41 protein-coding genes and 2 pseudogenes are annotated in these 43,732 nt (G+C 68.0%); 23 read left to right on the top strand and 20 right to left on the bottom strand.

Annotated features, from left to right (window positions below; genetic code table 11):
* Nucleotides 1–47: 47 nt before the first annotated feature.
* From OX89_RS17300 to tsaB, 10 genes are all read right to left on the bottom strand, one after another.
* The gene (locus tag OX89_RS17300) at nt 48–1,223 is read right to left on the bottom strand and encodes an FAD-binding oxidoreductase (RefSeq protein ID WP_047351550.1); all 1,176 of its coding nucleotides are present in this window, start codon (nt 1,221–1,223) and stop codon (nt 48–50) included.
* Between the two features lie 110 nt (nt 1,224–1,333).
* Nucleotides 1,334–2,320, bottom strand: a complete 987-nt coding sequence (gene corA, locus OX89_RS17295; RefSeq protein ID WP_047351549.1) for a magnesium/cobalt transporter CorA — start codon at nt 2,318–2,320, stop codon at nt 1,334–1,336.
* A gap of 231 nt (nt 2,321–2,551) precedes the next feature.
* Nucleotides 2,552–2,851 (bottom strand): hypothetical protein, encoded by a 300-nt coding sequence (locus OX89_RS17290; RefSeq protein ID WP_135147942.1) that lies wholly within the window; start codon nt 2,849–2,851, stop codon nt 2,552–2,554.
* A 29-nt stretch (nt 2,852–2,880) separates the two neighbouring features.
* Nucleotides 2,881–3,135 carry a MoaD/ThiS family protein gene (locus tag OX89_RS17285; RefSeq protein ID WP_011807031.1) on the bottom strand — a complete coding sequence of 85 codons (255 nt, stop codon included), beginning with the start codon at nt 3,133–3,135 and terminating at the stop codon, nt 2,881–2,883.
* A gap of 89 nt (nt 3,136–3,224) precedes the next feature.
* Nucleotides 3,225–4,505: an NAD(P)/FAD-dependent oxidoreductase gene (locus tag OX89_RS17280; RefSeq protein ID WP_047351548.1), complete on the bottom strand. Its 1,281-nt coding sequence runs from the start codon at nt 4,503–4,505 to the stop codon at nt 3,225–3,227.
* A 91-nt stretch (nt 4,506–4,596) separates the two neighbouring features.
* On the bottom strand, nt 4,597–6,444 hold the full coding sequence (locus OX89_RS17275) for an aldehyde ferredoxin oxidoreductase family protein (RefSeq protein ID WP_047351547.1): 1,848 nt from the start codon (nt 6,442–6,444) through the stop codon (nt 4,597–4,599).
* A 40-nt stretch (nt 6,445–6,484) separates the two neighbouring features.
* Complete coding sequence (locus OX89_RS17270) at nt 6,485–6,979, bottom strand: 4Fe-4S dicluster domain-containing protein (RefSeq protein ID WP_047351546.1); 495 nt, start codon at nt 6,977–6,979, stop codon at nt 6,485–6,487.
* 177 nt (nt 6,980–7,156) lie between these two features.
* Entirely contained in the window at nt 7,157–7,942 is a 786-nt protein-coding gene (locus OX89_RS17265; RefSeq protein ID WP_047351545.1) for a uracil-DNA glycosylase family protein, read from the bottom strand.
* Nucleotides 7,939–8,415 (bottom strand): ribosomal protein S18-alanine N-acetyltransferase, encoded by a 477-nt coding sequence (gene rimI / locus OX89_RS17260; protein WP_011807026.1) that lies wholly within the window; start codon nt 8,413–8,415, stop codon nt 7,939–7,941. The genes OX89_RS17265 and rimI overlap by 4 nt, the downstream gene beginning before the upstream one ends.
* Nucleotides 8,412–9,122, bottom strand: coding sequence for a tRNA (adenosine(37)-N6)-threonylcarbamoyltransferase complex dimerization subunit type 1 TsaB (tsaB, locus tag OX89_RS17255; protein ID WP_047351544.1), 711 nt, complete (start codon nt 9,120–9,122; stop codon nt 8,412–8,414). Before tsaB ends, rimI begins: the two co-directional genes overlap by 4 nt.
* A gap of 50 nt (nt 9,123–9,172) precedes the next feature.
* On the opposite strand from tsaB, the gene dacB reads away from it, so the two are divergent.
* The 3 genes and pseudogenes from dacB to OX89_RS19245 all read left to right on the top strand — a co-directional run.
* A complete protein-coding gene (dacB, locus tag OX89_RS17250; RefSeq protein ID WP_369799306.1) occupies nt 9,173–10,654 on the top strand; it encodes a D-alanyl-D-alanine carboxypeptidase/D-alanyl-D-alanine-endopeptidase in 1,482 nt (493 codons plus the stop codon).
* Between the two features lie 185 nt (nt 10,655–10,839).
* A pseudogene (locus OX89_RS19250) lies at nt 10,840–11,211 on the top strand (phospholipase); the annotation flags it as partial.
* Nucleotides 11,201–11,305, top strand: a pseudogene (locus OX89_RS19245) (OmpW family protein); the annotation flags it as partial. The pseudogenes OX89_RS19250 and OX89_RS19245, both read left to right, overlap by 11 nt.
* Nucleotides 11,306–11,528: 223 nt before the next feature.
* Here OX89_RS19245 and OX89_RS17240 read toward each other — a convergent pair.
* The 6 genes from OX89_RS17240 to OX89_RS17215 all read right to left on the bottom strand — a co-directional run bounded on the left by OX89_RS17240 (nt 11,529) and on the right by OX89_RS17215 (nt 16,364).
* Nucleotides 11,529–12,482 carry an SGNH/GDSL hydrolase family protein gene (locus OX89_RS17240; protein WP_047351541.1) on the bottom strand — a complete coding sequence of 318 codons (954 nt, stop codon included), beginning with the start codon at nt 12,480–12,482 and terminating at the stop codon, nt 11,529–11,531.
* Nucleotides 12,483–12,554: 72 nt separating this feature from the next.
* Nucleotides 12,555–13,553 (bottom strand): L-threonylcarbamoyladenylate synthase, encoded by a 999-nt coding sequence (locus tag OX89_RS17235; RefSeq protein ID WP_011807021.1) that lies wholly within the window; start codon nt 13,551–13,553, stop codon nt 12,555–12,557.
* An 11-nt stretch (nt 13,554–13,564) separates the two neighbouring features.
* Complete coding sequence (locus OX89_RS17230; RefSeq protein ID WP_047351540.1) at nt 13,565–14,740, bottom strand: 5-(carboxyamino)imidazole ribonucleotide synthase; 1,176 nt, start codon at nt 14,738–14,740, stop codon at nt 13,565–13,567.
* Nucleotides 14,737–15,234: a 5-(carboxyamino)imidazole ribonucleotide mutase gene (gene purE / locus OX89_RS17225; RefSeq protein WP_047351539.1), complete on the bottom strand. Its 498-nt coding sequence runs from the start codon at nt 15,232–15,234 to the stop codon at nt 14,737–14,739. Before purE ends, OX89_RS17230 begins: the two co-directional genes overlap by 4 nt.
* A gap of 71 nt (nt 15,235–15,305) precedes the next feature.
* Complete coding sequence (locus OX89_RS17220; RefSeq protein ID WP_015914516.1) at nt 15,306–15,647, bottom strand: ribbon-helix-helix domain-containing protein; 342 nt, start codon at nt 15,645–15,647, stop codon at nt 15,306–15,308.
* Between the two features lie 135 nt (nt 15,648–15,782).
* Nucleotides 15,783–16,364 carry a DJ-1/PfpI family protein gene (locus OX89_RS17215; protein ID WP_047351538.1) on the bottom strand — a complete coding sequence of 194 codons (582 nt, stop codon included), beginning with the start codon at nt 16,362–16,364 and terminating at the stop codon, nt 15,783–15,785.
* 184 nt (nt 16,365–16,548) lie between these two features.
* Here OX89_RS17215 and trxA point away from each other — a divergent pair, with 184 nt between their 5' ends.
* The 3 genes from trxA to OX89_RS17200 all read left to right on the top strand — a co-directional run bounded on the left by trxA (nt 16,549) and on the right by OX89_RS17200 (nt 20,913).
* Nucleotides 16,549–17,457 (top strand): thioredoxin, encoded by a 909-nt coding sequence (gene trxA / locus OX89_RS17210; RefSeq protein ID WP_011807016.1) that lies wholly within the window; start codon nt 16,549–16,551, stop codon nt 17,455–17,457.
* A 23-nt stretch (nt 17,458–17,480) separates the two neighbouring features.
* Nucleotides 17,481–18,323 (top strand): META domain-containing protein, encoded by an 843-nt coding sequence (locus tag OX89_RS17205; RefSeq protein ID WP_047351537.1) that lies wholly within the window; start codon nt 17,481–17,483, stop codon nt 18,321–18,323.
* Nucleotides 18,324–18,804: 481 nt separating this feature from the next.
* Complete coding sequence (locus OX89_RS17200; RefSeq protein WP_011807014.1) at nt 18,805–20,913, top strand: TonB-dependent siderophore receptor; 2,109 nt, start codon at nt 18,805–18,807, stop codon at nt 20,911–20,913.
* Between the two features lie 53 nt (nt 20,914–20,966).
* Here OX89_RS17200 and OX89_RS17195 read toward each other — a convergent pair whose 3' ends face one another.
* Nucleotides 20,967–21,887, bottom strand: coding sequence for a phosphoribosylaminoimidazolesuccinocarboxamide synthase (locus OX89_RS17195; protein WP_011807013.1), 921 nt, complete (start codon nt 21,885–21,887; stop codon nt 20,967–20,969).
* Nucleotides 21,888–22,263: 376 nt separating this feature from the next.
* Between OX89_RS17195 and hpf the strand changes: the two genes are divergently transcribed.
* The 3 genes from hpf to hprK all read left to right on the top strand — a co-directional run bounded on the left by hpf (nt 22,264) and on the right by hprK (nt 24,201).
* Nucleotides 22,264–22,611 carry a ribosome hibernation-promoting factor, HPF/YfiA family gene (gene hpf, locus OX89_RS17190; protein WP_047351536.1) on the top strand — a complete coding sequence of 116 codons (348 nt, stop codon included), beginning with the start codon at nt 22,264–22,266 and terminating at the stop codon, nt 22,609–22,611.
* A gap of 140 nt (nt 22,612–22,751) precedes the next feature.
* A complete protein-coding gene (locus tag OX89_RS17185) occupies nt 22,752–23,219 on the top strand; it encodes a PTS sugar transporter subunit IIA (protein ID WP_047351535.1) in 468 nt (155 codons plus the stop codon).
* A gap of 25 nt (nt 23,220–23,244) precedes the next feature.
* On the top strand, nt 23,245–24,201 hold the full coding sequence (gene hprK, locus OX89_RS17180) for an HPr(Ser) kinase/phosphatase (protein WP_047351534.1): 957 nt from the start codon (nt 23,245–23,247) through the stop codon (nt 24,199–24,201).
* A 13-nt stretch (nt 24,202–24,214) separates the two neighbouring features.
* On the opposite strand, the gene fur is transcribed toward hprK, so the two are convergent.
* A complete protein-coding gene (gene fur / locus OX89_RS17175) occupies nt 24,215–24,631 on the bottom strand; it encodes a ferric iron uptake transcriptional regulator (protein ID WP_015914510.1) in 417 nt (138 codons plus the stop codon).
* A 101-nt stretch (nt 24,632–24,732) separates the two neighbouring features.
* Between fur and OX89_RS17170 the strand changes: the two genes are divergently transcribed.
* The 4 genes from OX89_RS17170 (at nt 24,733) to OX89_RS17155 (ending at nt 27,304) form a co-directional block, all read left to right on the top strand.
* Nucleotides 24,733–25,284, top strand: coding sequence for an outer membrane protein assembly factor BamE (locus OX89_RS17170; RefSeq protein WP_047351533.1), 552 nt, complete (start codon nt 24,733–24,735; stop codon nt 25,282–25,284).
* 76 nt (nt 25,285–25,360) lie between these two features.
* On the top strand, nt 25,361–26,182 hold the full coding sequence (gene dapB, locus OX89_RS17165) for a 4-hydroxy-tetrahydrodipicolinate reductase (protein ID WP_047351532.1): 822 nt from the start codon (nt 25,361–25,363) through the stop codon (nt 26,180–26,182).
* A gap of 7 nt (nt 26,183–26,189) precedes the next feature.
* Complete coding sequence (locus tag OX89_RS17160) at nt 26,190–26,849, top strand: MotA/TolQ/ExbB proton channel family protein (RefSeq protein ID WP_047351531.1); 660 nt, start codon at nt 26,190–26,192, stop codon at nt 26,847–26,849.
* Nucleotides 26,850–26,863: 14 nt separating this feature from the next.
* On the top strand, nt 26,864–27,304 hold the full coding sequence (locus OX89_RS17155; protein WP_047351530.1) for a biopolymer transporter ExbD: 441 nt from the start codon (nt 26,864–26,866) through the stop codon (nt 27,302–27,304).
* 84 nt (nt 27,305–27,388) lie between these two features.
* Here OX89_RS17155 and OX89_RS17150 read toward each other — a convergent pair whose 3' ends face one another.
* Nucleotides 27,389–28,669, bottom strand: coding sequence for a mechanosensitive ion channel family protein (locus tag OX89_RS17150; RefSeq protein ID WP_047351529.1), 1,281 nt, complete (start codon nt 28,667–28,669; stop codon nt 27,389–27,391).
* Between the two features lie 143 nt (nt 28,670–28,812).
* On the opposite strand from OX89_RS17150, the gene leuS reads away from it, so the two are divergent.
* The 3 genes from leuS to holA all read left to right on the top strand — a co-directional run bounded on the left by leuS (nt 28,813) and on the right by holA (nt 33,188).
* Nucleotides 28,813–31,545, top strand: a complete 2,733-nt coding sequence (leuS, locus tag OX89_RS17145; RefSeq protein WP_047351528.1) for a leucine--tRNA ligase — start codon at nt 28,813–28,815, stop codon at nt 31,543–31,545.
* A 13-nt stretch (nt 31,546–31,558) separates the two neighbouring features.
* A complete protein-coding gene (gene lptE, locus OX89_RS17140; protein WP_047351527.1) occupies nt 31,559–32,068 on the top strand; it encodes an LPS assembly lipoprotein LptE in 510 nt (169 codons plus the stop codon).
* A gap of 73 nt (nt 32,069–32,141) precedes the next feature.
* Complete coding sequence (holA, locus tag OX89_RS17135) at nt 32,142–33,188, top strand: DNA polymerase III subunit delta (RefSeq protein ID WP_011807001.1); 1,047 nt, start codon at nt 32,142–32,144, stop codon at nt 33,186–33,188.
* Nucleotides 33,189–33,244: 56 nt separating this feature from the next.
* On the opposite strand, the gene OX89_RS17130 is transcribed toward holA, so the two are convergent.
* The gene (locus OX89_RS17130) at nt 33,245–33,538 is read right to left on the bottom strand and encodes a hypothetical protein (RefSeq protein ID WP_011807000.1); all 294 of its coding nucleotides are present in this window, start codon (nt 33,536–33,538) and stop codon (nt 33,245–33,247) included.
* A gap of 90 nt (nt 33,539–33,628) precedes the next feature.
* Here OX89_RS17130 and OX89_RS17125 point away from each other — a divergent pair, with 90 nt between their 5' ends.
* From OX89_RS17125 to gshB, 7 genes are all read left to right on the top strand, one after another.
* Nucleotides 33,629–34,909 (top strand): glutamate-5-semialdehyde dehydrogenase, encoded by a 1,281-nt coding sequence (locus tag OX89_RS17125; RefSeq protein WP_011806999.1) that lies wholly within the window; start codon nt 33,629–33,631, stop codon nt 34,907–34,909.
* A gap of 64 nt (nt 34,910–34,973) precedes the next feature.
* Nucleotides 34,974–36,428 (top strand): Trk system potassium transporter TrkA, encoded by a 1,455-nt coding sequence (gene trkA, locus OX89_RS17120; RefSeq protein ID WP_047351526.1) that lies wholly within the window; start codon nt 34,974–34,976, stop codon nt 36,426–36,428.
* 15 nt (nt 36,429–36,443) lie between these two features.
* Complete coding sequence (locus OX89_RS17115; protein ID WP_047351525.1) at nt 36,444–37,910, top strand: TrkH family potassium uptake protein; 1,467 nt, start codon at nt 36,444–36,446, stop codon at nt 37,908–37,910.
* A 64-nt stretch (nt 37,911–37,974) separates the two neighbouring features.
* On the top strand, nt 37,975–39,270 hold the full coding sequence (gene gshA / locus OX89_RS17110) for a glutamate--cysteine ligase (protein WP_047351524.1): 1,296 nt from the start codon (nt 37,975–37,977) through the stop codon (nt 39,268–39,270).
* A gap of 140 nt (nt 39,271–39,410) precedes the next feature.
* Complete coding sequence (locus OX89_RS17105; protein WP_047351523.1) at nt 39,411–41,282, top strand: potassium transporter Kup; 1,872 nt, start codon at nt 39,411–39,413, stop codon at nt 41,280–41,282.
* 119 nt (nt 41,283–41,401) lie between these two features.
* On the top strand, nt 41,402–42,595 hold the full coding sequence (locus tag OX89_RS17100; RefSeq protein WP_047351551.1) for a benzoate/H(+) symporter BenE family transporter: 1,194 nt from the start codon (nt 41,402–41,404) through the stop codon (nt 42,593–42,595).
* Between the two features lie 35 nt (nt 42,596–42,630).
* Nucleotides 42,631–43,581, top strand: coding sequence for a glutathione synthase (gene gshB, locus OX89_RS17095; RefSeq protein WP_047351522.1), 951 nt, complete (start codon nt 42,631–42,633; stop codon nt 43,579–43,581).
* Nucleotides 43,582–43,732: the final 151 nt, after the last annotated feature.

The raw sequence follows: 43,732 nt of genomic DNA, 5'->3' as shown, positions 1-43,732 counted from the left end.
GCCCTTGGTCGACAGCTCATCAATACTTAACGCGAACAGCGCCTTTTTTATTGGGAGGAGGAAGTGGATGCGGACGGGGTTCCGCCGCCCAGGCGCGCCGGGCTCAGCTGCGCGGCGTCCACGCCTTCGGCCGCGAGGAACGCGGGCAGCGGCTGGCGCTGCAGGAGGGCGCTGGCGGCGGCCGATGCGCCTGCGGCCGTCTGGATGCCGTAGCCGCCCTGGCCCGCGAGCCAGAAGAAGCCGTCCTGACGCTCATCCCAGCCGATGACGAAGTTGCCGTCGGGCGCGAAGCTGCGCAGCCCGGCCCAGGTGTGGCTGGGGCGGCGGATGCGCAGGTCGGTGAGCGTCTCGATGCGGTGGATGCCCGTGGCGATGTCCAGCTCCTCGGGCGCCACATCCTGCGCGGGCACGGGGTCGGCATTGGCGGGCGAGCCGAGCAGCTGCCCGGCATCGGGCTTGAAATAGAAGCTCTCGTCCACGCCGATCACGGTGGGCCAGCCGCGCACGTCCACGCCCTGCGGCGCGGCGAAGGTGAAGGCCGAGCGCCGCTTGGGCTGGATCGCCAGCGGCCGCGCGCCGCACAGCTGCGCCACCGCGTCGGCCCAGGCGCCTGCCGCGTTGACGATGGTGCGGGCCTTGAAACGCCGCCCGTCGGCCAGCGCCAGCGCCCAGGCGCCGCCCTCGCGGACGGCGCCCGTCAGCTCGGCGTTGCAGTGCAATTGCGCGCCGTGCCGCGCCATGCCGCGCAGAAAGCCCTGGTGCAGCTCGGCCACGTCGATGTCGGCGCTGCTTTCGTCGAGCACCGCGCCGACCAGCTGGCCCGCGTCGAGACAGGGCGCCAGCGCCTTGGCATCGGCGGCGCCGATGCGGCGCGCGCGCAGCCCTTCGCGCAGGTACACCGCCAGCGCCTCATCCAGCAGCGCCTCCTGCCCGGGCGTGCCCACGTAGAGCACGCCGCGCGGGTGCAGCAGCGGGTGGTTGCAAAAGCCCTCGGGCGGCCGTTCGTAGAACGCACGGCTGGCGCGGGTGAGGGCGCGGATCTGCTCGGTGCCGTAGCTCTCCATGAACATCGCCGCCGAGCGGCCCGTGGAGTGGTAGCCGGGCTGCGCCTCGCGCTCAAGCACCAGCACGCGCACGCCGTCCCGCGCCAGCCGCCAGGCAACCGATGCGCCGGCCATGCCCGCGCCAACGATGGCGTAGTCAAAAACAGGGGTGTCCGTCATGGTTTTCTGATGATGATTTGCCGAGGGGAAAATTCTCCGACAAACCTCACAGCACCGGGGTTCATACGGGGAATACGCTTGCAAGCGCGCTGTTTGCCCTTGTCAGGGGGCTACTTCAACCAGCCCCGCTTGCGGAAGTACAGCATCGGCCCTACGGCGCTGGCCACCATCAGCGCCAGCACGTAGGGGTAGCCGTAATGCCACTCCAGTTCGGGCATGAACTTGAAGTTCATGCCATAGACGCTGGCGATCAGCGTGGGCGGCAGCAGCGCCACGCTGGCCACGGAGAAGATCTTGATGATCTTGTTCTGGTTGATGTTGATGAAACCCACCGTGGCATCCATCAGGAAGTTGATCTTGTCGAACAGGAAGGCCGTGTGGCTGTCCAGCGACTCGATGTCGCGCAGGATCTGGCGCGCCTCCTCGAACTGCTCGGCGTTGAGCATCTTGCTGCGCATCATGAAGCTCACGGCGCGGCGCGTGTCCATCACGTTGCGGCGGATGCGCCCGTTCAGGTCTTCCTGGCGCGCGATGGCGGACAGCACCTCGCTGGCGCGCGCATCGGTCACGCTGCCCGCCAGCACCTGGGTGCTGACCAGCTCCAGGTCGTCGTAGATGCCCTCCAGCGTGTCGGCGGAGTATTCGGCGTCGGTGTCAAACAGGCTCAGCAGCACCTCTTTGGCATCGTCGATCAGGCCCGGCGCGCGCCGCGCGCGCATGCGCAGCAGGCGAAAGACCGGAATGCTCTCATCGTGGATGGAAAACAGCACGCCCTTGCTTTTGAGCTCGTCGTTGACCAGGTTCAGGATGAAGGCCACGCGCGCCGAGCGCGGCTTGTCGTACACATCCACCAGAAAGTCGCTGCGGATGTGCAGCTCGCCGTTGTCTTCCTCGTAAAAGCGCGCGGACTCTTCGATGTCCTCGTCCATCGCATCTTCGGGGATGGACAGGCCGTAGTGCTGCTTGATCCAGCGCTTTTCTTCCAGCGTGGGGGACTCCAGGTCCACCCAGATCGGCTGAAAGCGCGCCAACTCTTCCAGGGACTCGATTTCTTCCTGGACGAGCCGGCCGTTGGCGAGCGTAAAGATGTTGAGCATGGCTCACTCTCCCGGTTGTCTTGTGGCGTCTGCAAAAGGGGCGGGGGGCGCTTTCAGTCCCTTCGGCATGTCAATGGGCCGGGAGGCTGAAAGCTACCAACTAGGGTAGGTTTCCACGGAGCTGTCTCCATACGTTGTGCAAGACGGGAATTATCGCATCCGCTCCCCAATGGAAGCACCGCCGCATGACACGTTCTTGGCGCCTTTTCGGGGGAAAGGCGCCGCACCGCATCACCCCCCGCCGCGGTGCGTGTGCAGGTCCAGGTGCCGCATGAAAGCCTGGCGCTCGGCGGGCGGGACGCCGTCGAACGCGAAGTGCAGGTGCAGCGTGGGCAGGCGCAGCAGCGCGATCTGGCGCGCAGGCCCCGGCGCCCAGTGCAGCGTGAGCGCGCCCCCCGCGAGCGCGATGCGTACCTGGGCGTCGCCCTGTGCGGCCCAGTCGTGCCCCGCCAGCGCCCGCTGCAGCAGCCGCTGCCATTCGGCGGGCGCGCAGCTCATGTCGCGCGTGAAGTGGTCAGGCCAATCGCTCAAAAGGTGCGGGGAGGGTAGGAGGCTGCGATTCAGCCGCCGGCGATCGGCGGCCAGATGGCGAGCGCGTCGCCCTCGTGCAGCGTGGTGGTGGCGCGCGCCGCGGGGGCGATGTAGCGGCCGTTGACCAGCACCAGGTGCACCATGTCCGGCGGCAGGCGGAAAGGCGCGATGATCTGGCTGATGCTCTGTGTGGGGGCGACTTCCAGCACCATCTGGTTGCCTGGGCGCACCTCGGGCGGCAGGTAGTCGGTGAGCGAGGCAAAGAGCTTGAAAGTGATGCGCATGCGCCTATCCGGTTTTCATGCCAAATCAGCCGTTTGCACTTGTGGGATAAGCGCTGACAGCTACTTTTAGCATAGCAAATTCCCTGGCCTCAGCGCCGGCGCGCGTCCTGTGCGCCGCTCCAGTGCCCCTGCGCCTGGGCGCAGGCCAGGTAGGCCTCCATCAGCCGCGTGGGGTCGCGGCGCAGGTGTTCCTTCCAGGGGCCCAGGCGCACCTGGCCTTCCACCAGGCCGCGCATGGCGCCCACGTGCTGCGTCATGCCCACGGAGTTGCAGCCGATGAGCCGGTCGCCCTCGAACTGCAGGCTCAGGTGTTTGCCGGCCGCCGCGTCGGTCAGCGCCACCTGTTCGCCGCCGGGCACGCCCTGCCAGTTGCCGAAGCTGGTGGAGATGAGCCCCAGCGTGTCCAGCACGTTGATCTGCGTGACCACCGTGAGCGCCGTGGGCTGCCCCGCCATGTTGAGCGCCGCCACGCGCGCCTGCTCGGCCGCGTTGGGCTGGATGGCGCTGACCACGGTCTTGCGCGTGAAGGGGTCGAACGCCTCGGCGCAGTCGCCCGCGGCGTAGATGCCGGGCACGCTGGTCTGCATGCGCTCGTCGGTCAGCACGCCCAGCAGGCAGGTGATGCCCGAGTCCTGCAAAAACCCGATGGCCGGGCGCACGCCCGTGGCGCTGATGACCAGGTCGGCATCCAGCACCTGGCCGCCCGACAGGTGCACGCGCAGCGCGTCGCCTTCGCCACGCTCGATACGCTCGACCTTGCGGCCGGTGAACACCTGCACGCCCTGGTGCTCGCACCAGTCGCGGATCATGCTGCCGGCCACCGGGCCCATCATGCGCGGCACCATGCGGTCGCCCATTTCTACGACCGACAGCTGCACGCCGCGCTGGGTGAGCGCTTCCATGATGATGCAGCCGATGAAGCCCGCGCCCATCTGCACCACGCGCGCGCCGGGCTGCGCGCGCGCGGCGATGGCGCGCGCGTCCTGCAGCGTCCAGCAGGTTTCTACGCCGGGCAGATCCAGCCCGGGAATGGGCGGGCGCACAGGGTGCGAGCCGGTGGCGATGAGCAGGCGGTCAAAGGCCAGCGTGGCGCCGCTGTCCAGCGTGACGCTGCGGGCCTGCACGTCAACGGCCGTGGCGCGGCCATGCTGGCGATCAATGCGCTGCTGCGCGAAGTGGTCGCCTTGCTTGCGCAGGTAGGTGCCGCGCTCGTCGATGTCGCCCACCAGCAGGTAGGGAATGGCCATGCGCGAGTAGGGCGGCTCGGCCTCGTCGCCCACCAGGGTGATGCGGTCGCCCGGCGCATGCTTGCGCAGGGTTTCTGCAGCGATGACGCCAGCCGGGCCGGCCCCGAGGATCAGGTGGTGCATGGGGGTTCTTGATTGCTATGCTATTAATAGCTGCTAGCGCTTTCAGGGTAAGCGCTAGCAGCTCATTTGACCCATATCCATCGCAGGCCGCCTACAGCCCCAGGCGCGCGCGCGTCTCGGGTGTGGGGCGGCCCTCGGTGTCCCAGCCGCGCACGGCGTAGTACTTGGGCAGCATCTCGGGCAGGTGGCTCACGCTGCCCTTCGATCCGCCGGTCTTGGCGGCCTCGGTCAGCAGGCGCCGGGGCAGGCTGTCGTCGGCCTTGGTGAAGCCGGCGGCGTTGTTGAACTCGCGCTCCATGTTCCAGATGCGCTCGCCGATCTTCTCCAGCTCCGGCACCGTGAAGCCTTCGTCGCACGCCGCCTGCAGTTGGGGGGCGAGGTCGGGCAGGCTCCAGGCGAAGGTGGTGAAGACGCATACGCCCGCCGAGTCAAACGCCGCCGTCGCATCCTGGAAGGCCTTGACCAGTTCGGGCTTGCCCTCGGTGGCCGTGGGCTCGGTCTTGACGGGGATGCCCAGGATCTCGGACGCGATGGTGTAGCCGCGCAGGTGGCAGCCGCCGCGGTTGCTGGTGGCGTAGGCCAGGCCGATGCCCTGGATGGCGCGGCCGTCGTAGGCGGGGAACTCCTGGCCCTTGGAGGACATGGACAAATCGGGGTGGCCGTACTTGGTGCACAGGCGCTTGGAGCCCTGGCCCACCTCCTTGCCAAAGCCGCGGCCGTGGATGGTTTCTTCGGCCAGAAAGGCCAGCGCCTTGGCCGAGCCGAAGGGCGCCTCGATGCCGATCTGCTCGCGGGTGAGCACGCCCATTTCGTACAGCTCCATCACCGCGCCCACGGTGGCGCCGAAGCTGATGGGGTCGATCCCCTGCTCGTTGCACAGCAGGTTCACGTACTGCAGGCATTCCAGGTCGTTCACGCCGTTGGCCGCACCCAGGGCCCAGGCGGCCTCGTATTCCAGGCCGCCGCTGGCGCCCCAGTACTGCGGCTTGTTGACCACCGTGAAGTGCGTCTCGTCGATCTTGCTGATGCGCCCGCAGGCGATGGTGCAGCCAAAGCACGCCTGGTTGGTCACCAGGTGCTTCTTGCCGTCGCTGGCGCGCGGCGTGGCCATGGCCTCGGCGGAGATGTCCTTGGCGCCTTCGAACTGCACGTCGCGGTGGTTGCGCGTGGGCAGGGCGCCCACCTCGTTGATCACGTTCATCAGCACCTGCGTGCCGTAGGTGGGCAGGCCCTGGCCGGTGACGGCGTTGTCGTGCAGGATCTTCTTGCGCGCGAAGGTCTCGGCCATGAAGGCCTTGGGGTCGCGGATGTTGCCCACGCCCTTGGTGCCGCGCACGGCGATGGCCTTGAGGTTCTTGCTGCCCATGACCGCGCCCACGCCCGAGCGGCCCGCGGCGCGGTGCAGGTCATTGACCACGGCGGCGAACAGCACCTGGTTCTCGCCTGCGCGGCCGATGCCGGAGATGCGCGTGAGCGGGTCCTGCAGCGTGGTCTTGAGGTGCTCCTCGGTCTCCCACACGCTCTTGCCCCAGATGTCGGCGGCGTCGCGCAGCTCGGCCACGTCGTCGTTGATGTACAGGTACACGGGCTTGGGGGACTTGCCCTCGAAGATGACCATGTCCCAGCCGGCCATCTTCAGCTCGGCACCCCAGTAGCCGCCCGAGTTGGAGCAGGCGATGGCGCCGGTGAGCGGCCCCTTGGTGATGACGGTGTAGCGCCCGCCCGTGGAGGCCATGGTGCCCGTGAGCGGACCCGTGGCCCAGATGATCTTGTTGTCCGGCGACAGCGGGTCGACCTGGGGGTCGATCTCGCTGACCAGGTACTTGGTGCCCAGGCCGCGCGAACCCAGGTACTGGCGTGCCCAGTCCATGTTCAGCGGCTCGGGGGTAACGGTGCCCGCGCTCAGGTTGACGCGCAGAATCTTGCCAGCCCAGGACATGATGTGTGCTCCTTGATTGATAGCTGCTAGCGCTTGGTGGTCAAGCGCCAGCGGGCTGATTGGCTTGATTGCCCAGCTTGTCGGCCCACTGCTTCATGCGCTCCAGGCCGGTCCAGTTGGCGTCGATGTAGGTGATGGCCGTGGTCGGGCAGGCCTCCACGCAGGCCGGGCCCTCGGCGCGGTCGTGGCACAGGTCGCACTTTTGCACCTTGCCCGTGTCGGCCACGTAGTTGATGGTGCCGAAGGGGCAGGCGATGGTGCAGACCTTGCAGCCCACGCAGGTGGACTCGGACACGATCTTGGCGCCGCTCAGCTTGTCCACCGTGATCGCCTCCACCGGGCAGGCGTGCAGGCACCAGGCCTCGTCGCACTGGGTGCAGGTGTAGGGCACCTTCTTGCCCGTGGTGTGGAAGTCGAACACCTTGATGCGCGATTTGGCGGTGGCGTAGACGCCGTAGTTCTCGAAAGAGCAGGCCATCTCGCACTGCAGGCAGCCGGTGCACTTGTCGGCGTTGATGTGCAACACCTTTTGCATGAATGTCTCCTTGGGTACCGGCGCCCAGGGCAGGGGACGCCTTGCCTATGAAAAGATTTGCATAGGTATTGTAGGCAGCCCAGGGGAGGGGACTTGCAGAGGGGAAACCCGCGTCGGGTATGGGGTGCGCGCCNCCCCGCCAGGCGCGTGCCGGGCGGGCCGTTCGGTCGCGGCGGGTCAGGGTGCGGTGCTGCGCCGCACCAGGGCCAGCGCCCGGCACAGGTCGGCCCAGGCGGCGGCCTTGGCGTCGGGTGCGCGCAGCAGGTAGGCCGGGTCGTAGCTCACCACGGCGGGCGTGCCGTCTGGCAGGTGGTGCGCGGTGGCGCGCAGGCGCCCCAGGGGCTCGCGGCTGCCCAGCACCACGCGCGCCGCGCCCAGGCCCAGCACCAGCACCAGGGAGGGGCGCAGCGTCTGCAGCGCCTGTTGCAGGCCGGCGGCGGGCTCCAACCCCTCGGCGGTCAGGCCCGGCGCGTGCCGGTTCAGCGTGGCGACGAAGGTGCGCGGGTGCCGGTGCAGGCGCATGGCGCGCAGCATGTTGTCCAGCAGGCGGCCGCTGTCGCCCGCCAGCGGCTCGGCTGGCGTGGGGCTTTCCAGCACCACCAGCCAGCCGGCGCCCAGCTCGGGCGGAACGGCCTGGGGGTCGGCCTGCGGGTACAGCGCCACGGGCGCGCGCAGCAGCAGGCCGGTGGGCGCGGCGCCGGCCGTGCGCGGCTCGGACGCGGGTGCGGCAGGGGCAGCGGCATGCGCGGGCTGGCGCGGGGCGGGTGGCGCGGCTGGCGTAGGTTGCGCGTGCAGCACTGGCGTGGGCGCGGCGGCGGATGCGATGGCCGCTTCCGCTTCCGCTTCCGCTTGCGCAGGCGCGGCCACTGGGGGCGGCAGCGGGCGTGCCGGCGGCGGCGCCCAGACGGTGACGCCCATCTCTTGCAGCATGGCGCGTTGGCGCGTGTCCAGGGACAGGCTCATAGCAGCAGGCTCATCACCACGGCGTCCTCGCGCTCGCCGTCCGCGGCGGGGTAGTAGCGCTTGCGCTCGCCCACACGGCGGTAGCCGTGGACTTCATAGATGCGCCGCGCGCGCTCGTTGCTCGCGCGCACCTCCAGCCACAGCCATTGCGCGCCCTGGCCGCGCGCCCACACGGCCAGCGCGTCCAGCATCACATGGGCCCAGCCCTGGCGCTGGAAGGCGGGCGCCACGGTGATGTTGAGCAGGTGCACCTCGTCCACGCCGCGCATGGCGACGAAGTAGCCCAGGATCTGTCCATCGGCCACGAGCAACTGGGCCTGGTAGCCGGCGGCCATGGCGTCGATGAAGTTGCCGCGTGTCCAGGGATGGCTATAGGCGCTGTTCTCGATGGCCAGGAGCGCATCCAGCCGCGCGGGCGTCAGCGGCTCGAAGGCGGCCTCGAAGGCGTGGGGGGGCTGGACGATGGCGCTCATGTCTGGGGGGCCGGCGCGGTTTGGCGGGCGGCTTCTCGCTCGGCGGTGGTTTGCGCCACTTTATCGCGGATGTAGCGCGGCAGCGCTGCGTCGGCCGCCACGCCCGCGCCCGCCGCCAGCAGCGCCGGTGCCAGCCGCAGCAGGGCCGCCGCCGTAGGCAGGGCGTGCATGTGCGGGGCCTGCGGCGCGAGGCGCTCGCCGTAGGCGGCGCGGGCATTGCCGGCGACCGTCCAACCATCCGGCACGGCCAGGGCCTCGGGCGCCAGCAGCTGGAAGTCCTGCGGCACCTGCCAGCGGCCGTCGGCCTGCCACTCAAAGGGTGCCGCGTAGACCTCGTTCATACGGGCGTCCAGCGTCGCCACCACCCGCGTGCAGCCGTGCTGCGCGCGGGCCTCTTCGGCCACGGCGAGCAGCGTGTCCACCGGCAGCACGGGCACGCCCTGCCCCCCGCGCGCGCCAAAGGCCAGGCCCTGGGCCACCGCGCACGCGGTGCGCAGCCCCGTGAACGAGCCCGGGCCGCGCCCGAACACCACGGCGTCCAGCTGATCGAACGACAGTCCGGCCTGCGCGAGCAGGTCGCGGATGGCCGGAATCAGCGTGGCCGAGGCCTGGGCGCCGCCGGCGCCGCTGTGCTGCCACACGCGCGCGCCGTGTTGCACGGCGATGGACAGCGCGTCGGTACTGGTGTCGAAGGCAAGCAGGTTCATGGAGGGCGTGATTATCGGCTGCGCGCCAAGCCATGGCGGGGCGGGCGGCCATGGCGCCCCCTAAACTCGCCGCCATGTCGTTTTCTTTCCTTGGGCAGGCCCGCCGCCTGCGCTGTGCGGCCGGGTGGGCGCTGGCCCTGGCCTTCCTGACGCCCTGGGCGGGCGCCCAGCCTGTGCCCGCCGATGCATCGGCCTTGCCACCTTCCGTCGAGGCCGCGCTGCAGCGCGCCAAGGTGCCGCGCGAAGCACTCTCCGCCTTGGTTGTGGAGGTCGAGGGGCGCCAGCCGCGCCTGGCCCACCGCGCCGATGCGCCCGCCAACCCGGCCTCGGTCATGAAGCTGGTCACGACGTATGCGGCGCTGGACCTGCTGGGGCCGGCATTCACCTGGGAGACGCCCGTGTACCTGGACGCCGCGCCCCAGGGCGGCAGCCTGCGCGGCAACGTGTACATCAAGGGGCAGGGCGACCCCAAGCTGGTGGTGGAGCGCCTGTGGTTGCTCATGCGCCGCCTGCGTGCGACGGGGGTCGAGGTGATCCTGGGCGACATCGTGTTGGACCGCAGCGCCTTCGCGCTGCCGGCGCACGATCCGGCGCTGTTCGACGGCGAGCCCTGGCGCCCCTACAACGCGGCGCCCGACGCGCTGCTGCTCAACTACAAGGCGGTGTCCATCGGCTTCGTGCCGGATCTGGCGGCCGGCGTGGCGCGGCTGCGCTATGAGCCGCCGCTGGCCCAGGTGGAACTGCCCGCCACCGTGCCGCTGGCGGCGCAGGGCGCGGCCTGCGGCGATTGGCGTGCAGGGCTGCGGGCGGATTTCGCGGACCCTGCGCGCATCGCCTTCCAGGGCGTGTACCCGGCGAGCTGCGGCGAACGCGAGTGGTCCATCGCACCGGCCGACCCGGGCGGCTACGCGGCGCGCGCGGTGGAAGGCATGTGGCGCGAACTGGGCGGCAAGCTCACCGGCCGCGTGCGCGACGGCAAGGTGCCCGCGGGGCTGGCGCCGGCATTCGGCAGTACTTCGCCGCCGTTGTCGGAGGTGGTGCGTGACATCAACAAGTACAGCAACAACGTCATGACGCAGCAGGTGTTTTTGACGCTGGGGCTGCAAAAAGCCGGCGCAGGCAGCTTCGACCAGGCGCGCAGCGTGCTCGCACAGTGGTGGCGCCAGCGCCTGGGCGCCGCCGAGATGCCGGTGGTGGACAACGGCGCCGGCTTGAGCCGTGAGGCGCGCGTGAACGCGCGGGCGCTTGCGCGCATGCTGCAGCATGCCTGGGCGTCGCCAGTGATGCCGGAATTCATGGCATCGCTGCCCATTGCCGGGGTGGACGGGACGCTGCGCCGCCGCCAGGGCCAGGCTGCGGGCTTCGCGCACCTCAAGACGGGTGCGCTGCGCGACGTGGTGGCGCTGGCCGGCTATGTGCATGCCGCGGGCGGCCGGCGCTATGTGCTGGTGGGCTTCGTCAACCACCCAAATGCCTCCGCGGCACGCCCGGCCCTGGACGCGCTGGTGGACTGGGCCGCGAGCGACCGCTGAGGCGGCGCAGCCGCCGTCCGCCATCGACCGCCTGGGCCGGCCCACCGGCAGACGTGTCGTGCCGCCCGCGCGGCGCGACGGGTTGCCTCCGATGTTGGTATTTACCCGCAGACGGCCTCTCGCGCTTCATCGGTAATACTCCTGAAAAAAACGAACGTTCGTTCTATTCATAACAGGAATTCCTGATGAAACCACGCATGCAGTGGGTAGCCGTTGCCGTTTCCGCCGCCGTTCTGGCGGCCTGCGGGGGCGGCGGCGCCGACACCACGCCCGCCACGGCGGTCACCGCAGTCAAGGTGATGGGCGACAGCCTGGCGGACAGCGGCACCTTCGGGCTGAAGTTCACGGTCCAGGGCACGGCCCCTACGGGCGCGGGCTCCACGGCCATCTGGCCCGAGCGCGTGGCCGCCAGTTATGGCCGCACGCTGTGCCCGCACTATGTGTCCGCGGGGGGCAGCTTCAGCGCCAAGGCCGACTGCACCAACTACGCGGTAGGCGGCGGGCGCATCAACAACTTCACGGCGCCCACCTCGCCCGTGTCCATCCTACAAGAGCTTCCTCAAGACCACGGCCCACTTATCCAGCGGCCAGAGCATCGGCATGCGGCTGAACCCCAACGTGGTGGCGGTGGGGGTGGGCTACCGGTTCTGAGAGCGCCCCAGGCGCCGAGGGAGGGGGCGCGCCGCGCGGGGTGCGCGAAGTGTCCCAGGTTTTCGTCTCCGAGGCTTGAAAGGCCGGCTCCTTGCGGGGCTGGCCTCTTTTTTTGGGGGCTCTGACGATCAGGGGAGCGAACGGGGGCGGATGCGCCCCTGTGGCTGGGCCGGCGCAGCACCGGTGTGGCCGCCGGCGGGTGCCCCGCGGGCGGCGTGCTTGCTTACCAGCGATTGCGCAGGCGGTCGTAGGCGTAGTTGCCGAATTCGCGGTGCGCGGCCGGAGTGATGTACACCTTGTCGGCGAACAGGAAGCGGTCCGGGTTGGCGTTGGGCAGCAGCGTGGCGGTGGTGCACAGCGCGGAGTTCACCTCGCCCGCGCCGATGCCGATGCCCGGGCCTGCGTCCACCGACGTGCACACGGGTGTGCTGCTGTCGGTGAAGCCGTACCCGCCGGGCGATCCCTCGAACAGGTTCACGTAGTAGGCCACGTCCACGTAGAGCACGGTCTTGCCCATGTCCACGATGTTGACCAGCAGGTCGTCATTGAAGCGGCGGCTGGCGCTGCTGATGAGGCTTTCCTTCTTGATGGCCTTGGCCCAGGGTGTGCGGCTCAGGTCGTAGGTGCCGGTCATCAGGATGTGCTTGGCGCCCGCGTCCGACAGGCGGCGCACTTGCGCGGCCAGCTCCTGGCCTGCCTTGCCAGCGGCGGCCACGTACTGCTCTTCGGTGAGCGTTCCGGCCTGCACCGCGGCCATGCCGGCGATGATGTCGCTCACGCCGGCGCTCAGCATCACCAGATCGGTGTCGGCAAACTTGTTGGCAGCCAGGAACTGGTCGATCTGCTGCGTGACCGTGGGGGTGGCGGCGTTGCCGGCGGCGTCGGGGGTGGCCGTCACGCGGGCATTGCCCTGCGCGTAGCTCAAGCCGCCTGCCGACACGGGCTTCAAGGTGCCTCCGTAGTTGGAGGAGATGCGCAGCATCCAGTTGTTGATGCTGCCGTCGTTGATCGTGTAGCTGGAGCCCTTCTGGCCCACGTCGGCCAGGCCGTCGCCGAAGGCGATGAAGCGCTGGGGCGAGATTGCCGATTCAGTGCTGCTGGAACCGCAGGCCGCGAGCAGCGCGGCCGATGCACAGGCGGCGGCCACGAAAGTGCGGCGCATCCAATTTGCTGCCATGTATTTCTCCGATTGAAGTGGGCGAGAGTGTAACGAGGGTGCGGACAAGGCTTGTAGCTTGATGTAGGCGCGTCAGCCCGCGGCCGCGGCGCGCTGCAGGCGGTCGCGCACGCCTTCCCATGCGGGCGCATCGGGCGGCGTTTCGATCCAGATCAGCTTCACCCCGGCCTCGTCGAAGCCGCGCAGCGCGGCGAACAGCTGCTGCGCGGTGGCGGCGGCGTCATCGGGCATGCGCCGCACAAGGATCTTCGACGACGCCGCGCGCAGCGGCGCGCGTGCATACACGGCGATGTGGGCCGCGTCCGCCCCCAGCACATCCAGTCCGGCCTGCAGCTGCTTGGCGTCCATCAGGCGCACGCGCGCCGTTGGGGCGTAATGGGCTAAAAGTGTGCCTGAAGCCCGCGGGGTCAGTGCTGGAAGCTCTTCTTTCGATAGCGGTCGTTGGCCGCAGGCGCGCTGCACGTCCTCGCGCGAGATGGCGCCGGGGCGCAGCAGCACGGGCACGCCGCGCGTGCAGTCGATGATGGTGGACTCGATACCGACGGTGCAGGCGCCGCCGTCCAGCACCAGCAGGTCGTCGCCGAATTCCTCGGCCACATGCTGCGCGGTGGTCGGGCTCACGCGGCCGAAATGGTTGGCGCTGGGCGCGGCCACGCCCCACACGGGGGGCTCCAGCCGCTGGCAGGCTTGCAGCACCGCATGCGCCACGGGGTGCGCGGGGCAGCGCAGGCCTACGCTGTCCTGCCCGCCCGTAGAGGCCACGGCGGCGTGGGGCAGGCGCGGCAGGATGAGCGTGAGCGGGCCGGGCCAGAAGGCGTCGATGAGTTGCTGCGCGAACAGCGGCACTTCCTTGGCGTAGCGGGTGATGGCCGCGGCGTCGGCCACGTGCACGATCAGCGGGTGACTGGCGGGGCGCCCCTTGGCGGCAAAGATCTGCGCCACGGCCGCGTCGTTGTCGGCGTCGGCCGCCAGGCCGTACACCGTCTCGGTGGGCAGGCCCAGCAGTTCGCCGCGCGCCAGGGCCTGCGCGGCGGCCTGCACCGAGGCGTCCAGGCGTCCATCCAGAATCATGCGGGCCCCGTTCAGAACGGCGCGATGCCGAGGAGGGCCGCCGCCTGCAGCGCCGTGGCGCGCACCGCCTCGGGCGTGGTGCCGGTGATGTTCAGGTGGCCCATCTTGCGGCCGCGCTTGGCCTCCACCTTGCCGTACAGGTGCAGGTGGCAGCCGGGCAGGGCCAGCACCGCATCCCACGCGGGGGGAGTCGGCGCCACGGGCTGGTCCCCCGTGAACCACAGGTCGCCCAGCAGATTGAGCATGATGGCGGGGCTGTGCAGGCGCGGCTGGACCAGCGGCAGGCCGGTCATGCAGCGCACCTGCAGCTCGAACTGCGAGACGTCGCACGCGTTCTGGCTGTAGTGGCCGCTGTTGTGCGGGCGCGGGGCGATCTCGTTGACCACCAACGTGCCGTCCTGCAGCACGAAGAACTCCACGCACAGCACGCCCACGTAGTTCAGACCGTCTGCTACTGATTTTGCAGCTGCCAGCGCTTGACTGGTCTGCGCTGGAGGCAGATTTCCTTCGTAGACCTCGGTCACGGCCAGGATGCCGTCCCGGTGCAGGTTGCGCTGCACGGGCAGGTGCACCACGGTGCCGTCACGCCCGCGCGCGACGATGACGGAGCACTCGTGCGCCAGCGGCAGCATCTTTTCCAGCACGCAGGGCACGCGGCCCAGTTGCTCCCAGGCGCCGGCCAACTCGGCGGGCGTGGCCACGCGCACCTGGCCCTTGCCGTCGTAGCCCATGCGGGCGGTTTTCAGAATGCCCGGCAGCAGATCAGCGGGAACGGCGGCGAGCTGCGCGGCGGTTTCGATCACGGCATGCGGCGCCACGGGCACGCCGCACTGCACGAAATGCGCCTTTTCACGCGCGCGGTCCTGGGCGATGGCCACGGCGCTGCCGGCGGGCGACACCGGCAGGGCGCGCGCCAGGGTGTCCAGCGCGGCGGCGGGCACGTTTTCAAACTCGGTGGTCACGGCGTCGCAGGCGCGGGCCAGCGTGGCCAGGCCCTGCGGGTCTTCGTAGCCGGTGCGGATGTGGTGGTGGCTCACCAGGCCGGCGGGGCTGGCCGCGTCCTCGTCCAGCACCGCGGTGAAGTAGCCCATGGCCTGGGCGGCGTGCACGAACATGCGCCCCAGTTGCCCGCCGCCCAGCACGCCCAGCGTGGCGCCGGGCAGGATCACGGTCTGGCGCTCGTTCATGCGGACACCGGCGGCAGCGTCATGGCGCGCGCGGCGGCGGTCTGCTCGGCGCGGAAGGCGTCCAGCTGCTCGCGCAGCGCCGGGTTCTCGTTGGCCAGCAGCGCCACGGCGAACAGCGCCGCGTTGGCCGCGCCGGCCGCGCCGATGGCGAACGTGGCCACGGGCACGCCCTTGGGCATCTGCACGATGGAGTGCAGCGAGTCCACTCCCTGCAGGTGGCGGCTGGCGACCGGCACGCCCAGCACCGGCACGGTGGTCTTGGCGGCGATCATGCCGGGCAGGTGCGCGGCGCCGCCGGCGCCCGCGATGATGGCCTTCAGGCCCCGGCCGGCGGCGGCCTCGGCGTAGCGGAACATGTCGTCGGGCATGCGGTGGGCGGAGACCACCTGCGCCTCGTGCGCGATGCCGAATTGCTGGAGGATGGCAACTGCGTGCTGCATGGTCTCCCAGTCGCTGCTGGAGCCCATGACCACGCCGATCTGGATGGGGTTCATGTGGGGGTGCGCGCGGTGCGCTCGCCGGGGGTGAAGCCCGCGATTTTACTTTTTGTGCGCGCGCCCGGGGGTCAATGCGCCAGCAGGGCGGCGCTGGCGCCCAGCGTGATCGAGCGGACGGGCACGCGCGCGTCGCGCGGAATCTCGCCGGACAGCTGCAGCGCCAGGTAGCGCGTGCAGCACACGCGCAGGAACGAGGTGAAGTTGTCCACCGCGCCGTGCTCGGCCACCAGCTCGTCGTAGAGCTTGGTGCACAGCTGGGCCACGCTGTAGCCGTCGCGCGCGGCGATCTCCTGCAGCACCTGCCAGAACAGGTTCTCCAGCCGGATGCTCGTGGCCACCCCGTGCAGCCGCACGGAGCGGGCGCGGTAGGCGTAGAGCTGCGGGTCGGCGCTGATGAAGACCTGGCACACGGCGGAACTCCTTCGGGCGTGGGGACGGCGGGCCATGGTGCGGCCCGCCGCCGGCGCCGTCAAGTCAGGAGGTGGGTGCTTTCAAAGTGATAGCTGCTTGCGCTTGATGGGTGAGCGCTGCGGCCCTTTTTGCCTTCAGAGCGTGATGCGCGTTCCCAGCAGCGCCAGGAACTGTGCGATCCACGCGGGGTGCGCGGGCCACGCGGGCGCGCTGACCAGGTTGCCCTCGGTGTGCGCCTGGTCCACGGGGATGTCGGCGTAACGGCCGCCGGCCAGTTCCACTTCGGCGCGGCAGGCGGGGTAGGCCGAGCAGGTGCGGCCCTTGAGCACGCCGGCACCCGCGAGGAGCTGGGCGCCGTGGCACACGGCGGCCACGGGCTTGCCCGCCTCGAAGAAATGGCGCACGGCGGCGCACACGGCGGCGTCGTTGCGCAGGTACTCGGGGCCTCGCCCGCCGGGGATCACCAGCGCGTCGTAGCTTTGCGCCTGGACGTCCGCGAACGTGGCGTTCAGGGTGAAGTTGTGGCCGGGTTTCTCGCTGTAGGTCTGTGCGCCTTCGAAGTCGTGGATGGCCGTCTTGATGTGGTCGCCCGCTTTCTTGCCCGGGCAGACCGCATGCACCGTGTGGCCCACGGCCTGCAGCGCCTGGAACGGCACCATGGTCTCGTAGTCCTCGCAGTAGTCGCCGCAGATCATCAGAATCTTCTTGCCTGCCATGGGGGTCTCCTTTGCTGTGGGTGGCTGGGGTACAGACCATTGTGGGCAGCCTGCAGGTGCGGCAGGTATTAACCCGCTACTACAAGGGGCCCTGCGGGCTTGTACCTGTGGCGCGCGAAATTTGCCGCAGAATCCCCGTCACCATTGACCGGCGCCGTGCGCCGCACTACCGGGACCGCTACACATGATCGACGTCACCCTAGAGAATTTTGAAACCGAGGTGGTTGCCGCCTCGATGCAAGTGCCCGTGCTGGTGGACTTCTGGGCACCCTGGTGCGGCCCCTGCAAGACGCTGGGCCCGGTGCTGGAGAAGCTGGAGGTGGAATACGCCGGCCGCTTCACCCTGGCCAAGATCGACTCCGACCAGGAGCAGCAGCTGGCTGCCATGTTCGGCATCCGCAGCATTCCCACCTGCGTGCTGATGATGAATGGCCAGCCCGTGGATGGCTTCATGGGCGCCCAAACCGAGAGCCAACTGCGCGCCTTCCTGGACAAGCATGTGCCCAGCGCCGAGGAGCTGCAGGCCGAGGAGCAGGAAGAGGAAGCCCTGGATGCGCTCGCCGAGGGCGATACCGAGGGTGCACTGGAAAAGCTGCAGCACGCCGTCGCCACCGACCCGGCCAACGATGACGCGCGCTTTGACTACGTCAAGCTGCTGCTGCAGCTGGGCCGCGAGGACGACGCCAAGGTGGCCTTCGCGCCGGTCATCGCGAAGGCCGAGGTCTCGCGCCGCCTGGGGGCGCTCAAGGCGTGGATGGATGCTCTTGATTTCGTAGCTTCTAGCGCTTATGGGGCGGGCGCTGGAGCCGAATTTGATGCAAAGATTGCGGCCAACAAGCGCGACTTCGAGACGCGCTTTGCACGCGCACGCTGGCTCATGGCCCAGCAGCGCTGGCAGGAGGCCATGGACGAGCTGCTGGAAATCCTCATGCGCGACAAGGCCTGGAACGACGATGCCGCGCGCAAGGCCTACGTGGCCGTGCTGGAGATCATCGAGCCCCCGAAGGTCAAGGTGGCCGACGGGCAGATCCCGCCCGAGGACCCGGTGGTGGCCAGCTACCGGCGGCGCTTGTCCAGCGTGGTGCTGAGCTGACCCACGCCGGGGGCGGGCGCGCGGTGGCGGGACTGCAGCCGTTGCATGCGGCCGGGCGGACGGCGCTGCTGCTGGCCGCCGCGTGGCTGGCCGGCTGCGCCACGGCCCTGGGGCCCGATGCGCAGATCTCCGGCACCGTGATCTCGCGCGAGCGGCTTTACGTGCCGCCCGACGCGCTGTTCGAGGCAGCGCTTGTGGACGTGACGCGCGAGGGCCATCCGCCGCGGGTGCTGGGCCGCCAGCGCATCGACCCGGCCGGCCCGCTGCCCTACATGCTGCGCATTCCCTACCGCCAGGCAGACGTCCACGCCCAAGGCCGCTACGAGGTGCGCGCAGCGGTCACGCAGCAGGGGCGCCTGCTGCTGGACACGCCCCGCGTGCACCCGGTGCTGATCGACCCGGCCTTCCGCCATGTGGACGTCATCCTGGCGCGCGTGCCAGCGCTGCAAGCCACGGCGGCCGCATCCGTGCCGCTGCGCCAGACCTATTGGAAACTCGTGGAGGTGGTGGACGATGCGCCGGTGGACGCGCCGGCCGAGGGGCAGGCCGCGGCCCATCTGGTGCTGCAGCGCGATGCGGGGCGCGTGAGCGGTTCGGGAGGGTGCAACCGTTTCGTGGGGCAGTACGTGCAAGAGGGCGGGCAACTGCGGCTGTCCCGCATGAGCGCATCCCTGCGCCTGTGCCTTGCGGGCGGCGGATCGGAGCCGGCCTTCTTCGAGCGCCTGGGCGCGGTGGCGTATTACCGGCAGCAAGGCCGGACGCTGGAGCTGCGCGGCGAGGACGGCACGCCCCTGCTGCGCTTCGTGGCCGAGGAATGGGGCGCGCCGCGGCCCGAGGACGACGAGCCACCCATGCAACCCCAGTGAGTGCGCTGCGACCCATGCCGCGGCGTTCGCCGCGGTTGATGCGGGTGCATGAAGGAAATTGGCCTCTAGGGCCTGTTCACACTATTTTTGCCAGTGCGAATGGCGTGAAAACCGCGCCAATCTAGGCGCGTGACGACGCCAAGGCCGGGGCCTTGGCTAGGAGGGCAACGACGAATGGCGCGGTTTTCACTCCGTTCCCTCCGGGTTGCGATCAAAAAGGGCCATTCGCGGCGTTGCCAAGCCTCGCTGGGGTAGCACCCCAGCTTCGTTTGGCGCCTTGCGCCTGGCCCTTTTTGATCGCAACGCATCTGGCAAAAATAGTGTGAACAGGCCCTAGCGCTTGGTGGGTGAGCGCTAGCCGCTACAAAAACAGAAGTTCTGATGCGTGCATCGCGGCAGGCGCGGCATTTGCGCGACCGTGTTTTTTACAAACCGAGATGATAATGATTCCCATTTGTTGAAACCAAGGGAATTGTCGTCCATGAACCCCCATCCCCTCCGCCCCGTCGTGCGCTCCATCGCACTCATGACGTTGATCGTGCAGCCGCCCTTGATGGGCGCCGCATGGGCCCAGGCGAGTGCGCCCGTCGAGCCTACGCTGAAGGAGGTGACGATTGTCCAGCAGCGCGAGGACCGGGTGAGCAGCGGGGCGACCGGGCTGGATCTGGACATCAAGGAAACGCCGCAATCCATCAGCATCGTGACCACCGAGCAAATGCGCGATTTTGGCACCAGCAATCTCAACGAAGCGCTGCGATTGAGCACCGGCATCATCGTCGACGAGTGGGAGACCAACCGCACCACGTTCACTGCGCGCGGCTTTGACATCGCCAACACGCAGATCGACGGCGTCGGCCTGCCCAATGATTGGGGCATCGTCACCGGCGCCATGGATTCCTTCGGCTACGAAAAGATCGAAGTCATCCGCGGCGCCAACGGGCTGCTGACCGGCGTGGGCAATGCGGCGGGCACGATCAACTTCGTGCGCAAGCGTCCCACCAACAAGGAGCAGGGCTCATTGGGTCTGAGCTATGGGTCCTGGGGGACCACGCGCGTCGAGGCGGACTACTCGCGGCCGCTCACCGCCGATCGCCGCTGGGCGGGCCGGGTCGTGGCGGCACGCGAGGAGGGCGGCTCGCACCTGCGCAGTTTCGACCGCGAGCGCACGTTCCTCTATGGCGTTGTGGATGGGCAGGTGGGCGACAACGGCCTGTTGACGTTGGGCCTGTCCCATCAGCAGTCCGACTCCACGGGCAACATGTGGGGCGCCCTGACCTTCATGAATGCCGATGGCACCCAGAACGCATGGGGCCGCAACGCATCCACGACGCAGGACTGGACCCGCTGGGACACCACGACCAAGACGGCCTTCGTGGAATACGCCCACCAGATCGGCATGGACTGGCAGCTCAAGCTGGCCTACAACTACCGCGCCATCGACAACGACAGCAAGCTCTTTTACGCGTTTCCCTCGGGCTCCAGTCTGGTCGGCTATGCGTGGGGCGGCAAAGACACGATGGACGCGCACCTGGCCACCGCCACCGTCAATGGCCGCTTCGAGATGCTGGGACGGCAGCACGAGGCGCTGTTCGGTGTGAGCTGGGCCAAGAGCGAATACACGGGTAATGGATACGCCGGGTCGGACTGCGGCGCCAGTGCCTGCAGCGCCATCGCGCTGCCGGGCTTCCCGTACCCCGGCAACCTTGTTCCCGAGCCGCAGTGGGGCCCATTGGCCCTCGAAAGCACGCTGAACCAGAAACTGCAGCGCGCATTTGGCACCATGCGGTTCACGCTGACGGATCGGCTCAAGGCGGTGGTGGGAGTCAACCACGCGCAATACAGCCGCGACGGAACGAGCTATGGCGTGGCCTCCGACCTTTCACGCAGCAAGACCAGCCCCTATGCCGGGCTGACGTTCGAGTTCACGCCCAGCGTGCTGGGCTACGTGAGCTACTCTGACCTGTATTTCCCGCAGAGCCAGGCCGATGCGAACGACCGCTATCTCGACCCTAGCAAGGGCACCAACTACGAGGCGGGCCTGAAAGCCGACTGGCTGGACAAGCGCCTGCTGACCTCGGTCGCGGTGTTCCAGGCCAAACAGTCGGGCCTGGCCACGCCCACGGGCACCTATAACCAGAATGGCCAGGCGGTCTACGCGCCCGAAGACGTGAAGTCCACCGGCGTGGAGCTGGAAGCCGTGGGCCGGCTCAACAACCATATCGACCTGACAGCCGGCTATACCACCCTGAAGCTGACCGGCCCGGATGGCGGCGACACCTACGCCTGGGTACCGCGCCATACGGCCAATCTCGCGCTCAAGGCGCGTCTACCGAGCCTTCCCGCGCTGTCCTTTGGCACCAGCGCACGGTGGCAAAGCAAAATCTCCAACATGGAGGCCAGCGGCTTCACCGTGCGCCAGGGCAGCTATGCCGTGCTCAACGCCTTCGTTGCATGGCAGCTGCAGCCCAAGACGACGCTGCGCTTCAATGTGAACAACATCACTGACGAGAAGTACATCAACACCCTGCGCTACGCGGGCTACTACGGCGCGCCGCGCAGCTACCAGCTCTCGCTGAACCACCAGTTCTGAGCAAGCGTTGGCGCTCCCCGGCCGATCCCCGGCCAGGGGCGTCGCGCAAGCAATCAGGCGGTCAGGCGCTCCAGCGCTTCGCGGTATTTGGCAGCGGTCTTTTCCACCACCTCGCGCGGCAGGCGCGGCGCGGGGGCGGTCTTGTTCCAGGGCTTGCCGCCGACCTGGGCCTGCTCCAGCCAGTCGCGCACGAACTGCTTGTCGTAGCTGGGGGGGTTCTCGCCCTTGGCCAGGGCCTCGGCATAGCCCTCCACGGGCCAGTAGCGCGAGCTGTCGGGCGTGAGCACCTCGTCCATCAGCACCAGCGTGCCGTCGGGCGCCAGGCCGAACTCGAACTTGGTGTCGGCAATGATCATGCCCTTTTCCAGCGCGATGGCGGCGGCGGCCTCGTACAGCTGGATGGAGATGTCGCGGATCCTGGTGGCCAGATCCAGGCCCACGATCTCCACGGTGCGCTCAAAGCTGATGTTCTCATCGTGCTCGCCCATGGCGGCCTTGGCGGCGGGCGTGTAGATGGTCTGTGGCAGCTTGGCGGCATTGGTCAGGCCGTCCGGCAGCGGCACGCCGCAGACGGAGCGCGATTCCTGGTACTCCTTCCAGCCACTGCCGGCCAGGTAGCCGCGCACCACGGCCTCGATGGGGATGGGCTTGAGGCGCTGCACCAGCATGGAGCGGCCCCGCACCTGGGGGGCCTCCGCCGGCGTGACCACGCTCTCGGGCGCCTCGCCCGTGAGGTGGTTGGGCACGATGTGTCCCAGTTTGCCGAACCAGAACAGAGCCATCTGGGTGAGCAACTCGCCCTTGCCGGGGATGGGCTCGCCCATGATCACGTCAAAGGCCGAGAGACGGTCGCTGGCCACCATCAGGATGCGGTCGTCCCCCACGGCGTAGTTGTCGCGCACCTTGCCGCGTGCCAGGAGCGGCAGCGAGGTCAGGGCGGAGGTGTGCAGTGCAGAGGTGCTGGGCTGGGTCATGGCGGTCGTACGGAAGGCGCTCGCGCAATGCAGGCGCGCGGTGGACGTTGGGGCAAGACGCCCCGCCGGTGGCGAGGTCGAAGGAAGGGATTTTAGCGACGCGGCCCCCGTGCGGGCGCCGTACACCCGCCACAAGGTACGTGGGTTGGAGAGGCTGGAGCCCCAGGTCGGCGCTGGAGGCAACCCAGCCATTGTGATGCGTTTCGGTCGGTTTGACACCTTCCTGTCATATCCCTTGTGCCATGCGCGGGAACGATTGATTTGCGCTGGCGGCGGGCGCATAGTGAACCCAGGCCTGAATGCATTCACGTTCGCAGACCGCCCCGCACCGGCAAGGGGCGGTGTTTTTCAACTGTGAGTCACAGGAGACTTGTCTATGAACTTGACGATCAGCGGCCATCACCTTGAAGTGACCCCCGCCTTGCGCAGTTATGTGACGTCCAAGTTGGACCGCATTACCCGCCACTTCGATCAGGTGGTGGATGTCAAGGTGCTACTGACCGTGGAGAAGCAGAAGGAAAAGGAAAAGCGCCAGCGCGCTGAATGCACCGTGCATGTGAAAGGAAATGACCTGTTCGTGGAAAGCACCCATTTCGACCTGTATGCCGCCGTGGACGAATTGATGGACAAGCTCGACCGCATGGTCGTGCGCCACAAGGACCGCATGCAGGACCACCAGGCCGGCGTGCGCCGCGCCACCGTGCAGGCCGCCGCGGCATCCTGAGTGAACGGCCAGAGCCCGTCCGCGCCACCGCCCATGCGAAAGCGGTGGTGCCGCAACCGCCCCCGGGGCGGTTTTTTGTTGCTGGTGGATACACTCTCAGGGTTTCCGCTGGGCGTGCATAATCGTCGCTCACTGTGACCATGAACCGACTCGCTTCCATACTGCCTCCCGCACAAGTGCTCGTGAGCGTCGATGCCACCAGCAAGAAACGTGCATTCGAGGAGGCCGGCCTGCTGTTCGAAAGCCAGCACGGCCTGTCCCGGGCCCTGATCACCGACAGCCTCTTCGCGCGCGAGCGCCTGGGCTCCACGGGGCTGGGCCATGGCGTGGCCATCCCGCACGGCCGCATCAAGGGGCTGAAGTCGCCCATGGCGGCGGTGTTCCAGCTGGCCCAGCCGATCGGCTTCGACGCGCCTGACGAGCAACCCGTATCGCTGCTGATCTTCCTGCTGGTGCCCGAGGCGGCCACGCAGAAGCACCTGGAGATCCTGTCGGAAATCGCCGAGCTGCTCAGCGACAGCGCGCTGCGCGAGCGCCTCAAGAGCTGCACCGACGCCGCCAGCCTGCACGGCATGATCTCGGGATGGCAGTCGGCCCAGAGCGCCTGACGCTGCGTCCCCGTCGTCGGCTGCCATGAAACCCAACGTCGTCAGCGCCGATGTGCTCTTCGAGGAGTTCCGCACCCTGCTCAAATGGGAGTGGGTCGCGGGCCTGGGGGCTTCCGAGCGGCGCTTCGCCGAGGTGGCCGTGCGCGCCGCGCGCTCGGGCGCAGACCTCGTCGGCTACCTCAACTACATACACCCCTACCGCGCGCAGGTCCTGGGCGAGCGCGAGGTCGCCTACCTGACCAACGCGACGTCCGGGGACTGCAAGCGCCGCATCGCGCGCATCGTCACGCTGGAGCCTCCGGTGCTGGTGCTGGCCGACGGCCAGGCCGCGCCCGAGGAAGTGGTGTCGATGTGCGAGCGCGCGCAGATTCCGCTGTTCGCCACGCGGGAGTCGGCGGCCTTCGTTATCGACGTGCTGCGCGCCTACCTGTCCAAGCACTTCGCCGACCGCACCACCATGCATGGCGTGTTCATGGACATCCTGGGCCTGGGCGTGCTCATCACGGGTGAGTCGGGCCTGGGCAAGAGCGAGCTGGGGCTGGAGCTGATCACGCGCGGCAATGGCCTGGTGGCCGACGACGCGGTGGACCTATACCGCATCAACCAGACCACCATCGAGGGCAAGTGCCCCGAGTTGCTGCAGAACCTGCTGGAGGTGCGCGGCATCGGTCTGCTGGACATTCGCGCCATCTTCGGCGAGACGGCCGTGCGCCGGCGCATGCGGCTGAAGCTCATCGTGCACCTGGTGCGCAAGGAGACGCTGGAACGCGACTACGAGCGCCTTCCCTACGAGCCGCTCACGCAGGACGTACTGGGCGTGCCGGTGCTCAAGGTGGTGATTCAGGTGGTGGCGGGCCGCAACATCGCGGTGCTGGTGGAAGCGGCTGTGCGCAACACCATCCTGCAACTGCGCGGCATCGATACCTATCAGGAGTTCGTGGAGCGCCACCGGCGCGCCATGGAGCGGGGCGGCGCCTCCTGAGGGCGCCGGGCGCTTATTTTTTTGCGCAATTAGCGCACTGGCCGTAGAGCGCCATGGCGTGGTCGTGCACCACCCAGCCCTTGGCCTGGGCGATCAGGTTCTGGCGCTTTTCGATCTCGGGGTCGTAGAACTCCTCGACCTTGCCGCAGGCGGTGCAGACGAAGTGGTCGTGGTGCTGGCCCTCGTTCAGTTCGTAAACGGCCTTGCCGCTCTCGAAATTGCTGCGGATCAAAATGCCGGCCTGCTCGAACTGCGTGAGCACGCGGTACACGGTGGCAAGCCCGATGTCGGAGCGCTCGTCCAGCAGCACGCGGAATACGTCTTCGGCCGTCATGTGGCGCTGGGCGCCCTTCTGGAAGATCTCCAGGATCTTCAGCCGGGGCAGCGTGGCCTTGAGGCCGGTGCTTTTGAGTTCGTCGATGTTCGTCATGACAAGGTCTTTCGTGTGCCAGGGCGAAACCATGGATACCGGCGGCTTGCGCGCAAGGCCCAGAAGATCCAGCCGCTACAATGGGCCGGATCATATCCCCTATGCATAAACCCATGTTTGCACCCGCCCGTTGGGGCGCCCGCTGGGGCGCCATTGTGTTGATTGGTGCCGGGATGGCCGGCTGCGCGGGCACCGGCAGTCGCCTGGCCGGCATGGTCACGCCCTACAAGGTGGACGTGGTGCAGGGCAACTTCATCTCGCGCGAGCAGGTGCAGATGTTGCAGCCTGGCATGGGCCGCCAGCAGGTGCGTGAGATCCTGGGCACACCCCTCATGGTGAGCGTGTTCCACTCCGACCGCTGGGAATACGTCTTCACCCTCAAGCGCCCCGATGTCGAGGTGCAGACGCGCAAGCTCACCGTGTTCTTCAAGGACAACGTGATGGAGCGTGTCGAAGGCGACGAGATGCCCACCGAGGCCGAGTTCGTGGCCTCGCTCTCCACCAAGGTGTCCAAGCCCAAGGTGCCGCAGCTTGAGGCCACCGAGGCGCAGCTCGCGCGCTTTCCCAAGGCGGAGCCGGCCGCCGAGCCGGACGCCGCGCCCGCTCTGCCACCCACCACGAGCTATCCGCCGCTGGAATCTCCGCGCCGTTGAACGCGGCCGGTGCGCCCGCTGCAGCGCGTCGCTCTGGACGCAGCAGAACCGCCCCCTGTTTGGATTGCGAACTGACATGACCTCTTTCTCCTCCGCTCCCCGCCGCGTGGCCGTGGCCGGCGCTTCTGGCCGCATGGGCCGCATGCTCATCGAGGCGATTCAGGCGAGCGACGGCTGCGTGCTGGCCGGTGCGCTGGACCAGCCCGGCAACCCCGCCGTGGGCACGGACGCCGCCGCGTTTTTGGGGCGCGCGAGCGGTGTGGTCATCACCGCTGACCTGCGCGAGGGGCTCAAGGACGCCGACGTGCTGATCGACTTCACGCGCCCCGAGGGCACGCTGGCCCACCTGGCCGTGTGCGCGGAACTCGGCGTGCAGATGGTCATCGGCACCACGGGCTTTTCCGATGCGCAGAAGGCGCAGATCGAAGCCGCCGCGCAGAAGGTGGGCGTCGTGTTCGCGCCCAACATGAGCGTGGGCGTGAACGTCACGCTCAAGCTGCTGCAGATGGCCGCGCAGGCGCTGCGCACGGGCTATGACATCGAGATCATCGAGGCGCACCACAAGCACAAGGTGGACGCCCCCTCGGGCACGGCGCTGAAGATGGGCGAAGTGATTGCCGAGGCGCAGGGCACGCGGCTCGCCGACCGTGCCGTGTACGAGCGCTACGGCCACACGGGCGAGCGCAAGGCAGACACCATTGGCTTTGCCACCGTGCGCGGCGGCGACATCGTGGGCGACCACACGGTGCTGTTCGCCGGGACGGGTGAGCGGGTGGAGATCTCGCACAAGTCCAGCAGCCGCGCCGGCTACGCCCAGGGCAGCCTGCGCGCGGTGGGCTTCCTGGCCACGCAGCGCGCGGGCCTGTTCGACATGTTCGACGTGCTGAACCTCAAGTAAGCTGCCCATGGACAGCCTGCACTGGTTGCGTCAGGGTGATGCGGTCACGCAGGCGTCGGCGCTGCTGCTGCTGGCCATGTCGGTTGCCAGCTGGGTGGTGATTTTCTGGAAGCTGCGCCTGATGCGGCGCGCCCATGTGGACGTGCCGCGCAGCACGGCCGCGTTCTGGCAGGCGCCGTCGCTGGCCGCGGCGGCCGAGCGGCTGCCCGCCTTTGACCGTGAAGGGCTGGTGCTGCCGCTGGTGCGTGCCGCGCAGCAGGTGGAGCAGGCCGGCGCGGGCACGCTGGCCGGGCAGGGCGGCCTGTCGCAGCGGCTCACGCGCGTGTTGCGCGATGCGCTGCATGGCGTGCTGGGCAAGCTGCAGTTCGGCCAGGTGCTGCTGGCCACCGTGGGCTCCACGGCGCCGTTCGTGGGGCTGCTGGGCACGGTGTGGGGCATCTACCATGCGCTCACGGCCATGGCCGGCGCGGGGCAGATCAGCATCGAGCGCGTCGCCGGCCCGGTGGGCGAAGCGCTCATCATGACGGCCGCGGGCCTCACGGTGGCGATCCCCGCCGTGCTGGCCTACAACTGGTTCGGGCGTGTCATCGGCCGCATCGAGGCCGACCTCGAAGGCTTTGCCCGCGACCTGCGCGAGCTGGTCATCGACACCAACGCCGCCGACTAGGGCCGGTAAACGCCATGGCATTCGGCCGACTGGAGCGCACCCCGGGCCCGCAGCCCATGAGCGAGATCAACGTCACACCGCTGGTGGACGTGATGCTGGTGCTGGTGGTGATCTTCATCCTGACCGCGCCGCTGCTGGCCAGCAGCATCCGGCTGGAGCTGCCGCGCGCCGAAGGCGCGCAACCGGGCACGCCCGCGCATGCCGTGATGCTGGTGGTGGACACCGCCGGCCAGGCCTACCTGGACGATGAGCCCGTGGGCGCCGATGCGCTGGCGCAGCGCCTGCGCCAGATTGCCGCCGAGGCGCCGGACACCGAGGTGCAACTGCGCGCCGATACCGCCGTGCCCTACGGCCGCGTGGTGGAGGTGATGGGGGCGGCCCATGCGGCGGGCCTGCAGCGCATTGGTTTCGTCACGCAGCCCACCGATGGGGCCGTGCAAGGCACTCAAAAATAGGAGCTGCTCGCGCTTGGTGTGCGGGTGTTTGCGGTAGAAAAGTAGCTGAAAACGCCAGCTGGCAAGCGCTGGCAGCTCTTGTTTTTATGGCAACGCGGCCATGGCTGTTGGGGCGCGCTGGCGCAGTCCCGCGCGGATGTCGTTGCCCGTGGGGCTCTGGAACAGGTGCAGGCCGAACTCCGGCAGCACGGCGATCAGGTGGTCGAAGATGTCGCCCTGGATGGCTTCGTACTCCACCCAGGCGGTGGTGGCCGTGAAGCAGTACAGCTCCAGCGGCACCCCCTCGGCCGTGGGCTCCAGCGTGCGCACGATGAGCAGCATCTGCTGGTGGATGCGCGGGTGCGCGCGCACATAGGCTTCGCAGTAGGCGCGGAAGGTGCCGATGTTGGTCAGGCGGCGCTGGTTGGCGGGCTCCAGCGCCTGCGCACCCAGCTGCGCCTGCAGGGCGGCATTGGTCTGCTGCACGTCGCGCAGCTTGCCTTCCAGGTAGGGGCGCAGCAGCGCGATGCGCGACAGGCGCTCGATCTCCGCCTCGGTGAGAAAGCGTACCGAGTTCGTGTCCAGCCGCAACGCGCGGCGGATGCGCCGCCCGCCCGAGCTGAACATGCCGCGCCAGTTCTTGAAGCTCTCGCTCATCAGCCGCCAGGTGGGGATGGTGGTGATGGTCTTGTCCCAGTTCTGCACCTTCACGGTATGCAGTGCGATGTCCACCACGAAGCCGTCCGCGCCCACCTGGGGCATCTCGATCCAGTCGCCCACGCGCAGCATGTCGTTGGACGACAGTTGCACGCCCGCGGTGAACGAGAGGATGGTGTCCTTGAACACCAGCATCAGCACCGCCGACATGGCGCCCAGGCCGGACAGCAGGATCAGTGGCGAGCGGTCCACCAGCGCCGCCACGATGACGATGGTGCCCACCAGCGCCAGCAGCAGCTTGCCCAGCTGCACATAGCTCTTGATCGAGCGCGTGGCCGTGGGCACGCCGTCCGGGGCCTGCTCATGCTCTTGCAGCACGGCGTCCAGCAGCGCGATCAGCGTCCGCACCAGCTGCAGCACGGTGAGCGCCACGGCCACGTTGCCGATCACTGCGGCCGCCACGGGGTGCACATGGGGCACGGCGCCGATGCCTGCCTGGATGACGAGCGACGGTGCCACATGCGCCAGACGCCGCAACACCTGGTCGTGCCAGAACACCCGCGCCCAGCGCGCGCCCAGGCGTTCGCGCAGGCGCGGCACGGTGTTCAGCAGCACGTATTGGGCGACGGACTGGAGGGCGAAGGCCAGCAGCACCAGGCCGCACAGGCCCAGGGCGGCCTGCAGCCAAGGATCCAGATCGGCAATCAGCGAGGGCGCGGACACAGGCAAGACAACTTTCCAGAAATGCAGGAAACAGCCGGCCCAGGCGGGGCGGCCATGCAGGGGATGGGGGGATGAACGCCTAGAATTGGGCGCAGTACAGCCCATTGTGACCATTGCGCAGGTGCGCGGTTCTCCTTTTCCCAGCTTCCATGCAAGACAAATACAACCACACCGAGGTGGAGCGCGCCGCGCATGCCCACTGGAATGCCAACGACGCCTACCGCGTGACCGAGGACCAGGCCAAGCCCAAGTTCTACGCCTGCTCCATGCTGCCCTACCCCAGCGGCAAGCTGCACATGGGCCATGTGCGCAACTACACCATCAATGACATGCTCACGCGCAGCCTGCGCATGAAGGGCCACAACGTCCTCATGCCCATGGGCTGGGATGCCTTCGGCCTGCCGGCCGAGAACGCCGCCCTCAAGAACGGCGTTCCGCCCGCGCAGTGGACCTACGACAACATCGCCTACATGAAGAAGCAGATGCAGGCGATGGGGCTGGCCATCGACTGGAGCCGCGAGATCGCCACCTGCGACCCCGACTACTACAAGTGGAACCAGTGGCTGTTTTTGAAGATGCTGGACAAGGGCATCGCCTACCGCAAGACCCAGGTCGTGAATTGGGACCCGGTGGACCAGACCGTGCTGGCCAACGAGCAGGTGATCGACGGGCGCGGCTGGCGCACCGGCGCGCTGGTGGAAAAGCGCGAGATCCCCGGCTACTACCTGAAGATCACCGACTACGCGCAGGAGCTGCTGGACCATGTGCAGATCGGCAACGAGAAGGCCACGCTGACCGGCTGGCCCGACAAGGTGCGGCTGATGCAGGAGAACTGGATCGGCAAGTCGGCGGGCGTGCGCTTTGCGTTCCCGCACGACATCCGCAACGCCGCGGGCGAGCGGATCCAGGACGGCAAGCTGTACGTGTTCACCACGCGCGCCGACACCATCATGGGCGTGACGTTCTGCGCCGTCGCGCCCGAGCACCCGCTGGCCCAGCACGCCGCGGCGTCCAACGCCGCGCTGGCGGCCTTCATCGAGGAATGCAAGAAGGGCGGCACGACCGAGGCCGAGCTGGCCCTGAAGGAAAAAGAGGGCATGCCCACGGGCCTGTTCGTCACCCACCCGCTCACCGGCGAGCAGGTCGAGGTGTGGGTGGGCAACTACGTGCTCATGAGCTACGGCGACGGCGCCGTGATGGGCGTGCCCGCGCACGACGAGCGCGACTTTGCCTTCGCGCTCAAGTACCAGTTGCCCATCAAGCAAGTGGTGCTGGTGGACGGCGAGACCTTCGACTTCCACCAGTGGCAGGACTGGTACGGTGACAAGGAGCGCGGCGTCACCATCAATTCTGGCAACTTCAGCGGCCTGTCGTACCAGGACGCCGTGGCCGCCGTGGCCCATGCGCTGGCCGAGAAGGGCCTGGGCGAGCTCAAGACCACCTGGCGCCTGCGCGACTGGGGCATCAGCCGCCAGCGCTACTGGGGCACGCCGATCCCCATCATCCACTGCGAGAGCTGCGGCGCCGTGCCCGTGCCCGAGAAGGACCTGCCCGTGGTGCTGCCGCAGGACCTGGTGCCCGACGGCAGCGGCAACCCGCTGGCCAAGTGCGAGGCCTTCCTGAAGGTGGACTGCCCCTGCTGCGGCAAGCCCGCGCGCCGCGAGACCGACACCATGGACACCTTCGTGGACTCGTCCTGGTACTTCATGCGCTACTGCGACCCGAAGAACCGCGACGCCATGGTGGCGGGCGGCACCGACTACTGGATGCGCGACCAGAAGGCCGCCACCGGCGGCAGCGGCATGGACCAGTACATCGGCGGCATCGAACACGCCATCCTGCACCTGCTGTATGCGCGCTTCTGGACCAAGGTGATGCGTGACCTGGGGCTGGTGAAGGTGGACGAGCCCTTCACCAAGCTGCTCACGCAAGGCATGGTGCTGAACCACATCTACAGCCGCCGCACGGCCAAGGGCGCCAAGGACTACTTCTGGCCGCACGACGTCGAGCACGTCTACGACGAGGCCGGCAAGATCGTTGGCGCCAAGCTCAAGAACCCCGCCGAGAGCGGCGACGGCCTGCTGCCCGTGGGCACGCCCATCGACTACGAGGGCGTGGGCACGATGTCCAAGTCCAAGAACAACGGCGTGGACCCGCAGCAGCTCATCGAGAAGTACGGCGCCGACACCGCGCGCCTGTACACCATGTTCACCGCGCCACCCGAGCTGACGCTGGAGTGGAACGACGCCGCCGTGGAAGGCAGCTACCGCTTCCTGCGCCGCGTGTGGAACTTCGGCGTGAAGCTGTCCGCCATCGACAAGGACGCGGCCCTGGCCAGCGTGGCGGGCGCCGCCAGCCTGAAGGACGTGCAGTTCGGCAAGGAAGCCAAGGCGCTGCGCCTGGAGATCCACACCGTGCTCAAGCAGGTGGACTACGACTACCAGCGCATGCAGTACAACACCGTGGTCTCCGGCGCCATGAAGATGATCAACGCGCTGGAGGACTTCAAGGCCACGGACAGCGCCGGCGCCCAGGTGGCGCTGATCGAGGGCTTCGGCATCCTGCTGCGCGTGCTGTACCCGGCCACGCCGCACATCGCCCACGTGCTGTGGGACGAGCTGGGCTACGCGGGCACCCTGGGCGACCTGCTGGACGCCGCCTGGCCCCAGGTGGACCCCGATGCCCTGGTGCAGGACGAGCTGGAGCTGATGCTGCAGGTCAACGGCAAGCTGCGCGGCGCGATCCGCGTGGCCGCCTCGGCCGACAAGGCTGCCATCGAGCAGGCGGCCCTGGCGAGCGAGGACTTCCAGAAGTTCGCCGAGGGCAAGGCGCCCAAGAAGGTCATCATCGTGCCCGGCCGCCTGGTCAACGTCGTCGTCTGAGAGCCCTCCCGCCATGCACAAGCGCACCCTGCTCACCGCCCTGGCCCTGTCGCCGCTGGCCGCCCTCACCGCCTGCGGCTTTCGCCTGCGCGGCGCGCCGCAGTTCGCCTTCCGGTCCCTGTACGTGCAGGCGCAGCCCGGCTCGCCGCTGGCACGCGAGCTGATCCGCACGCTGCAGGGGGCGGGCGGGGACCTCGTGGTGCTGACGGCGCCCGCGCAGCTGCCCCAGGCCGAGGCGATCCTGGACGTGCTGTCCGAGCAGCAGGAGCGCGTGGTGGTGGGCCTGAACGCCTCGGGCCAGGTGCGCGAGCTGCAGCTGCGCCAGCGCGTGCGCATCCGCCTGCGCGGCCAGCAAGGCCAGGAATGGATCGCCGACACCGAGCTGCTGCAACAGCGCGACATCAGCTACAACGAAACCGTCGCCCTTTCCAAGGAAGGCGAGGAGGCCATGCTGTTTCGCAACATGCGCACCGACCTCGTGCAGCAGCTGATGCGCCGCCTGGCGGCAGTGAAATCGCTGTAACGCCCCTTATTTGATAGCTGTTTGCGCTTGCTGCACGGGCGCTAGCGGCATATTTGTTACTAGAACAGGCCGCATGCAAATCGCTTTGAACCAGCTTGGTGCGCAGTTGCACAAAGGCCTGCGCCCGCTCTACACGCTGCACGGCGACGAGGCGCTGTTGCAGCAGGAGGCGCTGGACGCCATCCGCGCCGCGGCACGTGCGCAGGGCTATACCGAGCGCAGCAGCTTCACCGTGGCCGGCGCGCATTTCGACTGGAGCGGCGTGCTGGCCGCGGGCGGGTCGTTGAGCCTGTTCGCCGACAAGCAGATCGTGGAGATCCGCATCCCCTCGGGCAAGCCCGGCAAGGACGGCGCCGCCGCGCTGCAGCAGATGGCTGCCGCCGCGCCGGGCAACGACAGCACGCTCACCGTGGTGGTGCTGCCGCGCCTGGACAAGGCCACGCGCACGGGCGCGTGGTTCGCGGCGCTCGAAGCGCACGGCGCCACGGTGCAGATCGACCCCGTGGAGCGCGCCCAGCTGCCCGGCTGGATCGCCCAGCGCCTGGCCGCGCAAGGCCAGCGCGTGGTCGCGGGCGAAGAGGGGCAGCGCACGCTGCAGTTCTTCGCCGACCGGGTGGAGGGCAACCTGCTGGCCGCGCACCAGGAGATCCAGAAGCTCGCGCTGCTGCACCCCGAGGGTGAACTCACCTGGGCGCAGGTCGAAGCGGCCGTGCTCAACGTGGCGCGCTACGACGTGTTCAAGCTGTCCGAGGCGGTGCTCTCCGGCCAGGTGGCGCGCGTGCAGCGCATGCTGGACGGCCTGCAGGCCGAGGGCGAGGCCGAGGTGCTGGTGCACTGGGCGCTGGCCGAGGACATCCGCGCCCTCAAGCGCGTGAAAGACGCCATGAACGCCGGCAAGCCCCTGCCCATGGCCCTGCGCGAGAACCGCGTCTGGGGCGCGAAGGAGCGGTTGTTCGAGCGCCTGCTGCCCCAGGCCAGCGACGCCGCCCTGGCGCGGCTGCTGCAGTCCGCCCACACGGTGGACGGCATCGTCAAGGGCCTGAAGGCGCCCGACTGGCCACAGGACGGCTGGCAGGCCCTCTCGCGGCTGGCGCTGCAGATGTGCAAGCTGGCGCGCTGAGATCGCAATGAAATGTGAATCTAGCGCTTATGGGATAAGCGCTAGTAGCTATTGATTCAGGAGTGTTGGGCGACCAACGCCGCACGCGCCTTGTCCGCCCACTGCTGCAGCTGGTCCACCAGCGCCTGGTGGCTGAAGGAGCAGCTCTCCTCGGTGAACAGCGCGCCGGCCTCCAGCCGGTCCAACAGCCCCAACAGCACCTCGCCATAGCGCGGGGGCAGGGCGGCCAGCAGCACGGCGTGGCCGCGCGCGGCGGCGCTGAAGGCGTGGTTGCTGATGCGCTGCTCGCGCAGGGCGTGCAGGTCGGCCTGCAGGTTGTCGAGCTGGTGGGTGGCGAGTTCGGCGGTCATGGCGAGGGCACGGAGGGTGGCAAAGGCCTCAAGCGTAGCCGGAGTCCCCCGGCCAGCGTGGCGGCGGTGAACTGCGTCAGAATCACGCCCATGAACGCGCTGAACATCGCTGAATACACGCACACGCTTGGTTTGCAGGCAAAAACGGCCTCCGCCCAAATGGCGCGCGCGCCGGCAGCTATCAAAAACAAGGCATTGCTGGCCCTGGCGCGGCTGCTGCGCCAGAACGTGGACGCCCTGCAGGGGGACAATGCCCGCGACCTGGAGCGCGCGCGCGCCGCCGGCCTGGCTGAGCCCATGGTGGACCGCCTCAAGCTGACTCCCAAGGTGCTGGAGACCTGCGCCCAGGGCTGCGAGCAGCTGGCGGCCATGCCGGACATCATCGGCGAGATCCAGGGCATGAAGCAGCAGCCCAGCGGCATCCGCGTGGGACAGATGCGGGTGCCGATCGGCGTGTTCGGCATGATCTACGAGAGCCGGCCCAACGTGACCATCGAGGCCGCGAGCCTGTCCATCAAGAGCGGCAACGCCTGCATCCTGCGCGGCGGCTCCGAGGCCATCGACTCCAACAAGGCGCTGGCGCGCCTCGTGGCCCAGGCGCTGGCCGAGGCCGGCCTGCCCGAGCACGGCGTGCAACTGGTGCAGACCACCGACCGCGCCGCCGTGGGCCAGCTCATCGCCATGCCGCAATACGTGGACGTGATCATCCCGCGCGGCGGCAAGGGGCTGATCGAGCGCATCAGCGCCGAGGCCAAGGTGCCCGTGATCAAGCACCTGGACGGCAACTGCCACACCTATGTGGACGACCCCTGCGACATCGCCATGGCCGTGCAGGTGGCCGACAACGCCAAGACCCAGAAGTACAGCCCGTGCAACGCCAGCGAGGGCCTGCTGGTGGCGCGCGGCGTGGCAGCGCAATTCCTGCCGCAGATCGGCGCCGTCTACGCCGCCAAGGGCGTGGAGATGCGCGGCTGCCCCGAGGCGCTGGCCATATTGCGCGCCGTTCCGGGCGTGCAGCTGGCCGAGGCCACCGAGGCCGACTGGAGCGAGGAATACCTGGCCCCCATCATCAGCGTGAAGGTGGTGGCAGGCGTGGATGAGGCCATCGCGCACATCAACCGCTACGGCAGCCACCACACGGACGCGATCCTCACGCGCGACCACATGCACGCCCAGCAGTTCCTGCGCGACGTGGATTCCGCCAGCGTGATGGTCAATGCCAGCACGCGCTTTGCCGACGGCTTCGAGTACGGGCTGGGCGCCGAGATCGGCATCAGCACCGACAAGTTCCACGCGCGCGGCCCGGTGGGCATCGAGGGCCTGACGTCGCTCAAGTGGGTGGTGTTGGGTGAGGGAGAGGTGCGGACTTGATGGGGTTGCTGCTAATTTGATAGCTGCTAGCGCCCGTCAACATTGGGATTGAGGCCAATTTCGCATGAAGATCATCATCCTGGGAGCGGGGCGCGTGGGCTACAGCGTGGCCGACAGCCTGGTGTCGGAGGAGAACGACATCACCGTCATCGACACCGACGCCGAGCGGCTGCGCGACCTGGAGGCGCGGTTTGACCTGCGCGGGGTGGTGGGCAACGGCATTGACCCCCAGGTGCTGGCCGAGGCCGGCGCGCGCGACACCGACCTGCTGATCGCCTGCGCCGCGCAGGACGAGACCAACCTGGTGTGCTGCAAGGTCGCGCAGCTGATGTTCAACATCCCCACGCGCATCGCGCGCGTGCGCTCGTCGGGCCTGGAACTGGAGCGCAACCAGGCGCTGCTGGGCAAGGAGGGCTTTGGCGTGGACCGCGTCATCTGCCCCGAGGAATCGCTCACGCGCTACATCGGCAAGCTGGTGGAATACCCCGAGGCGCTGCAGGTGCGCGAATTCGCGGGCGGGCGCGCCTGCCTGGTGTCGGTGCGCGCGCGCCCCGGCGCGCCCATGGTGGGCATGCGTATCGCCACCATGCGCGAAACCGCGCCCGACGTTGCCATGCGCATCGTGGCCATCTACCGGCGCTTTCCCGACGAGCCCGACCGCTTCCTGCCCTGCGACGGCGCCACGCGCGTGGAGCCGGGTGACGAGGTGTTCGTGCTGTCCGCGCGCGAGCAGATCCCGCAGGTGCTGGCCGCGCTGCACCGCCACCATGGGCACCCGGCGCGGCCCGTGCGCCGCATCATGATCGCGGGCGGCGGGCGCGTGGGCCTGCGGCTGGCGCGCCAGTTGGCCCAGCGGGGGGGCTTTCACATCAAGGTGGTGGAGGAAAGTGCCGAGCGCTGCGTGGCGCTGGCGGCCGAGTTGCCCTCCGACATCCTCGTGCTGCAGGGCGACGCCACCGACGAGGACCTGCTGGGCGACGAGAGCATCGAGGAGGTGGACCTCTTCCTCGCGCTCACCGACGACGACGAGGACAACATCATGGCCAGCCTGCTGGCCAAGCGCATGGGCGCGAGCCGCGTACTGGCGCTCATCAACCGCCGCAGCTATGCCGACCTGATGCATGGCACGCAGATCGATATTGCGCTGTCGCCCGCGCAGGCCATGCTGGGCGAGCTGCTGGCCTATGTGCGGCGCGGCGACGTGCAGGCCGTGCACAGCCTGCGCCGCGGCGTGGCCGAGGCGCTGGAGATCGTGGCCCGCGGCGACCGCAAGAATTCGCGCGTGGTGGGCCGCAAGGTCAGCGAGATCCACTTGCCCGCCGAGGTGCACATGGGCCTGATCGTGCGCGGTCTGCCCGAGGACGGTGGCGAGCCGCCGGCCGACGCACCGCCCCAGGTCATCATTCCGCGCAGCCACACCGTGATCGAGAGCAACGACCACGTGGTGTTCTTCCTGCCCCACAAGCGGCTGGTGCGCGAGGTGGAAAAGCAGTTCCGCGTGAGCGCCACCTTCTTCTGATCGGCAGGAGCCGCGATGTCCGACGTCCTGCCCGTCATGCGCGTACTCGGTGCCCTGCTGGCACTGTTTGCCGTTTCCATGGGGGTGCCGCTGGCGGCGTCGCTCTGGGCGCGGGAGGGCCTGTGGCAGCACTACGCCACGGCCATCGCCGTCACATCCATGGCCAGCGCGCTGCTGTGGGGCGGCCTGCGCGCGCACAAGCGCGAGCTGCTGCCGCGCCACGGCGTGATGCTGGTGTCGGTGGTGTGGGGGATCCTGCCGCTGTTCGCGGCGCTGCCGCTGCTGCTGGTGATGCACGCCATCGGCCGGCCGCTGTCGTTCACGCATGCCTACTTCGAATCGGTGTCGGGCCTCACCACCACCGGCGCCACGGTGCTGGCCGAGCTGGATCGGCTCCCCCTGTCGGTGAACATGTGGCGCACCTTCATGCAGTGGATCGGCGGCATGGGCATCCTGATTCTTGCGGTGGCGGTGCTGCCGCTGCTGGGGGTGGGCGGCAGCCAGCTCTTCAAGGCCGAGGCTGCCGGCCCGGTGAAAGACACCAAGCTCACCCCGCGCATGACCGAGACGGCCAAGGGGCTGTGGGGCGTGTACGTGGTGTTCTCGGTGGTGTGCGCGCTCGCGTTCTGGCTGGGCGGCATGACGCCGCCGGACGCGATCATGCACATGTTCGCCACCGTCAGCCTGGGCGGGTTGTCGCCCCACGATGCGAGCTTTGCCTACTTCGAGTCGCCGCTGCTGGAAACCATCGCCCTGGTTTTCATGCTGTGCGCCAGCTGCAACTTCGCGCTGTACTTCATCGCGCTGCGCAAGGGCAACTGGCGGGGCTTCTGGCGTGACCCCGAGATGCGCGCCACGATCACCGCGCTGCTGGGCGGCGGGCTGTTGGTGGCGCTGCTGCTGTGGGTCAAGGGCGTGTACGACCCGCTGCAGGCGCTGCGCCACGGCATGTTCAACGTGGTGTCGGTGGCCACGACCACGGGCTTTGCCACCACCGACTACCTGGGCTGGCCGGTGTTCGCGCCCGTGTTCATGCTGCTGCTGTCGGGTGTGGCCACCAGCGCCGGGTCCACGGGCGGCGGCATCAAGATGGTGCGCATGCTGATCCTGCTGAAGCAGGCGCGCCGCGAGATGACGCGCATCGTGCACCCGCGTGCGGTGCAGCCCGTGCGCCTGGGCGACCGCGTGGTGGACAACCGCATGATCTTCTCGGTGCTGGCCTTCATGCTGGTCTACGGCGCCACAGTGATCACGCTGAGCATGGTGCTGCTGCTGACCGACCTGGACATGGTGACCGCCTTCTCGGCCGTGCTGGCCAGCGTGCACTGCATGGGGCCGGGGCTGGGAATGCTGGGGCCGGCCTCCAACTTCGCGGTGCTCACCGACTTCCAGCTCTGGGTCTGTACGCTGGCCATGCTGCTGGGACGCCTGGAGATCCTGAGCTTCATGGCCCTGCTCACCCCCGCATTCTGGCGGCGCTAGGGCGCACGTGGCCTTCCCTACAATCGTCGCCAACCTCTTTCCGTCTCCCATTTGAGGGCTCTTCATGGTTCCCCGCCTCATCACCGCGCTCACCGGGCCAATCAACGAGTTGGAGCAGCGCATCCTCGACTCCATGCCAGCCATCGAGCGCTGGTTCCGTCTGGAGTGGATGGAACACACGCCGCCGTTCTACTCGTCGGTGGACATCCGCAACGCGGGGTTCAAGCTGGCGCCGGTGGACACCAACCTGTTCCCGGGCGGCTGGAACAACCTCACCAATGAAATGCTGCCGCTGGCGGTGCAGGCGGCCATGGCGGCCATCGAAAAGATCTGCCCCGAAGCGCGCAACCTCTTGATCATTCCCGAGAACCATTCGCGCAACACCTTCTACCTGGCGAACGTGGCGCAGCTGGTGCGCATCTTCAACATGGCCGGGTTGAACGTGCGCGTGGGCTCCATCAGCCCCGAGATCAAGAAGACCACCACCATCACGCTGCCCCATGGCGAGACCGTGACGCTGGAGCCGGTGATCCGCAGCAAGCGCCGCCTGGGGCTGAAGAACTTCGACCCCTGCACCATCTTGCTCAACAACGACCTGTCGGCCGGCCCGCCGGGCATTCTGGAGGAGCTGTACGAGCAGTACCTGCTGCCGCCGCTGCATGCGGGCTGGAGCGTGCGCAGGAAGAGCCGCCACTTCCAGAGCTACGAGGAGGTGGCCAAGCGCTTTGGCAAGATGCTGGGCATCGATCCCTGGCTCATCAATCCGCTGTTCAGCCGCTGCGAGGGCGTGGACTTCAACGAAGGCACGGGCATGGAGGAGCTGCGCAGCGCCGTGGACGCCACGCTGGCCAAGGTGCGTCGCAAGTACAAGGAATACGGCATCAACGAAAAGCCGTTCGTGGTCGTGAAGGCCGACAACGGCACCTACGGCATGGGCATCATGACGGTGCGCGATGCCAAGGAACTGGACGGGCTGAACCGCAAGACCAAGAACAAGATGGCCGTGATCAAGGACGGCCAGGTCGTGCATGACGTGATCGTGCAGGAGGGCGTGCTCACCCAGGAGCGCGTGCACGAAGCGGTGGCCGAGCCGGTGGTCTACATGATGGACCGCTACGTGGTCGGGGGGTTCTACCGCATGCATGCCGAACGCGGCGTGGACGAGAACCTGAACATCCCCGGCGCGAGTTTCGTGCCGCTGGCGTTCGAGCACAGTACCCATCTGCCGCAGCCCGGTGCGCGTCCGGGCGCCAGTGCCCCCAACCGCTTTTACATGTACGGCGTCATCGCCCGCTTGGCGATGCTCGCGGCCAGCTACGAGCTGGAGGCCACGGACCCCGAGGCCGAGGTGTACGACTGATGCGCCGGATGTGCCGCCCTGCAGTTGCTGCATTGCAACATAGGCGGTACCCCGTATGTGCCCGAAGCGGGGGCGGCGCACAATGGCGCTCCTTTGGCATCCCCCGTGGCCGCTGAGGCAGCAGCCCGGACCTGTTCACCGTGCAAACCTCCAAATCGTCGTTAGCAGCGCTCACCCTGGGCGCGATCGGCGTCGTCTATGGCGACATCGGCACCAGCGTGCTCTACACCCTCAAGGAGGTGTTCGGCTCCGGCCACGTGCCCTTCACGCACGACAACGTCTATGGCGTGCTGTCCATCGTGTTCTGGACGCTCACCGTCATCGTTTCGCTGAAGTACGTGGTGCTGGTGCTGCGCGCGGATAACCACGGCGAGGGCGGCCTGGTGGCCATGCTGGCTCTGGCCTCGCAGTCGGTGAAGGACAAGGCGCCCGGACTGCGCAAGTGGATGCTGGCGATCGGCATTTTTGGCACTTGCCTTTTTTATGGCGACGGCGTCATCACGCCGGCCATCACGGTGCTGTCGGCCGTTGAAGGACTGGACGTTGTCTCGCCCGCGTTTCGCCGGGCGGTGGTTCCGCTCACGCTGCTGATCCTGCTGGTGCTGTTTTTGCTGCAAAAGCGCGGCACGGCAGGCATAGGCCGGTTTTTCGGGCCGATCATGGTGGTGTGGTTTGTTGCCATCGCGGTGCTCGGCGTTTATCACATTGCGGACCACCCGGAGATCCTGTTTGCGCTCAGCCCGCACCATGCCCTGCGCTTCATCGTGCAGCAGCCGGGCACCACCTTCATCATCCTGGGCGCGGTGGTGCTGTGCGTGACCGGCGGCGAGGCGCTGTACGCCGACATGGGGCACTTTGGCAAGCAGCCGATCCGACTGGCCTGGTTCTCTGTCGTCATGCCTGCGCTGACGCTCAATTATTTTGGCCAGGGCGCGCTGCTGCTCAGCGAGCCCGCAGCCGTGGCCAATCCGTTCTTTCACATGGCGCCAGACTGGGTCACGCTGCCGCTGGTCGGGCTGGCCACCGTGGCGGCCGTGATCGCCTCGCAGGCGCTGATCTCTGGCGCCTTCAGCGTGACCAAGCAGGTCATCCAGCTGGGCTACCTGCCGCGGCTGAACATCCAGCACACCAGCGTGCGCGAGACGGGCCAGATCTATCTACCGTTTGTGAACTGGAGTCTGTTCGTCGCCATCGTGTTGGCGGTGGTCATGTTCCGCAACAGCAGCAACCTGGCGGCCGCCTATGGCATTGCGGTGACGCTGGACATGCTGATCACCACGGTGCTCACCTTCTTCGTGATCCGCTATGGCTGGGGCTATCCGCTGGCGCTGTGCGTGGCCACCACGGGCTTCTTCTTTGTCGTGGACCTGGCATTCTTCAGCTCCAACCTGCTCAAGCTGCTGCAAGGGGGCTGGTTCCCGCTGATGATCGGCGGGCTGGTGTTCACGCTCATGATGACCTGGAAGCGCGGACGCGAGTTGCTCAACGACAAGCTGCGCGAGGACTCCATAGGCCTGCAGGACTTCCTGGCCTCGGTGCAGGCCAACCCGCCCATGCGCGTGGACGGCACGGCGGTGTTCCTGAGCGCCGAGGCGGGCGTGGTGCCCAATGCACTGCTGCACAACCTCAAGCACAACAAGGTGCTGCACCGCCAGAACCTGTTCGTCACGGTGCGTTACCACGAGACCCCCTGGATCGGCCTGGACCAGCGCCTGCAGGTAGCGCCATTGGGAGGCGACTGCTGGCAGGTCACCGTGAACTACGGTTTCAAGAATGAACTGGACCTGCCCAGCGCGCTGCGCCTGATGCACGGCCGCGGCTGCGAACTAGAAACCATGAGCACCAGCTATTTCCTCTCGCGCGACGTGGTCGTGCCTACCATCGGCAGCGGCATGGCGCCGTGGCGCGAAAAGCTGTTTGCGCAGATGCACCACAACGCTAGCGGGGTGGCGGCTTTCCTGCACCTGCCCAGCAACGCCGTCGTGGAGTTGGGCTCCAAGGTCGAGATCTGATTGGGCTGCGGGTTTGTAAGATTTTGGCCTCCGGCGCTTAGCTGGCAAGCGCGAGCAGCTATATATTTTGATGAAGCAGGACAGTGGTTGCGCAAAGAGCAATGCCACAATCCGCCGCCATGCAGTTTTTCAAAGACCTGAGCCTGTCCGCCTTCACCGCCGGTTTCGTGGCTGTGCTGGTAGGGTTCACCAGTTCGGTCGCCATCGTGTTCCAGGCGGCGCAGGCGTTCGGGGCGACGCCCGAGCAGATCACCTCCTGGATGTGGGCGCTGGGCCTGGGCATGGGACTGTGCTCGCTGATTCCCTCGCTCATCCTGCGCCAGCCGGTCATGGTGGCCTGGTCCACGCCCGGTGCAGCGGTGCTCGCCACCGCCGGCCTGGCCGGGGGCTTCAGTATGGGCGAGGCGGTCGGCGCCTTCATGGTGTGCGCCTTGCTCATCACCCTGGCCGGAGTGACGGGTTGGTTCGAGCGCGTGATGAACCGTATTCCCATGGAACTGGCGTCGGCGCTGCTGGCTGGCGTGCTGGCGCGCTTTGGCATGCAGGCCTTCGCAGCCGTGCAGACCGCGCTGCCGCTGGTGCTGGTCATGCTGGCGTCCTACTTGTTTGCACGGCGGCTGCTGCCCCGCTATGCGGTTGTGCTCACGCTGGTGGCAGGCGTTGCCTGGGCCGCAGGCAATGGCCAGATGCGCTGGTCCGCGGTGCACTGGGCGCTGGCCACGCCAGTCTTCACCACGCCGCAGTTCAGCCTGCAGGCGCTCATGAGCCTGGCGCTGCCGCTGTTCATCGTGACCATGGCGTCGCAGAACCTTCCGGGTGTGGCCGTCATGCGGGCCACCGGATACCAACTGCCGGTGTCGCGGCTGATCACCCTGACGGGCCTGGCCACCCTGGTGCTGGCACCGTTCGGCGCCTTCGCCCTCAACTTCAGCGCCATCACCGCAGCGATCTGCATGGGGCCCGAGGCGCACCCCGACCGCGCGCGGCGGTACACCGCCGCCGCTTCGTGCGGGCTGCTGTACATCGCAGTGGGCATCTTTGGTGCGGTGGTCACGGGGCTGCTGACGGCGTTTCCACAGGAGCTGGTGGTGGCCATCGCTGGGCTGGCGCTGTTGGGCGCCATCGGAGGAGGGCTGGCGTCTGCGCTGCAGGCCGAAGCGCACCGGGAGGCGGCGTTGATCACTTTTCTGGTGACGTTGAGCGGTGTCACCATAGCCGGGATCGGATCGGCGTTTTGGGGGGTGGTCGCCGGCAGCATCGCGCTATTTGTGCAACAGTATGGACGCCCGCGCGCGCCCCAGGCGCCGCGCTAGGGGCGTAGCCCTCTGCAATACAGCCTGTGCATTCTATGAATCTCCTCATCGTCGCCGACCCCATCGAGCAATTCAAGATCTACAAGGACACGACCTTCGCGATGATGCGCGAGGCGCAGCGCCGCGGCCACCGGCTGGCGGTCTGCGAGCCCCGGCACATCCACTGGTTGCGCGGTGGCCGGGTCACGGCGCGGGTGCGCGACATCACTCTTACGGGCCATTCGGATAACTGGTTTACTGCGAGCGAACTCCGCTTGGCGGCACTGGCGGACTTCGGCGCCGTGCTCATGCGCAAGGATCCTCCGTTCGACAGTGAGTATTTCTATGCCACGCACCTATTGGAGCAGGCCGAGCGTGAAGGCGCTCGGGTGTTCAACAAGCCGCGTGCTTTGCGGGACCATCCGGAAAAACTGGCCATTCTGGAGTTTCCGCAGTTCATCGGCCCCACGCTGGTGACGCGCGATGCGCAGGACATCCGCCGGTTCCATGAGGAACATCACGACATCATCCTCAAGCCCTTGGACGGCATGGGCGGCATGGGCATCTTCCGGGTCGGTCCCGACGGTATGAATTTGGGAAGCATCATCGAGACCCTCAACCGCGAGGGCAGCCAGAGCGTAATGGTGCAGAAGTTTCTGCCCGAGATCGCAGAGGGCGACAAGCGCATCCTCGTCATTGGCGGTACCCCGGTCCCGTACTGCTTGGCGCGCATCCCGCAGGGCTCTGAAGTGCGCGGCAACCTGGCGGCCGGCGGACTGGGCGTGGCGCGCCCTCTCACCGCGCGCGACCAGGAAATCGGCGCTGCACTGGGTTCAGTGCTGCGGGAACGGGGCCTATTGCTCGCTGGAGTCGATGTCATTGGGGATTGCGTCACAGAAATCAACGTCACAAGTCCCACGTGCTTCCAAGAGATCTTCGATCAGACGGGCTGTGACGTCGCAGCCTTGTTCATCGACGCGCTTGAATCTGCGCTATCTACGGCATAGTCTGCGGAACAATTTGCGAAGGCGTTTTTCAGGCTATACTGCGAGGCTTGCTGCACTACAGAGTTGTTCTTCGGGAAGTGATGTGGAAGCAGCGAAGGGGAGTTAAAAAATTCTCTGCTTTGAGTTGATCTGGGGTTAAAAACCGGTGTAG

Source organism: Diaphorobacter sp. J5-51 (genome assembly GCF_001023515.1).
Classification (GTDB): domain Bacteria; phylum Pseudomonadota; class Gammaproteobacteria; order Burkholderiales; family Burkholderiaceae_C; genus Diaphorobacter; species Diaphorobacter nitroreducens.
This window is presented reverse-complemented; position numbering and strand designations above follow the sequence as displayed.

Coding starts and splice junctions, on each gene's coding strand:
- OX89_RS17300 (WP_047351550.1), bottom strand. CDS start 1,223: ATGACGGACACCCCTGTTTTTGACTACGCCATCGTTGGCGCGGGCATG.
- corA (WP_047351549.1), bottom strand. CDS start 2,320: ATGCTCAACATCTTTACGCTCGCCAACGGCCGGCTCGTCCAGGAAGAA.
- OX89_RS17285 (WP_011807031.1), bottom strand. CDS start 3,135: ATGCGCATCACTTTCAAGCTCTTTGCCTCGCTCACCGACTACCTGCCG.
- OX89_RS17280 (WP_047351548.1), bottom strand. CDS start 4,505: ATGCACCACCTGATCCTCGGGGCCGGCCCGGCTGGCGTCATCGCTGCA.
- OX89_RS17275 (WP_047351547.1), bottom strand. CDS start 6,444: ATGTCCTGGGCTGGCAAGATTCTGCGCGTCAACCTGAGCGCGGGCACC.
- OX89_RS17270 (WP_047351546.1), bottom strand. CDS start 6,979: ATGCAAAAGGTGTTGCACATCAACGCCGACAAGTGCACCGGCTGCCTG.
- OX89_RS17265 (WP_047351545.1), bottom strand. CDS start 7,942: ATGAGCCTGTCCCTGGACACGCGCCAACGCGCCATGCTGCAAGAGATG.
- rimI (WP_011807026.1), bottom strand. CDS start 8,415: ATGAGCGCCATCGTCCAGCCCCCCCACGCCTTCGAGGCCGCCTTCGAG.
- tsaB (WP_047351544.1), bottom strand. CDS start 9,122: ATGAACCTGCTTGCCTTCGACACCAGTACCGACGCGCTGTCCATCGCC.
- dacB (WP_369799306.1), top strand. CDS start 9,173: ATGGCGCCCCCTAAACTCGCCGCCATGTCGTTTTCTTTCCTTGGGCAG.
- OX89_RS17240 (WP_047351541.1), bottom strand. CDS start 12,482: ATGGCAGCAAATTGGATGCGCCGCACTTTCGTGGCCGCCGCCTGTGCA.
- OX89_RS17235 (WP_011807021.1), bottom strand. CDS start 13,553: ATGATTCTGGATGGACGCCTGGACGCCTCGGTGCAGGCCGCCGCGCAG.
- OX89_RS17230 (WP_047351540.1), bottom strand. CDS start 14,740: ATGAACGAGCGCCAGACCGTGATCCTGCCCGGCGCCACGCTGGGCGTG.
- purE (WP_047351539.1), bottom strand. CDS start 15,234: ATGAACCCCATCCAGATCGGCGTGGTCATGGGCTCCAGCAGCGACTGG.
- OX89_RS17215 (WP_047351538.1), bottom strand. CDS start 16,364: ATGGCAGGCAAGAAGATTCTGATGATCTGCGGCGACTACTGCGAGGAC.
- trxA (WP_011807016.1), top strand. CDS start 16,549: ATGATCGACGTCACCCTAGAGAATTTTGAAACCGAGGTGGTTGCCGCC.
- OX89_RS17200 (WP_011807014.1), top strand. CDS start 18,805: ATGAACCCCCATCCCCTCCGCCCCGTCGTGCGCTCCATCGCACTCATG.
- OX89_RS17195 (WP_011807013.1), bottom strand. CDS start 21,887: ATGACCCAGCCCAGCACCTCTGCACTGCACACCTCCGCCCTGACCTCG.
- hpf (WP_047351536.1), top strand. CDS start 22,264: ATGAACTTGACGATCAGCGGCCATCACCTTGAAGTGACCCCCGCCTTG.
- OX89_RS17185 (WP_047351535.1), top strand. CDS start 22,752: ATGAACCGACTCGCTTCCATACTGCCTCCCGCACAAGTGCTCGTGAGC.
- hprK (WP_047351534.1), top strand. CDS start 23,245: ATGAAACCCAACGTCGTCAGCGCCGATGTGCTCTTCGAGGAGTTCCGC.
- fur (WP_015914510.1), bottom strand. CDS start 24,631: ATGACGAACATCGACGAACTCAAAAGCACCGGCCTCAAGGCCACGCTG.
- OX89_RS17170 (WP_047351533.1), top strand. CDS start 24,733: ATGCATAAACCCATGTTTGCACCCGCCCGTTGGGGCGCCCGCTGGGGC.
- dapB (WP_047351532.1), top strand. CDS start 25,361: ATGACCTCTTTCTCCTCCGCTCCCCGCCGCGTGGCCGTGGCCGGCGCT.
- OX89_RS17160 (WP_047351531.1), top strand. CDS start 26,190: ATGGACAGCCTGCACTGGTTGCGTCAGGGTGATGCGGTCACGCAGGCG.
- OX89_RS17155 (WP_047351530.1), top strand. CDS start 26,864: ATGGCATTCGGCCGACTGGAGCGCACCCCGGGCCCGCAGCCCATGAGC.
- leuS (WP_047351528.1), top strand. CDS start 28,813: ATGCAAGACAAATACAACCACACCGAGGTGGAGCGCGCCGCGCATGCC.
- lptE (WP_047351527.1), top strand. CDS start 31,559: ATGCACAAGCGCACCCTGCTCACCGCCCTGGCCCTGTCGCCGCTGGCC.
- holA (WP_011807001.1), top strand. CDS start 32,142: ATGCAAATCGCTTTGAACCAGCTTGGTGCGCAGTTGCACAAAGGCCTG.
- OX89_RS17130 (WP_011807000.1), bottom strand. CDS start 33,538: ATGACCGCCGAACTCGCCACCCACCAGCTCGACAACCTGCAGGCCGAC.
- OX89_RS17125 (WP_011806999.1), top strand. CDS start 33,629: ATGAACGCGCTGAACATCGCTGAATACACGCACACGCTTGGTTTGCAG.
- trkA (WP_047351526.1), top strand. CDS start 34,974: ATGAAGATCATCATCCTGGGAGCGGGGCGCGTGGGCTACAGCGTGGCC.
- OX89_RS17115 (WP_047351525.1), top strand. CDS start 36,444: ATGTCCGACGTCCTGCCCGTCATGCGCGTACTCGGTGCCCTGCTGGCA.
- gshA (WP_047351524.1), top strand. CDS start 37,975: ATGGTTCCCCGCCTCATCACCGCGCTCACCGGGCCAATCAACGAGTTG.
- OX89_RS17100 (WP_047351551.1), top strand. CDS start 41,402: ATGCAGTTTTTCAAAGACCTGAGCCTGTCCGCCTTCACCGCCGGTTTC.
- gshB (WP_047351522.1), top strand. CDS start 42,631: ATGAATCTCCTCATCGTCGCCGACCCCATCGAGCAATTCAAGATCTAC.